We start from the raw sequence: 56306 nt of genomic DNA on the forward strand, positions 1-56306 counted from the left end.
AGCTTGACCAGCGGCAGCCGCGCGGCGATCGCCCGGACCCGGTCCCGCCCGAACGCAATGCCCACACCGTAGAGGGCCACCGCACCCACCACCGAGCCGATCGTGGTCCAGACGATCGCGGCGAACAGGCTCATCTCGCCCCGGCTGGCGGTGAACCCCGCCAGCGGCAGGATCACCTCGCTCGGGATCGGCGGGAAGAGGTTCTCCAGTGCCACCGCCAGGCCGGCGCCGGGAGCACCGAGCGAGTCCATCAGATCGATCACCAGGCCGACCAGGCCGCCCTGTGGCGGGTCCGGCTCCCGGGTGAGCAGGTTGGTGTACGTCAGGCTGTGCGGCGAAGGAAACATGCCGACGACGCTATGGAAGTGACGCGGCCCCGAACATGAGGTCGACCGCCGAGTTCAGCCGGCCGTCCCCACCACGGAGCTGTGGAGAACCACACCCCAGTCCTGCCGCCGGCCAACCTCGACGACCAGACCGGCGGTCGCTCGTTGAACGGTGGCAACCACCCGCGGCGCCGGGTCGGGCCGCCGTGCCGCGGGCGGCCGCCGGACCGGCGCGGGCACCTCTTCCCTGGAGGTCACCGTGTACCACCATCCCGCGCGCGTCTTCGCCCGCATCGGCGGTGACGGGCCCGCCCCGCCACCCCGGACGGTCCTCGGCCGGGCCGTCGTCCTCGGCGCCAGCATGGCCGGTCTGCTGGCCGCCCGGGTCCTCGCCGACAACGCCGAGAGCGTGCTGGTCCTCGACCGCGACGACCTCCCGCCGGACGCGCGGCCCCGGGCCGGGGTGCCGCAGGGCACCCAGATGCACGTGCTGCTCCCCGCCGGCCGGCAGCAGATCGAACGCTGGTTCCCCGGCTTCTCCCGGGAGGCGCTCGTCGAGGGGGCGGTGCTGGTCACCGCCGAGTCCCGGCGCACCTACCACGACGGGCGGCGCAAGGTCCGCGGCTCCGACGTGGACATGGTCGCCGCCAGCCGCCCCTTCATCGAGGCGCTGCTCCGCCGGCACACCCTGGAGCTGCCGAACGTCACGTTCGCCCACCAGCGGGCGACCGGCCTGGAGATCGGTGGCGGCGCGGTCACCGGGGTACGCCACGACGGCGGCACGGTCCCCGCCGACTTCGTGGTGGACGCGACCGGCCGGTCCAGTCGGCTCGGCGACTGGCTGGAGCAGGCCGGTTGGGAACGCCCACCGATGCGCCGGCTGGCCATCGGGCTGAACTACGCCACGGCGCTGTTCCGGCGTACCGAGGAGCACCCGGTGCCGAATGCCGTGCTGGCCGGGTGCAGCCCCGAGCGCGGCGGGGACGTGGCCGGCGCGGGACTGTCCGCCATCGAGGACGACCGGTGGATCGTGATGCTCGGCGGCTACGGCCACTGCCGGCCCGGACGGGACCTGGACGACCTCCTGCGCCGCTGCCGGGAGGACTTCCCGCCGGAGTTCGGCCGGGTGGTGCGCAACGAGCCGATCGGCCCGGTCCGCGTCTATCGGCAGGCCGACAGCCGGCGGCGGGACTTCCACCGGCTCGCCCGGCTGCCCGGTGGCCTGGTGGCCGTCGGGGACGCCGTCGCCTCGTTCAACCCGATCTACGGCCAGGGCATGTCGTCGGCCGGGCTGCACGCCTCCTGCCTGTCGGCGTACCTCCGCTCGGGCGCGGACCCCCGCCGTCCGGCGCGGGGGTTCTTCGCCCTGCAACGGGTGGTCGTGGACGCCGCGTGGGACATGTCCACCTCGGCCGACCTGGCCCGGCCCTCGGTCACCGCGCCCCGGCCGCGCGGCTACCGGCTGTCCCGCTGGGTGAGCAACCAGATCGTCGCCGCCTCGGTCACCGACCCGACGATCGCCCGGCGCTTCGACGCCGTAGTGGAGATGCGCAGCCATCCCCGCTCGCTGGCCAGCCCCGCGGTGCTGGCCCGCGCGGTCCGGGTCAACGCGATCCGGCCGCGCTGACCACGCCGTGTCCCACCCCACCGGTACGGTCCGCGCATGGTCACCGTCGCCGACGTACGGGCCCTGGCGCTCACCCTGCCCCGCAGCACCGAGCACCTGATCCGGGACCGGGTCAAGTTCCGGGTGGGTGCGATCGTCTACGTCGCGTTCTCCCGCGACGAGACCAGCATGGGTTTCGCGTACCCCCGGGAGGAGCGCGACGCGCTGGTCGACGCCGAGCCGGAGCTGTTCTGCCGGCCCGGCGCGGCGGACCTGCGCTTCAACTGGGCGTGCTGCCGCCTCGATCGGCTCGGCCACGACCGGATGACCGAGCTGGTCTGCGAGGCGTGGCGGATGGTGGTGCCGAAGTTCCTGGCCCGGCAGCGGCTGGGCGCCTGACGGGTTTGCGCCGGCTTCCTACCGTCGGCGACATGACGACGCCGCGCCTGTCGTGCCCGCTGTGCCGGGGCACCGACTTCCAGCAGGAGACCGCCCGCCAGGACAGCCGTTGGGGGCTGACCAGCCACCGGATGACGCTGATGATCTGCCGCCGCTGCCGCTATGTGCTGCACTTCTACGACAAGCACAGCATCTTCGACTTCGACTGACCGTCGACCCCAAGCGGCGCGGCCCTCGACCGCCGGTCAGGGCTTGCGGGCCAGCCCCGCCCAGTAGTACGCGGCCCGTGGGTCGGCGGGCGGATCCCCGTCCGGGCGCCACGCCATCACCGGCGTGAGCCCCGGCTCGACGAACTCCCAGCCGTCGAAGAAGCGCTCGACCTCGCCGCGGGTGCGCGCCACCAGCGTCATGCCGGCCTGCCGGGCGGCGGCCACCGCCACGCCCACCGCCTCCGGGTTGAAGTCCTGGGTGGGGTGGGTGATCGCCAGGTAGCTGCCGGACGGCAGGGCCTCGGTCAGCGCCCGCAGCGTGCCGGCCGGGTCGTCCTCGTCGGCGATCAGCATCAGGATGGCGATCAGGGTGAGCGCCACCGGCTTCGTCAGGTCGAGGGTGTCGGTGAGCACGGGGTGCTCCAGGATGCTGCGTGGCTCGCGCAGGTCCGCGTCGACGTACGCGCTGCGCCCCTGCGGGGTGCTCACCATCAGCGCCCGCGAGTGGGCCAGCACCACCGGGTCGTTGTCGACGTAGACCACCCGGGTCTCCGGGGCGATCGACTGGGCGACCTCGTGCAGGTTGGGCCGGGTGGGAATGCCCGCGCCGACGTCCAGGAACTGCCGGATGCCCTGCTCGGCGACCAGGTGCCGGGCCACCCGGTGCACGAACCGCCGGTTCTCCTTGGCCATCGCCGGGAGGGTCGGGATCGCCTCGGTCATCGCCGCGCCCATGGCCCGGTCGGCCGCGAAGTTGTCCTTGCCGCCCAGCCAGAAGTCGTAGACCCGCGCCGAGTGCGGCACGGTGGCGTCCACGGCGGGGGTCCCCGCCTCCCTGAGCTGCTGTCCGTCCTCGGTCACGACTGCTCCCTCCATCAGCGCTCCACAGTAGAGGACGCGCGGCTGGGACGGGGTCACGTATCTGTCGAGTCCGCTGCACCCATGCCATCGGTCGCCCCCGGGGGAGGGGGGGGCTGGCCGGCTGGCCGCGATACGCCTGCGGCGCCGGTGGAACGGACAGCGGCACCCTCTACTATGGTCACGGGGCCTACCACGCCGTACCCGTCGGTGGCGGGTCAGGTCGACCTGGGGAGGTCTCGTGACGGCATCGTCCACGCCGGAGGCGCACGTGGGTCGGGGCGCCGACCGGATCGACACCACGGTCGTGCACCCGGCCCGCCGCTACAACTACTGGCTCGGCGGCAAGGACAACTTCGCCGTCGACCGGGAGTCCGGCGACCAGATCGCGGCCGTCTACCCGGGCATCCGGACCCTCGCCCGGGAGAACCGGGCGTTCCTCGGCCGGGCGGTGCGCTTCCTCACCGAGGAGGCGGGCATCCGCCAGTTCCTCGACATCGGCACCGGCATCCCGAGCGCCGACAACACCCACGAGGTGGCCCAGGCGGTGGCCCCCGATTCCCGGGTGGTGTATGTCGACAACGACCCCATGGTGCTGGTGCACGCCCGGGCGCTGCTGACCAGCGCCCCGGACGGGGCGACCGCCTACCTCGACGCCGACCTGCGGGAGCCGGAGCGGATCCTCGCCGACCCGCAGCTGCACGCCACCCTCGACCTGACCCGACCGGTGGCCCTGGTGCTGGTCGCGGTCGCGCACTTCCTGACCGACGACGACCGTCCGCACGAGATGGTCGCCACGCTGCTCGACGCGTTGCCGTCGGGCAGTTGGCTGGTGCTGACCCACTTCACCACCGACCACATCCCTCCCGCGATCGTCGAGCGGATGTACGCCGAGTTCGCGTCCGGCCGGATGAAGCAGGACACCGTTCCGCGTACCGGTGCGGAGTTCGCCCGGTTCTTCACCGGGCTTGAGCTCGCCGAGCCGGGGATCGTCCCGGTCACCGAGTGGCGGCCGCAGGTGCCGGCGGACCAGCGTCCCGCGCTGGCCGAGGCGTCCATCTACGGCGCGGTCGCCCGCAAGCCCTGACCCGCCGCTGCGCCGACCGGGCCGACCCGAACGGCAGGGCGGCGCGCCGCCCGCCGTTCGCGTACCGGCAGGGTCAGCCGGCCCCGCCGGCGGACCACTCGACGCTCACCGTGAAGTTGGCCTCCGCCGCCGTCCGCGCCACCACCACGCCGGCCTCGGCGGTGAGCTTGACCCCGAACTCGACCGTCACCTTGTCCGGGGCGCTGGCCATGCCGCGGACGCTGTCCAGGACCGCCTCGGCCGCCGGGCGGACCCGGGCGAGCGCCTGTTGCAGGGTCTCGTTGGCGTCCCGGACCACGTCGCCGGCGCGGCCGACCCGTTCGATGCCCGTGCGCTCGCTGGAGACCTCGATGAGGACGGGCTCGGCACCCTCCACCGGCACCGCCACGACGTCTGTCATCCACCACTCCCGTCGACCCGATGAGCACTACCGGGCAGGGTACGACTCAGCCGCACGGCTTTTCCGCCATCGCGCCGTGCCGTTCGAGCACCTGCCGCTCGGCGGCGGTGTAGGGGCGGTCGTTGAGGGCGCACAGCCGCCGCACCCACTCCTGCGGCGCGAGCGACAGCGACCGGGCCTGCCCACCGAGGTCGAAGCCCAGCCGCTCGTCCTCCAGTGACAGCCGCGGGGAGTAGGTCCGCAGGCCGAGCGTCGCCAGTGGCTTTCCACTGTCGTCGTCCCAGAGCTGCACCGTCTCCAACGAGCCCGAGGTGCGGATGGTGAGCAGCCTGCCGCCCGAGGTGAAGCCGACCAGCCCTGCGACGGTCCCGGTCGGCACACTCCTTCCGACCGGCTCGTCCCCGCCGATGTCCCAGAGGGTGACCTGACCGTTGCGGGAGAGGGTGGCCAGCCGGTCGCCGGACGGGTCGAAGAGGACGGAGGTGTAGCGGCTGCCGCTCTCGGCGGGCACGGTGGCCACGACCGCGCGCCGATCGAGGCTCCAGACCTCGACGCTGCCGTCGGGCTCGAGGACGGCCACCTCGCCGGGGTGACCCGGTCGGGCCGGCCGCGCCGCCACGGCGAGCAGGGCCGACCGGCGCTGCCCGGCCAGCTGCGTGCGCAGCGGCAGTGCGGCGTCGATCTGCCGTCCGGTCGCTGGATCCCACCGGGTCAACTGGCCGGCGTGCAGCACCACCACCCGGCCGTCGTGGTCGGGGACCACCGAACTGGCCCAGGTGGCCAGACCGGGCTGCGTCAGCGGCCGCCCGAGGGTGGCCTGCACGGGCAGTCGCATCCGGCGTTGCAGGGTGAGCGCCGGCACGGCGTAGACGACCAACTCGTCGCCCCGGATCACCAGCAGCCGGGTGCCGTCGGGGGAGAAGTCGAACCAGCCTCCCTCGGGGGGGACCTCCCTTTCCGCCGGGACCGGCGGTAGCGTCGCGGTCGCCACCGTCCGCCGGCCGGCCGCATCCCACAGGCCGACCCGGCGGAAATCGTCGTCGATCCACAGCTCGAACCGTTCGTCCGGGGTGACGGTCAGGGGCGAGCCGTACTTCGCGTCGAAGGGACCCCCGCCGAACCGGACGGCCAGGGGTTCGGGACCGGTGGCGTGCAGCCGGTAGCCCTGGCTGCGGTCGGCCAGCAGCGCGGTGGGGTGACCGTCCGGGCCCCGGAACATCGCGGCACCGACTACCCGCGGCTGGCCGAAGTCGATCGGCGGGGCGGTGAACCGGTAGGTCCGTCCGGTGCCCAGGTCCACCACCGACAGGTCGTCGTGGGACTGGCCCGCCTCGGGAGACGAAGTGAACGCCGCGTACTCCGAACCGGCGTCCAGCCGTACCCGCAGGCACGAGTCGACCGGGAAGGAGAACCTTTCGCGGCCGCTGGCCGTGTCGACGGCCCAGAACCGATCATCGTCGCAGCGGGTCAACAGCTCACCGTCGCGCGCCGGTGTCGCGCCGCCGTAGGCGTGTCCCGGGAACGATCGGACCAACCGTCCGGTGCCGAGGTCGTACAGCCGGGCCGGGCCGGACCAGTCGGTCACGAGCAGCGTGTCGCGGCTGGGGCCGAACGACACCGACCTCGGGTCGTCCTCCGGACGTAACGGGTTGGCGACCGGGACGCGCCGGCCGTCGCCGACGTCCCAGACGTTGAGGATCGCCTGCCGGTCGTTCTGCTTCCGGGACCAGGTCAGCAGCCGGGCGCCGTCCGGGGAGAACGCGACCCTCGGTTGGTCGGTGTCCTCCGCCAGGTCCTGGACCTGCCGGGTCGGGGCCAGCTCCATCGGGCCGGTCCGCCGCTCGATGTCCCACAGCAGCACGCCACCCAGACCGTTGGCGTAACCGAGATAGCGGCCGGACGCACTGATCGCGAAGTCCCCGCCCGGATACCTGCGCCCAGCCTTGGTGAATTCCCACCGTGCGGGGTTGGCCCCAGTCATGCCCGTCCACACGGAGGGCAGCCCACCGTCGTTGACGAAGACCACGACCGAGCCGTCCCGGCTGGTCAGGATCTCGTCGATGTCGCCGTCCCACCAGCCCCGGTAGACCTTCTCGACCGACTGCAGGGCCGCGTACCAGCCGAAGAGCGCGCCCGACGCCTCCGCCGTCCGGTCGTGGTGCCAGGCGGCCAGCGCCAGTTGCAGGGACGCTCCCGGATCGGTGGCGCGCAGCTGGACGGACTCGTCGGCCAGGGTCCGCGAAGCCGCCGTGCGTAGCCGCCCTTCGGCCCGCTCGGTCTGCCGCGCCGCCAGCGCCGCCAGCCCGCCGGCCGTCACCGCGAGTACGGTGATCGCGGCCACCGCCGACCGGCGGATGCGGTCCCGCCGTCGGGTGCGGGCCCGGCTCGCCCGGACGTAGTCGTGCTCCGCCGCGCTGACGTCCTCGGGGTGTTCCCGGGTCCAGCCGACGGCCGTGGCCAGCGGCGCGCCCCGCAGCAGCCCGCCGGGGTCCCGGCCGGTGGCCTCCCACCGCGCCAGGTCGGCCCGCAGGCTCTCCTGCCAGCTGCGGAACTCACGCTCCTCGGTCAACCACCGGCGCAGCCTCGGCCACTGGCCGATCAGCGCCTGGTGCGCCAGGTCGGCCACCTCGGCGCCGTCCGGCGCGCGGCTCACCACCACCAGCCGGCTCGCCGCGAGCCGGGCCAGCACACCGCGCGGCTCGTCGTCCAGGTCGCCGAGGCGGACCGGCCGACGTGCGAACCCGCCGTCGGGCTCGGGACGGGCCAACTGCACCAGCAGCCGTCGCGCCGCCGGCTGCTCCGCCCCGGAGAGCCGGTGCCGGTAGACCTCGTCGGCGTAGCCGGCCAGCGCGCCGGCCACCGTGCCCAGCTCCTCGTAGGACCGGTGGGTCAGCGAGCCGGCGTGCCGGCGCTGCCAGAGTCGCGCGAGGGTGAACTCCGTCAGCGGCAGCGACCCGGGCTCGGCGCCGGCGTCGTCGAGGATCCGGCTCACCAGCCCGGGTTCGAACTCCACGTCGGCGGCGGTGACCGCGTCGCGCAGCTGGGACCGGCTCATCGGGGGCACGAACAGCATGCCGTCGCGGGCCGCCTGCGCGGTCTCCTCGGTGACCAGCGCGTCCAACGCGCCGGATCGGACGGTCAGCACGGCGCACAGCCCGACGGCCCCGGCCGCCCGGCGCGGAGCGACCGTGACCAGGTGGTGCAGCAGTTCCCACAGCCGCCGCGCGGACGTCGGGGCCAGCTCCTCGAACTGGTCACCGAAGATCAACAGCCCGCTGTCGCCGACCTGCTCGATCAGGCGTCCCGCCAGCCAGGGCACGGTGGTCTCCGGGGTGGCGTCGAGGCGGTCGGCCAGGGACGCCGCCTCGTCGTGCCGGCCCACCACGTCCAGCGCCGGGTCCAGCACCCCGATGACCGAGTCGGCCAGCAGCGCCGCCGGACGCATCCCGGGCAACGGACGGAAGGCGGTCACCAGGGTGCCGCGCTCCCGCAGCCGCGGCATCAGGCCGGCGTACACCAGGGAGGACTTGCCGCTGCCCGACGGCCCGGCCAGGGTCACCAGCGGCTGCCGGTCCACCAGCGAGGCGAGCCGGTCGGTCAGCGCGGCACGGCCCCGGAAGTGCGCGGCATGCTCCTCCAGGAACGGATCCAGCCCCCGGTACGGGCACGACTCGGCCGGATCCGGCGCCGCGATCTCGGGATGCGCCTCGACCAGGGTCCGGACCGGGATGAGGTACGCGGTGGTGTTGGCGCGTTCGGCCGCGACGATCATGCCGACCACGCCGCCACCGGGACCCCAGACCGGGGAGCCGCTGAAGCCGGGGCCGATCCGGCGTTGCTGCGGCGAGGACTCCACCTGCAACCAGCCGGCGCCCTGCCGGGCACGCAACTCCGCGGCCACCCAGACGCCGTACTCCTCGGGCAGGTCGACGGGGAAGCCGAACACCCGGACCTCGTCCCCCCAGACGGCCTCGGTCAGCGTCAGGCGGACCCGGCGGGCCTGCGGCGGTGCCGGCCGGTCCAGCCGGAGCAGCGCCGTGTCGCCACTGCCGTCGAGGCGGGCCGGCTGCCAGCCGACCACCGTCCCGCAGTGCCCGGCCTCCGCACCGCCCACCCCGACCAGGGGAAATTCGACACACACGGGATCGGCCGGCGGACCGGAGTCGTGGCGGTCGCCGCCCAGGGCCGCGGTGACGACGTGGGCGCAGGTGAGCACCAGATCGGCGGCGACCAGGAACGCGGTCCCCACCACCTGGCCGGAGCGTCCACGGATCCGGCACAGCCCGGCGGAGTCCGACCAGATTGCCTCCGTCATGTCACTCTCCGTGTTTGCAGGTGGACGCACCGCCGTCGGATCGGGGTGGATGTTAGCGAAGCGCCGGCCCTCCGCGCTGTCCCGAGCGTCCGGCGGCGTGTCGGCTCCCCGACCGGGACCGGTAGCCTGCCGGCGTGACGGTCACGGACGAGGGTGAGCGGCTGGCGGCGTCGCTGGCCGGCCGGCTCGACCGGCTCACCTTCACCGACCTGACCACCGACCAGGTGACCGCCCGGCTGATCGACACGGTGGCCGACTGGGCGGGGGAGCGGGGCTGGCGGGTCTACCGGCGCGCGCCCAGCGTGCTGCCGCTGCCACCGCCGATGTCCGCGCAGTTCTCGGTGCTCGACGTCGCCTGCGCCCGCCCGGACGGCCCACCGGTCGTGGTCGAGGTGGACCACGGCACCCGGCGACGGACCTGGGAGAAGCTGCTCGCCGAGGCGGCGGCCGGACGGATCCCGATCTGGGTGCGCTGGGGCGTCGGCCGGTTCACCGCGCCCCCGCCGCCGATCCGGATGGTGACCTGCGCCGTGACCCGGCGTACCGGCCCGGACGGCCCGCTGCACGGTCGCGTCCCGGCGACCGACCGGCCACCCCCGGCGCACACCGTGGCGGAGCTGAGCTCGTCCGACCCGGTCGAGCTGCCCCTGCCGCCGCCCCGCGACGGATGAGCCGAGGAGGTCAGGGTGTGTGGATCCGGTCCACCCGCACGGTGAGGACGACGCGCTGCTGGTCACCGCCGCCGAAGCCGGGGTAGGGGCGGCCGAGGTACTTCTGCGACAGCTCGTCGATGTGCTCCCGGGCGCCGTCGGTCGTGGTGGCCACCACGCTGCCGCGCAGCGCCCAGTAACGGGCCGGTGCGGCCGGGTCGGCGACGCCGATGGCGATCCGCGGGTCGCGCCCGACGTTGCGGGTCTTCTGGTGGGTCGTCACGGTGTTGACGAGCACGTGCTCGCCGTCGGTGCCGACCCAGGTCTGGGAGATCTGTGGCGATCCGTCGGGCATCAGCGTGGTCACGAAGCAGATCGCCTTGTCGTTGAGCACCTTGAGCAGGTCGTCGGGCAGGGCCATGGCGGGTTGCTCCCTCACGTGTCCGGGTCGTCGTAGAGGCGGTTGATGACGCTGCTGTCCCGTCACTCGAAGCGGGAGGGGTCGCCGGCGCCCACCCGCAGGATCTCCGGTACGCCGTCGGAGAAGTCGACCACGGTGGTCGGCACGGTCCCGCACTCACCGGAGTCGACCACCGCGTCGAGCACGTGGTCCAGCCGCTCCTTGATCTCCCAGCCCTGGGTCAGCGGCTCCTCCTCGTCGGGCAGCAGCAGGGTGCTGGAGAGCAGCGGCTCACCCAGCTCGGCGAGGATCGCCTGGGTCACCGTGTGGTCGGGGATCCGCACGCCGACGGTCTTCTTCCTCGGGTGCAACAGCCGGCGCGGCACCTCCTTGGTGGCCGGCAGGATGAACGTGTAGCTGCCCGGGGTGGCCGCCTTGATCGCCCGGAACGACGCGTTGTTGATCTGCACGAACTGGCCGAGCTGGGCGAAGTCGCGGCAGACCAGGGTGAAGTGGTGGCCGCTGCCGAGGTGGCGGACCTCCCGGATCCGGTCCAGGCCGTCCCGGTTGCCCAGCCGGCAGCCCAGGGCGAAGCACGAGTCGGTCGGGTAGGCGATCAACCCGTCCGCCCGGATCAGGTCCACCACCTGGTTGATCGCCCGTGGTTGCGGGTTGTCCGGGTGCACGTCGAAGTACTTCGCCATGCGCGGAGCTTAGGAGGGCGGCCGGCGGCCCGCACGAGGCGGGCCCGACCTCACCCCTCGTGTCAGCCGGCCGCCGCCGCCGTGACGTCGACCGCCGCCACCCCGTCCGACCGGAAGTGCGGGTTCCCGGCGGTCAGCCGCACGGTGAACCCGTCGGCGTCGCGGTAGTGGACGACGTGGTTGCAGGACTGGTGGGTGATCCACAGCCCCAGCCCGCCCGCGGCGCCGTCGCCGGTCGGGAGCAGCCCGGCGAACGGGTACGCCGGGCCGGAACCCCGGTCGGTGACGGTGACGACGATCCGGTCCTCCCCGGCCCAGAGCCGCAACCGCACCGACGGGCGACCGTGCCGCAGGCCGTTGGTGACCGCCTCGCTGACCGCCACCACCAGGTCCTCCGTCTCGCCGGCGGAGAGCCGGCCCTGGTCGGCCGCGTACACCGCCCGGCGGGCCTCGGACGCCGTCGGGTCGGTCAGCTCGACCATCGGCGGGGTCAGTTGCAACGGGTCGGGCACCGGTGGGCGGTTCTCCGACAGGTAGTCCGCCGGGTGGACGTAGTCCGGGCTGGGCACGTGCCGCCCCTCGGCGGTGGCGTACCGGGGATGGGTCCGGGCGATGTCGGCCTGCACGTGCGGCGGCGTGATCCGGGTGTCGTACGCGCACATGCTCCAGAGCGGGAAGTCGTCGTACGCGTGGTTGATCGCCGATTCGTACCGGGCCCACCAGTCCCAGGTGACGCCGAACGCCGCCGGCGCCAGCTCGCCGATGATCCGGATCTGCCCGACGCCCTGCGCCACCAGGTCGGCGAGGAGCGAACGGTAGGAGCGGATCGCGCTGGTGGGACGGGCGTACATGTCGCCACCGGAGAGGAACTGGACGCCCGAATCGGCGGGCAGCGCGGACCGGACCAGGTCGGCGCTGCGCGGGCCGAGGGCGACCAGGGTCGGCTCACCGGCGGCCACCCCGTCGAGCAGGAACGGCACGGTGACGGCGAGCAGTTCGGCGTCCGAGCCGTAGCAGGCGGCCTCGTGGTAGTAGCCCCGGTGACCGGCGGCGGCTCCGGTCCTCACCGGGTCACCTCCACCCGCACGTCGGGCAGGCCCAGCAGCTCGACCAGCCGGGGCACGGCGGACAACGGCGTGTGCAGGACGGCGGTGGCGCCGCGGCGGGCGGCGTACTCCTGCAGGTGCAGCAGGCAGCGGTGGTCGATGAAGCGCAACCCGGGGGCGCAGAGCCGCAACCGGCCGTCGACCGGACGCAGGTCGGCCCGCTCCAGCGCGGTGGCGAACAGCTCGTGGTTGGACGGGTCCAGCTCGCCGGCCAGCACCGCGCAGTCGTCCTGCTCGTGGCCGCAGGCGGAGAGGGTGAACAGCAGCCCCGGGGCGTTGGTCCGCGGGTGCATGCAGGCCAGCTCGGCCACCGCCCGGTCGCCGAGCTGGCGCCGGTCGTAGGCGCACATCGCCGAGAACGGCCGGGCCCACATGTAGCGGTCGACCAGGTGCTCGTAGCGGGCGAACAGGTCCCGCTGCTGCGGGGTGCGGGCCAGGTCGGTGGCCTCGGCGACCACCCGCAGCCCGGTGTAGCCCTCGGCCAGGGCCGCCTCGGTCGCCGCGGCGTAGGCGCGCACCTGGGCGGTGGGGTCGACCTTCTCGTCCTTGTCGTACGCCGAGTCGGTTGCCACGATCCGCACGGCGCCGCTGCGCAGCCCCTGGTCGAGGCCCGGCAGCTCGCCCAGGCGCATCCGGGCGGACTCGGCCCGCTCGGGCCCGACGTACCAGACCTGCTCGCCGTCGGCGAGGCCGCGGGAGAGGTACCGACGGGCGGCGGCGTCGAACGCCGCGGGGTCGTCGTAGGACCAGCACACATGGTCGTGCGGCACGGCTGATCGCTGCGTGCCGCTCACGTGGTCCGTCCCATGCGGGCCAGTGTAGGTGGGGTTTCGACGGCGGTCGACATCGGTGCTGCCCACGGGCCGGGCACACCGCCCGCGCGGACTCCAGCGCGTCCCGGAGCACCCGGATCCGCCGGGTGGCGTCGGCCCAGACACAGCTCCAGCGCCGCGACCATGACGATCATCCTGGGGGCGAGGTTTGCCGTCGCCGCCCGGCGGTACTGGTCCCAGGCGAGCAACCACGATCCGAAGGCGGTGCCCGGTGGACGTTCACGACCTGCTGACCGAGGTGTACGGGCGGCTGCCCGGCCTGGTCCGCGCCGCGGTGGACGGTCTCTCCGCCGAGCAGTTGCGCCAAGCCCCCGCGCCGGGGGCCAACCCGGTCGGCTGGCTGGTCTGGCACCTGACCCGGATCCAGGACCACCACGTCGCCGACCTGCTCGGCGAGGAGCAGATCTGGGTCTCCGGCGACTGGACGCCCCGCTTCGGCCTACCGGCCGACCCGGACGACACCGGGTTCGGGCACGGCCGGGACCAGATCGCGGCGGTGCGGCCGGAGGACGGCACGGCGCTGGTCGGCTACTTCGACGCGGTGGCCGACCGGACCGGGCGGTTCCTGGCCGGGCTGACCGCCGTCGACCTGGACCGGGTGGTCGACGACGCCTGGGACCCGCCGGTCACCCTCGGGGTCCGGCTGGTCAGCGTGGCCGACGACGACCTCCAGCACGCCGGGCAGGCCGCCTACGTGCGCGGGCTGGTCCTGGCGGACTGACCGCCGGCCGGCACCGGCTCACGGCACGATCACCGCGCGACCCTCCAGCGTGCCGTCGCGCAGCTGGTGGTAGGCGTCGACCGCCTGGTCCAGGCCGAAGGTGGTGATCTTCGGCTTGATCAGCCCCCGGGCGCCCAGGTCGAGCACCTCGATCAGCTCCGGCCGGCTGCCCCAGTAGACGGTCTGGATGCTCACCTCGTACGGCACCCCGAAGAACGACACCGGCAGGGTGCCGCCGCCGAGTCCGACGATGGTCAGGTCGCCCAGCGTCCGGGCCACCGACACGCCGAGCTTCAGGGTGGCGTCGGCGCCCACGAAGTCCAGCACCACGTCCGCGCCCCGGCCGCCGGTCGCCGCGCGGATCCGCTCGGCCGCGTCGGAGTCCGGGCGCAGCGTCAGGTCGGCGCCGTACTGGCGGGCCAGGGCCAGCGCGTCGTCGCGGGTGTCCACCGCGATCACCCGGGCCGCGGTGGTCGCCTTGAGGATCTGCACGCCCACGTGACCGAGACCGCCCACCCCGATGACCAGGGCGGTGCTGTCCGGCAGCAGCTTCGGCAGGGACCGGCGGACCGCGTGGTACGGGGTCAGGCCGGCGTCGGTCAGCGGCGCGGCGGCCACCGGGTCGAGCCCCTCGGGCAGCGGCACCAGGTGCCGGGCGTCGGGCACCAGCAGGTATTCGGCCATCCCGCCGTCCAGGCCCAACCCGCCCCCGCCGCCGGGCACCGGCGCCGCGGCCGGGTTCTCGCAGTACGTGTCGACCCCCACCCGGCAGCGGGCGCAGCTCCCGCAGCCCCACGGCCCGTAGACCGCCACCGGCTGCCCCTCGGTCAACCCGGTCACCCCGGCGCCCAGGGCGTGCACCCAGCCGGCGTTCTCGTGGCCCAGGGTGAACGGCGGGTTCCACGGCACCGAGCCGGCCTCGAAGTCGTGCATCAGGTGCAGGTCGGAGTGGCAGGCCCCGGCGCCGCCCACCTTGATCACCACCTGGCCGGGTCCCGGCTCCGGCCGGGGTACCTCGACCAGTTCCGGCTCGGACTTCCAGTTCGGCAGTCGCAGCGCGCGCATCAGGTGAGCTCCCGTCGTGTCGTCGTACCTGCCGGCTGCGTGCCCGGCGAGGCAGCGGGCAAACGACCGGCCCCGCATCCCACAGCCGGCTGCCCGGTGGCGCTCAGCGGACGTCCAGCCGCCCGCCCGCCGCCGCGTACGCGAGCAGGTGGAACGCCTGTGCCTCGGCGGACGTGCCCGGGCCGGTGAAGTGCGGCGCCCCGCTCACCCCGGTGACCAGCCCGCGCCCGTCGACCCGGCGGGCCGCCGCGCCGAACAGCTCCCGCCCCAGCCGCGCGTACGCCGGCGGCAGCCAGCCGTCCGCGGCGCCGGTGAGCGTGGCGTACGCCAGCATCTGCGCGACGTTGGCCTCGCGGAACGAGCGCGGATCGTCCAGCACGTCGCCGAAGAGCCCGTCCTCCCCCCGGTACGCCAGGCAGGCGTCGATCACCTCCCGGGCGTGTCCGGCCAGCTCGCCCCACCCAGCCGGCCGGTCCGGCGCGAGCCGCAGCGCGCGGGCGATCCCGGCGACCACCCAGCCGTTGCCGGTGGCCCACTTCTGCGGCTGCTCCAGCCGCCCGAGGCCCTCGTCCCACCGGGCCGCGTAGAGGCCGGTGCCCGGGTCCCAGAGCCGCCGACGGTGCCCGGTCAGCTGCTCGACCGCCAGGTCGGCACGGCCGCAGGCGGCGAGCAGCGGCACCACCATGTAGACCGTGTCGGCCCAGACCTGCCGGTGGGACAGCAGGTGGAACAGCGTCCCGTCGGCGGCCCGCGGGGCGCGGGACACCAGCCAGTCGAGCTGCCGGTCCAGCGCCACCGTCCAGCGCGGATCGCCGTCGAGCCGGGCGGCGTGCCGGACCAGCTCCCCGCAGGCCGCCCCGTTGACCGCGCCGTCCTCACCGCCGACGTCGCCCAGCCGGCCGTCCGGGTGCTGCCGGGTGACCGCCGCGTCGGCCAGCAGCAGCGCGGTGTCGGCGCACCCCAGGTCGAGCAGGGCGTGCCCGGCCACCCCCTGCTCCCAGGACTGCCGCTGCATGGCCAGCAGCGCCGTGAGCACCCGGTGCGCCGACGTCCCGTCCAGTCCCATCGCGCCTCTCCCGTCCCGGTCGTCCCGGTCCCGCTCTACCCGCGATCCCCGTTCCGACTCCTCCGTCGGGTCGTGCCCGGACCGGGATCACCCCCACCGGGTGAGCCGGGCTCACCCCCGGCCGGGGGACGCTGCGGGGACGAGCAAGCGTGGGAAGGGGCGGATTCGATGGCCATGTCGGCGGCGGAGCACCTCGCCAGCCGGGTACCGGGTCGGCACCCCGACCTGCCGGAGACCACGGCCGGGACGCTGCGGCTGGACATCCGGGAGGAGGGGTACACCGACCACTGGTACCTCACCATCGCCGACCAGAGCGTCGAGGTCAGCCGGTCGTACGAGGAGGCCGACCTGGTGGTGAGCGGGCAGCGCGGGGTCTTCGACCGGCTCGCCGCCGGTGGGACGCACATCGGTTCGGCGCTGCTGCGCAACGACGTGACCGTGCGGGGAAACCTGCGGCTGCTGCTGTCGCTGCGGCGGTTGTTCCCCGGCCCGCCGGACGCTCACCACCCGCGCGCCTACTGCCTGCACGGGAACGGGCGCCGATGAGGCAGGAACTGGTCCACGTGATGGCCGGCAACGCCTTCGCGATCAGTGACGCCCAGGGCGACATGCGGCCGGACCCGGCGGCGCCGACCGGCCTGTTCTCCTTCGACACCCGGTTCCTGTCGCACTGGGTGCTCACCGTGGACGGCAGCCCGCTCAACGCGCTGTCCCGCGACGACATGACCTACTTCGAGGCCCGGTTCTTCCTGGTCCCCGGCACGGCCAGCCACTACGTCGACGCGGAAGTCTCGGTGATCCGGCACCGGTCGGTCGACGACGCCTTCCACGAGCGGGTCACCGTGCTGAACCACTCCGCGGCGCCCACCGACCTCACCGTCCGGATGCAGGTCGCCAGCGACTTCGCCGACACCGCCGAGATCGCCGCGCCACGCCGCCGCCCGGTCGCCGTCGACGCGGTGGCCGAGAAGAGCCAACTGCGCCTGCGCTACCAGCGGGACCGGTTCACCCGGGAGACCGTGGTCACGGCCACCACCCCGGCCGAGGTCGACGAGGAGGGGCTGACCTTCCGGATCCGGATCGAGCCGAACGAGTCGTGGACCACCGACCTGCACGTGGCCTGCGTCATCCGCGGCGAGGGGGCCCGTGACCTGCGCGCCGACCTGGAGGCCCACCAGCGACGGGTCCGCCACCACATGCGGGCCGACCTGCACGGCTGGCTGGACCGGGCGCCCGGGCTGATCTCCGGGCGACCGGCGGTCTCCGCGATCTACCGGACCTGCCTGACCGACCTGGCGGCGCTGCGCTACACGCCACTGGCGTACCCCGACTCGGTGCCGGTGGGTGGGCTGCCCTGGGCGATGAGCCTCTACGGCCGGGACGCCCTGGTCACCTGCCTGGAGACGCTGCCGTTCACCCCGGAGCTGACACCGGCCACCCTGCGGATCCTCGCGGTGACCCAGGGCGGGCAGCTCGACGACCAGCACGACGAGGAACCGGGGAAAATCCTCGCCGAGACCAGGTACGGCGAGTCGGCGGCCTTCGGTGACCGGGAGACCTCGCTCTACTACGGGGCGGCGGACACCACCCCGCTGTTCGTGGTGCTGCTCGACGAGTACGAGCGGTGGTCCGGCGACGCGGAGCTGGTACGGGAGCTGCGCCACCCGGCCCGGATGGCGCTGGACTGGATCGACGAGTACGGCGACCTGTGCGGTGACGGCTACCTGCGGTACCGGACCCGCAACCCGGACGGCGGCGTGCAGAACCAGTGCTGGAAGAACTCGCCGGACGCCATCCGGGACCGGCACGGCCGGGTGCCGGCGCTGCCCCGGGCCACCTGCGAGCTACAGGGCTACGCGTACGACGCGAAGCGGCGGGGTGCCCGGCTGGCCCGGGAGGTCTGGGGCGACCCGGAGTACGCCGACCGGCTGGAGCGGGAGGCGGCGGCGCTGCGGGAGCGGTTCAACCGGGACTGGTGGCTGCCCGAGCGGGGGTACTACGCACTCGCGCTGGAGCCGGACGGCACCCCGGTCGACGCGCTCACCTCGAACGTCGGGCACCTGCTGTGGAGCGGGATCGTCGATGACGACAAGGCCGACGCGGTGGCCGCGAACCTGCTCGACCCGCGGATGTTCTCCGGCTGGGGGGTGCGCACCTACGCCGAGGGGCAGCTGCCGTACAACCCGGTCGGGTCGCACCTGGGCGCGGTGTGGCCGTCGGACAACGCGCTGGTCGCGGCCGGGCTGCGCCGGTACGGCTTCGACGTGGAGGCGGCGCGGATCACCGATGCCGTCTTCACCCTGGCCGAGACGCTGGGCGGCTCGGTGCCGGAGCTGGTGGCCGGCTACGACCGGCAGGTCACCCGCTATCCGGTGCGGCTGCCCGCGGCCGGTCGACCGCAGTCCTGGGCCGCCGGGGCGCTGCCGATGCTGCTCGCCACCATCCTCGGGTTGCGGCCCTGCGGGGACAACCTGCTGGTGGACCCGGCCCTGCCGGCCGGGTTCGGTCGGGTCGAGCTGCTGGACATCCCGGGCCGGTGGGGGTACGCCGACGCGTACGGCCGGGACCGGGCCGCGGCGAAGGCCTCGCACGGCGAGGGTGTCCGTACCGCCGGCTGACCGCCCGGCTCACCGCTTCGCCGGCGCCTCCACCGACGCGTCACGCCCGTCCACCGCGCGTACCGCGCCCGGCTCGGGGGACGGCGCCGGCTGCCGGGGGGTGCGCCTGCCGAGGAGCTGGTCGACGCCGACGAAGAGGAGGCCGAGCAGCCAGAACGCCAGCGCGAAGCCGACCGCGCTGACCGAGACGCCGTCGTAGCCGAGCTGCCCGGCGTCGATGAACGGGTACGGGTAGCGGTGCACCACCAGGCCCCGCAGCAACGCGAAGGCGAGGTACGCCAGCGGGAAGGCGAGCCACCAGGCGGCGTACCGGGGACGCAGTCGGCCGCGCCGGTCGAACAGGGCCCAGTCGGCGACGGCCAGCAGCGGCACGACGGTGTGCAGGAACTGGTTGCCGAGCGCCTCGGCCAGCGCCCGCTGCGGCTGGACCATCGCGAACGGGCTGGCCGGGTTGGCCAGCACCAGGTGGTAGACCACCCCGGTGATGGTGATGTAGAGGGTGACCGCGCCCTTGAGGGCCGACGGCGGCTCGGGTCGGTCCCGCCAGGCACACCAGGCGGCGTAGCCGGCGAAGATGCCGACCGCGACGTTGCTCTGGATGGTGAAGTAGGGCAGCAGGCCGGTGACGGTGGCCGGGCCGAGGGCGGTGAGCACGATCCCCGCCAGCACGCTGATCACGATCGCGAGGCGGAAGAGCATCGCCACGCGTCGACGCCGCAGACTCATCGGCGCAAGCTACCAGCCGCCCGGCGGGCGGTCACCAGCCCAGGGTGCCCGGGGCGCCCTTGAAGGGGCCGACCAGGTCGGCGGTGATCCAACCGCCGTAGAAGTCGCCCGGTTGGACCTGGACCCGCTCCCCGTCCACCCGGCACTCGTCGACCCTGCCGGGATAGAAGGCGACCGCGCCGGCCAGTTCCGCGTACGACGGGGCGGGTCGTTCGTACGACCAGGCGGCCTCGCGGATCCGGACGTCCCCGACGGCCAGGTCCCAGTAGCTGGCCTCGCCCTTCCACTCGCACCAGCTCCGCCGGTCGGTCGGGAGCAGCCGGGCGCCGGTGATCTCGGACCTGGGCACGTAGTAGACGGGTGGGTGGGAGGTCTCCAGCACCCGCCAGCAGCGGTCGCTGTCGACCACGGTCACCCCGGCGTGCACGACGGTGATCCGGCGGGGGGTGCGCTCCAGCCGGGGCGGACGTGGATAGTCCCAGACCGATTCCATGCCCGCCACGCTATCCAACCGCCGTGGGCACCGGCACGGCCTTCCACCGTACGGTGGCGTATGTTAACGTCCCTCCATACGCACCCGTATGGAGGTGGTCCGGATGGACAGCCCGCACGTCGACACCCAGCCCCTCGACCGGCGGCTGCGCCGGGCGGTCCGGTTCGGCGCCGGCTGCCTCGTCCTGGTCGGCGCCGGCCACCTCGCGGTCACCGCCGCCGCCCGACGACGTGCCCCCTCGACCCGCGAGGTCGCCGCCCACCGGGCGATGCGGGCCGTCCCGGTCCGGCTGCTCGGCCACGGCCACGACATGGCGGCGCTGCACCAGGGCTTCAGCGTCACGATGGCGTTGCTGGCCGTCGGGTACGGGTCACTGAACCTGCTGGTGCTGCGCGCGGCACCGCAGGCGTACCAACGGGACCGGTCGCTGACCGCGCTCAACACGGCGGTGACCGGCGCCGGCTTCGCGATCTCGCTGACCGCGTTCCCGCTGCCGCCGGTGGTCATCTTCGGCGCGGGCCTGGTGGCGCAGCTGCGCGCCCTGGCCCTGACGCCGGGGCGGCGCGGATGAGGGCGGGGGCACGGGGCCGCACCCTCATCCCGCGCCGTTCCGCCGCCGGCCACGGCTCCACCGCGCCGGGGCCCCGTGGGGCGCTCCGGGGCCGGCCGGCGGGACGGTACGTTACGGCGGTGGGTGCGGACGGGCGACGGCGCCGCCTCAGCGTCGACGACTGGGCGCGGGCGGCCCTGGACGTGATCGGTGAGCAGGGCCTGGCCGGGGTGGCCGTCGAGCCCCTCGCGGTCCGGCTCGGCACCACCAAGGGCAGCTTCTACTGGCACTTCGCCAACCGCGACGCGCTGGTCACCGCCGCGCTGGCCCGCTGGGAGCGGGAGCACACCGAGTCGGTCATCGAGGCGCTCGGCGCCCCCGTCGACCCGGCCACCGCCCTGCGCCGGCTCTTCGCCAGCACCACCGCCGCCGCCGACCAGCTGCCGGCCCGCACCGAGCTCAACCTGCTCGCCGCCGCCGACGACCCGCTGGTCGCACCCACCGTGCACCGGGTGGTCCGCCGGCGCGTGGACTACCTCCGGGAGCTCTTCGGCGGCCTCGGCTTCGACGCCGACGAGGCGGCCCGGCGGGCCCTGCTGGCGTACAGCGCCCACGTCGGGCACCTGCAACTGCTGGTCCGGATGCCCGAGCTGGTCCCCGCCGACCGGGCCGACCGCTCGGCGTACCTCGACACGGTGCTGGGCGCGATCACCCGGCGGGACTGACCGTGCCCGCCGGTGACGGACTGCCCCCGGGGCAGCGCCCCGCCGAGCTGACCCGCTTCGGCCTGCCGTGGTTCGCCGGGGTGGAACCGGCGCCGCCGGCCCGGCCGGTGGTCACCGTCGGCGGCGTCGTACGCCGACCGACCCAGGGCCCTGGTCGGCAACGCCCAGGTCAGTGGCTGCCGGGCCCCGGCGGCGCGGTGACCGCGGGGGAGGCGGGCCGCCCGGGCGGGGTCGACGGTCCGGCCGCCGGCCGATCCGGTCGCGCCGTCGGCTGCCCGGTGGGCTCGTTGCCGCCCCGCTGCGTCCCCGGCGGGGCCGACTCGGAGCGTCCGGAGTGCTCGGTGAGCAGCCGGTCGCAGTAGCCGGCGACCCGGTCCCGGCCCCCGGCGGAGGCGATCAGCCCGGAGAAGGCCGGGTTCTCCAGCGCCCGCCCGGGGTTGCCACCGGCGTCGGCGCGGTACGCCCGGCACAGTCCGGCCGTCGGCGCGGCGGTGGCGGGCGCCGACCGCGCCGGCGTGGCGGGCGGGGGTGCGCCCGGCCCCACCGCCGGTGCGGTGGGGCGCGCCGGCGTGCTCGTCGGGGCGGGCACCGGGTCGGGACGGTGTCGCAGCGGACCGGGCAGGTTGCCGCCGGTGGCGGCGAACGCCACTCCGCCGGTGGCCGTGACGGCGACGGCGATCGCGGCCACCCGCACGCCCAGTCGACCCGCCAGCCCGGTCCGGGGCGCCGTGACCGCGCGCAGCGGGACGGTCGAGCCGGCCTGGACCATCCGGTACGCCCGCAGCGCCTCGGCCTCTCCGCCCAGCTCGGCGGGACGCGGCGCGGCGCGGACCGCGGCCAGCAGCTGCACGAGTGCCGGGGGTCCGTCCACGGGATCGACGACCGGACCGACGAGCAGGCGCTCGACGGTTTCCTGGTCCATGCGATGTGCGTTCATCTCGTGTCCCTCAGCGCCGCCGGGCGCCGGGACGTCACATCGGCGGGGGACAGGTGACCTGTGCCACCGGTCAGCCAAGACCGGTGGCACGGCCGGGCCGGCTCAGCCCATCGTCCTGGCTCCGTCGATGGACTCGCGGATGATGTCGGCGTGCCCGGCATGCTGCGCGGTCTCGGCGATGACGTGCAGCAGCACCCGCCGCACCGACCAGGCGGCCCCGGGCTCGAACCAGGGCGCTTCGGGCAGCGGGTGGCTCGCGTCGAGGTCGAGCGTGGCCACCAGGGCGTCGGTCCCGGCGGCGACCCGGTCGTACTCGGCGAGGAGCCCGGCGAGGGTGTCGCCCTCGGCCATCCGGAACTGGCCGGTCCAGTCGATCGGGGTGCTCTGCATCGCCTCGGCGCCGCCGACGGCGAAGCGCGCCCACCGGTCCTCGGTGGTCGCCACGTGCTTGATCAGGCCGCCGAGGCAGAGCTCGCTGGCGGTGCTGCGCAGCGCGGCCTGCTCGTCGGTCAGCCCTCGGACGGTGTGGCGCAGGAAGCCGCGGTGCCGCTGGAGGACGGCCAGCAGATCGGCCCGCTCACCGGTGCGGACCTGGTCGGAGACGTTCATCGGCGCCCACCTCTCGTTCGTCGTCGGGCCGACCGTACGCCGAACCACCGACACTTTCCGGCGTCCACCCCGGACCGCCTCCGGTTGCCGACTCGCACCGATGGCGGTGAACTGAATTACATGGGTGTCATCAAGGTGGGGACGTCGTCCTGGGCCGACCAGATGCTGGTGCGCTCCGGGTGGTACCCGCGCCAGGTCAACAATCCGGCCGGCCGGCTGGGCTACTACGCCGACCGCTTCGGTCTGGTCGAGGTGGACACCTCCTACTACGCGGTGCCGGCGCCGGAGACCACCGCCGGCTGGGTCGACGCCACGCCACCCGGGTTCACCTTCGACGTCAAGGCGTTCAGCCTCTTCACCGGTCACCACACCCCGGTCGCGCTCCGAGACGTACGACGAGGTGTGGAACCGGTTCCGGGCGGCGCTGGAACCGATCGCGGCGGCCGACCGGCTCGGCGCGGTGCTGCTCCAGTTCCCGCCCTGGCTGGCCCGCGGCGAGGCCGCCCGCCGGCGGATCGCCGAGCTGGCCGCCCGGTGCCGGCCGTGGCGGGTCGCCGTGGAGCTGCGGCACGCCTCCTGGTTCGACGGCACGGCCGCGGTGGAGACCCTGACCTTCCTCTCCGAGCAGGGGCTCAGCTATGTCTGCGTCGACATGCCGCAGGGGCACTCCTCGTCGGTGCCGCCGATCCTGGTGGCCACCGCCGAGCTGGCGGTGGTCCGGTTCCACGGCCACAGCACCGCCTGGGCCAGCGGGGACAAGCAGGAGAAGTTCCGCTACGCGTACGGCGAGCAGGAGCTGCGGGGCTGGGCAGTGCGCCTGACCGAGCTGGGCGAGCAGTCCACCGAGCTGCACGTGCTGATGAACAACTGCTGCGGGGACCAGGCCCAGCGGGACGCCGCCCGGCTGGCCGAGCTGCTTCCGGAGGCGGCGCCGGCGGTCCCCTGACCCGGGGCGCGGCCCGGAGGGTTTCCGAGCCGCCCGGCCGGGTACCGGCGGTGCCGAGGCACGACGGAGGGGGAGCCGATGAGCGACGTACCGCAGCGGGACCGGCCCGACGAGCCGGCGGCGCGGCCCGACGGCCGCGACCCGGAGGAGACCCGGGCGGCGGAGGAGGCGCACGGCGGCAGCATGGCGCCGGGCCTGGTGGACGACACCGGCCGTCCCGTCGTCGAGCCACCGGCCATGGGCGATCCGGGTGAGGACGGCACCGGGAGCTGATCGGACGCGGGTGCGGGGTGGTGCCGACCGGCACCACCCCGCACCTCTCGTGCCCGACCGGTCAGCGGGCGCCGATCAGCTTCTGCAGCTCCCGGCGGCCGAGGTCGCCCGCGGGCGCCAGGTTCGGCCCGGCGGAGCGGGCGGCGGCGCCGGCCGGAACCGGCCGCGGCACCGGGTCGCACCGCACGTCGGAGCGGCGGCCGTCGACCCGCTCCGGCAGCGCGCCGGTGGCCAGGTACGCGGCGATGGTGTCGTCGGTGCAGGCCACGCCGCTCAGCGAGCCGGAGTGGGTGGTGCCGCCGACCCCCTCGACCAGGACGGCCTTCGGGAAGCGGCTGCGCACCTCCAGCGCGCCCGGGTACGGGGTGGCGGCGTCCAGCGTCTCGTTGATCAGCAGGATCCCGCCGACCTTGCCGCCGTCCACCTTCACCGGCTTGCCGACCTCACCGGACCAGTACCGGCACGGGGCGTTGAACCAGGCGTTGCCCCAGGTCTCGAAGGGCGCCCTGAGGAACGTCCGCCAGTTGTCGACCCGCCACTTGTTCCAGCTCTTCGGCCACTGCACGTCGGTGCACTGGACGCCCAGGTAGACGGCGAAGCCGTTGTCCGCGCCGGGGCCCTGCGGGTTGCCGTCGTCGTACAGCTGCTTGAGGGTCTGCCAGTCACCGTCGTGCACCCAGCCGGCGAAGGCCTGCGCGACCTCCTCCCAGCCGTAGACGTAGTAGCCGGCCTGGAGGAAGATGTCGGACCACTCGTCCGGTCCGATCACCCCGCCGGCCGGGTGCCTGAGCAGCTTGAGCTGCTCGGCGTAGAAGCGCCGTTCGACCTTCGCGCCGGTGTTCCCCAGGTGGTAGATCGCGTCGTTGCCGGCGATCCAGTCGAAGTAGATCTTGATGTTGCGGTCGAAGGCGACGTCCTGGTTGAGGTTGGCGTCGTACCAGACGTCCCGCGGGTCGACGTTGCCGTCGAGCACCATCCGGCGGACCCGCTCGGGGAACAGGGTCGCGTAGACCTGGCCCAGGTAGGTGCCGTACGAGAAGCCGTAGTAGTTGATCTGCTGGCGACCGAGCGCCTTGCGGATGACGTCCATGTCCTTGACGGTGTCGGTCGTCTTCAGGTGGTCCAGCAGGTCGCCGCCGGCCGCCGTGCACGCCTTCGCGTAGCCCTCGGAGCGCTTCAGCCAGGTCCGCTCCAGCGCGGGCGTGACCGGCACGTAGTACGGCCGGTTGTAGCCGAAGTAGTCACCGTCGCAGCTCAGCGCCGGCTCGGAGGAGCCGACCCCGCGCGGGTCGAAACCGATCCAGTCGTACGCCTCGCCGGCGCCGTTCGGCACGTACTCGCCGAGCACCGACAGGGTGAGGCCGGAGCCGCCGGGGCCACCCGGGTTGACCAGCATGACGCCCTGGTAGTCGGCGTCGGAGGTCTTGTGCGCGATCCGGGAGACCGCCAGCTTGATCTTCTGGCCGGTCGGGTGGTCGTAGTCCAGCGGCACCTCGACGAAGCCGCACTGCCCGCCCCGGCGGGCGAGGCCCGGGCTGACGCACTCGCCCCACGCGATCGGCGCCGGGTCGAAGGAGACCTGGCCTGCGGTGGGCCGGGTCTGCGGCGCCGCCTGCGTCGGCGCGCCCGTGCCACCGAGGATCAGCCCGGCGACCGCGGCGACCGCCACGATTCTCTTCATACCGTCCCTTTCGGTCTGTCGCGCCGCGGCGTTGCGGTGACCACGGCGCCGCCGCCGAGTCTGCTCCCCGCGACCGGGCGGAGGGAAGAGGTGGACGTCCAGCGATCTGTCGGGCACCCCCGACGTCCGGGGCTTGCGGCGCGGTGCGCCGCGACTGGTAGCGTGCCGGGTCGGTTCGATGTAGACATAGCGCGACCAACCGGTCGGCGGTCACGGTGCGGGAGAGAAGCCAGATGGTGCAGTGGCAGGGCGAGATCCGGCGGGCGTCGCCGGACGACGCGAAGGCAGTCGGCGCGCTCCTCGGGGAGGCCTTCATGGCCGACCCGGTCAGCGGCTGGATCTTCCCGGACGAGCAGCACCGGGCCCGGGTGCACGCCGCGTTCTTCGGCGAGTTCGTCCAGCTGGCGCTGGACGGCGGCGAGGTCTGGCTGGCCGGTGACGGCGCCGGCGCCACGCTGTGGCTGCCGGTCGACGGCACCGACCACGGTGACGACGGCAGCGACCTCTACCGGTCCCTGGAGGCCGGGGTCGGGCCCGAGGCGATGAAGCGCTTCGCGGTCCTCGACGAGCTGATGACGGCCAACCACCCGGCCGAGCCGCACTGGTACCTGCCGTTCATCGGCGTCCACCCGGACCACCACGGCCAGGGCGTCGGCAGCGCCCTGCTCCAGCACCAGCTGACCCGGCTGGACGCCGAGGGGCACGCCGGCTACCTGGAGGCCAGCTGCCTGCGCAACGCCGCCCTCTACGAGCGGCTCGGCTTCCGCCGTACCCCGGTCACGCTGGACCTGCCGGGCGGGCCCACCCTCTACCCGATGTGGCGCGACCCGGCCTGACGGCCGACGGCGCCGTCCACCCATCGGGTGGACGGCGCCCGCGTCGGTGTGAGCCGGGCCACAGCGTCCCGCATGTCGGCACCGGACGGGTCCGGGCCGCGGCGGGGGTCAGCGGCGGACGGCCACCGTGGCCGCGTCGAGGGCGGTGACGACCGCCGCGACCAGACCGTCCAGCGGTGGGGGCAGGAACTTGCGGCAGTCCCGCATCTTGGCGGTGACCTGCTCGTCGAAGGCGACCTGACCGACCCCGACGGCCCCGGTGAGCGAGGCCAGCAGCAGCGTCTCCACGTCCAGCTGCTGCTGTTCGTGGCGCATCAGCAGCGCGGTGAGCCGGACCCGGGGCGCGGCCGCCTGGTTCGGGTCCACCGCGGGCCACCGCACGGTACGCCGCAGGCCCCGGCTCTGCTCCCGCCGGACCACCCCGTTGTTCACCAGCCGGGTGCCGACCCGTTCCCGGATCTGCTGGTGTTCGCGCAGGTAGCGGATCCACAGCCGGGTCGGGTGGGCGCCCTCCCGGCCGAGGATCTCGGTGACGATCAGGTCGGTCAGCGGCTCCTGCCAGAGCCGCCTGTCGATCGCGACGACGTTGCCGTTGTCGATGGTGATCCGGCGTTCGAAGATCAGCTCCGCCATCGCCGCGCCGGCCAACGCGAACTCCAGGCGATCGGTGGCGCCGTGGGGTTTGCCGGAGAACTCATCGTGCCCGATCAGGAACAGCGCATCGGCGAGTCGATACGCGGAGTGTGCACTGTGGTTGGTCATGGGCATCCTCAGCCAGGCCGCTACGAGCGTCGACACGGCACGGTACGGCATGCACACGCGCTGTTCAATTCGGGCGATCGCATGAACACCGGTGCAATGATCTCCGAAGTGGACTTGTGACGATCCGTGATCACCAATACCCTGCCACAGGATCTCTGATCACCCCCTCGTACTTCTCGCCCCTCAGGAGAAAAGTTGTCCTCCGATCCGTTCTTCGACAGCGGCCTGCGCCGCGGTCGGCTCGGCACCGCACACCTCGTCTTCTTCACCGTCGCCGCGTCGGCACCGCTGACCGTTCTCGGCGGCGGCGTCACCACCATGTACGCGGTCAGCGGCAACGTCGGCGCCGCGCTGAGCTTCATCCTGCTCGCCGCGGTGCTGGCGATCTTCGCCGTCGGCTACGCCGCGATGAGCCGGCACGTGGCCAACGCGGGCGCCTTCTACGCGTACATCGCCAACGGGCTGGGCCGGGCCGGCGGCGTCGCCGGCTCCGCGGTGGCGCTGGCCGCGTACAACGCGATCCAGATCGGCCTCTACGGCCTGTTCGGCGCGATCCTCAAGGACTTCATGTCCAGCAAGTTCGACATCAACCTCCAGTGGTGGGTCTGGGCCCTGCTGGCCTGGGTGATCGTCGGCCTGCTCGGCATCCTGCGGATCGACCTGAACGCCACCGTGCTGGCCGTCCTGCTCGGCCTCGAGTGCGTCATCGTGCTCATCTTCGACGTGGTCTCCCTCGGCAACCCGGCCGGCGGCTCGATCACCTTCGACGGCCTCGCGCCGGGCAACCTGTTCACCGCCGGCTTCGGCGCCGTCCTGGCGTTCGCCATCGCCTCCTTCACCGGCTTCGAGAGCGGCGCCATCTACAGCGAGGAGGTCAAGGACCCGCGTCGTACGGTGGCCCGGGCCACCTACATCGCGGTCGCCTTCACCGGCCTGTTCTACGCCTTCTCCGCCTGGGCGCTGACCGTGCTCACCGGCCCGGAGAACGCCGCCGCGGCCTCCGGCGAGGCGGGCGCGGGCGTCGTGTTCGGCGCTCTCGACCAGCACGCCGGCACCGTGATCGCGGACATCGCCAACGTGCTGTTCATCACCTCGGTGCTCGCCGCGCTGCTGTCGTTCCACAACGGCGTGGCCCGCTACCTCTACGCCCTGGGCCGGGAGAACGTGCTGCCCCGCTTCCTGGGCGCCACCTCCAACCGCAGCGGCGCGCCGATCGCCGGCTCGCTGGTGCAGACCGTGCTCGCGCTCGTGGTCTTCATGGCCTTCGTGTTCACCGACCGCGACCCGGTGGTGGACCTGTTCACCTGGCTCTCCGGCGCCGCCGCGGTCGGCGTGGTGCTGCTGATGACGCTGACCTCGGCCGCCGTGGTCGGCTTCTTCCGGGGCCGGCCGGGCCCGGAGACGGCGTGGCAGCGGGTGATCGCCCCGACGCTGGGCACCATCCTGCTGGCCGCCGTGCTCGGTGTGCTGCTGGTGAACTTCGACTCCCTGCTGGTGCCGGGCAGCCCGTCGTACCTGAAGTGGCTGCTGCCGGCGATCCCGGTCGTCGCCCTGGTGATCGGCCTGATCTGGGGCGTGGCCCTCAAGTCGGTCCGGCCCGAGGCGTACGCCCGGATCGGCCGGGTCACCGAGGAGGGCCTGCACGAGCCGGGCCTGCACCCGGTGCCGGACGCCGAGCGCGACGCGTGGGCCACCGGCCACCGCCGCTGACCCGCTGGGACCACAACGGCCCGACCGCCTCGCGCGGTCGGGCCGTTCGTCGTTTCCGCCGGTCGGGTCAGCCGGTGACGGCGGTCAGCGCGGGCAGGTACGCCGAGGAGTGGCCGGCGGCCTTCGGGTGGTACGACTCGACCACCGGGAAGGTGGTGCCGTTGATCCACGGGGTGGCGGCGCAGACGCCGTGCCCGGCGAACCGGCCGCGGACGTCGGCGTAGCTGAACCCGGCCGCCGCGGCCCGCGCCGAGATGACGCTCGAGATGGTGTCCGAGCCGCCGTTGAGCAGGCCGCGCTTGTACTCGTTGATGCTGCCGAAGCCGCAGTAGCCCAGCTCGAACAGGCGCGGGTAGCCGAGCACCACCACCCGGGCGTACGGCGCCCGGCTGCGGATCGCCCGGTAGGTCTCGTCCAGCCGCCCGGGCAGCGTCCCGGTGATGTACGACTTCGCGTTGTTCACCGCGGAAAGGCAGCCGCTGTCGGTGCCGAGCCGGCAGGTGGTCACCACGTCGGCGAAGCCGGCGTCGTTGCCGCCGATGCTGATGGTGACCAGGTCGGTGCCGGAGTTCAGCGCGCCGAGCTGGTTGCCGAGCACCTCCCGGGTGGTGGCTCCGGAGCAGGCGACGAACTGGAACGTCGACACGGTGTGGCTGTTCACCCAGAGCCGTGGGTACGCCTGCGGGCTGCGCAGGCAGGAGCCGCTGGTGCCGTCGTAGTTGTTGGTGCCGACGCCGGAGGAGTACGAGTCGCCGAGGGCGGCGTAGTCGGTGCCGGCCGCGGCGGCCGGGGTCGCCAGGCCGAGGGTGAGCAGCAGGCCGGCGACGAGTGCGCCGACGGTGGGGGAGACGCGGATGCGCATCGGGGGGCCTCCAGGGGGATGGGGGCCCACTTCGTAACATGTGGTCTACTCGCTGGTAACATTCTCGGCGCTCGATCTGGCGCCTGGTGTGAATGTCGTCGCCCCCGCTTGCCATCGAGCGATAGATCGAAGATCATGGATGGGTTTGGGTCGACGGCGCCGAGGGTGGAAGCGCCGGGCGTGCCGAAGCCGCCGACCAGGGCGATCTGGTCGGCGGCAGGCGTGTGTCGTTCACGTGCGGGCGGGCCGGGTCCCGGGCAGTTGCCCCGGACCCGGCCCGCCGAATCGTCCGCTCAGTCCCGGCTGACCCCCTCCGGGTGCATTCCGGTCGCCTCCTCCAGCGCGTTGTCCGGCAGGTCCCCGCCGGCCGCGTCGTCCGGGAAGGACCGGCGGGCGGGTGCCGGATCGGGCGGCGCCCCCGGACCGGCCTCCACGTGCCGGCCCGGCTCGACCGAGCCGAAGCCGTGCCGGCCCGCCGGACCGGTCGGTGCCGCGGGTTCCCCGGCCCGGCGTTCCCCGCGCCGCCCCGGCGGTACGGCGGACTCCTCGCTGCCCTCGCCCATCGGGTCGTCCTCACCCGCGCCCCAGGGCGGTCCGGCGTCGAAGCCGTCCGTGGTGCCCCACGGGCCGACGGACTCAGGTCCGCCGCGCGCTGCGTCGTTCGCCGTCATCCTCACCTCGCTGGTCGTCGCCGACCGCGGCCGGCGATCCGTTTCAGTGCGACATCGTCATCCGGCGCTTCATCCCGGCCATCCCCACGACCTTGCCGGCCGTCATCGGCGCGCTCAGCAGCCCGCCGGCCCGGCCCAGCATGCCCCGGAAGACCTGCCCCGGCTTCTGCTGCTCACTCATGTACGCGGTCACCACGACCAGCGCGCCGGTCAGCGCGGGGATGGTCCACTGCAACAACTTCATCTGCCGCTGCTGCGCCGCCACGTCCGACGGCGTCTGGTAGTTGGGCTCGGTGGTCCCATCGACCGACGGGTTGCCCGCCTTCTCCAACTTCATCCCGAGCAGCCGGCTGTAGCCGGTGACCGCCAGGGCGCCGACGGTCAGCGCCGTCTTCACCGCGCTCATCTTGGCCACCCCGCGTTGGGTCATCACCCGCGGGCTCTCGGTGGCCAGCTCGCCGACCGCGCCGGCCAGGTGCGCGCCGATCGCCGCCGCGTTCACCGGCGTCCACCGGGACCACCCCGCCGAGGCGACCGGAAGCCGCTGGGTCGAGTCGCTGATCTGGGCCGCCGCCCCGTTGACGCCGAGCGCCCCCATCAGCGAGCCGCCGAACCAGGCCGCCAGGCCCAGATCGTGCATGGAGCGCAAAGCGGTGTGCCGTTCGGACATCTGTTCCCCCTCAACCGTGTTCGGGCGCAGCGGCATACCCACCGATCGCGCTGCTACGCCCCCGGGCCCCGAACGCTTCCGACGGCGACGTCCGCCCTGGTCCGGCGGGGTGCGGCAGGACTCCTCCGACGGCCGGCGGGTAGGCGGGGGCAGGGCCGAACGCGCCACGTCCGGCGCACCCGGGGGATTCGCCGGCAGCCCGGCGGGGCATCATCGGCGGCGATGATCGACAGGAGCGGTATGGGCGGGGCGGTGGACGAGCCGGACGGCACGTCCGTGGTCGACCACGCCCTGCTGTTCCGGTCCACCCCCACGCCGTACCTGGTGCTCAGCCCCGACCTGACCATCGTCGAGGTGAACGAGGCGTACCTGTGGGCGACCGGACGCACCCGCGCGGAGCTGCTCGGCCGGCACGTCTTCGACGCGTTCCCCGGCAACCCGGACAGCTCCGACGCCAGCGGGGTGCCCAACCTGCGGGCCTCCCTGATCCGGGCCCGGGACACCGGCCGTGCCGACACGATGGCGTTGCAGCGCTATGACATCCCCGACGGCGCCGGCGGCTTCCTCACCCGGCACTGGAGCCCGATGAACGTGCCGGTACGCGACGAGGCCGGGCGCACCGTGCTGCTCGTGCACCGGGTGGAGGACGTCACCGACTTCGTCCGGGAGCGGGACCGCAGCCGCGCCGACCGGGCCCGGGGCGAGGACCTGCGCCGCCGGATGGAGGAGGCCGAGCTCGACCTGTACGCCCGGGCCCGGGAGCTGCGCGCGGCGCTGGAGTCGCAGGGCGTGGCGACCCGGCAGCTGACCACGCTGGTGGAGCTGGCCGGCCAGCTCGCCGGCTGCGAGACCGTGGCCGCGCTGACCGAGGTGGTGATCGACCGGGGGCTGGCCGCGTTGGGGGCGGACGGGGGAGCGGTGGGCGTCCGGGACCAGGGCCGGATCCGGCTGACTCTGACCGACAGCCTCGGCGGGCGCACCCGGGAGCGGTACGCGGACCTGCCGTTGGACGGACCGCTGCCGGCCTGTACGGCGGCCCGGCGCGACGAGGTCGTCCTGCTGCCCGACCGCGCCACGACCCTGGCCTGGTCGGACGAGATGGCCGACGTGCTCGACGACACCGGGCTGCGGCGGTGGGTCGCCCTGCCGCTGCGGGTCGGTGACCGGCTGCTCGGATCGCTGACCGTGGGCTGGCGCGACGACGCGCCGTTCCGGCCCCGCGAGGTGGAGCTGCTGGGCGCGTTCGCCGCGCAGTGCGCGCAGACCCTGGACCGGATCCGGATCCACCAGGCCCAGCGGCGCACCTCCGAGACCCTGCAACGCAGCCTGCTCACCGAGCCGCCGCCGACGGCCGGGCTGACCGTGGCGGTCCGCTACCACCCGGCCGCCGAGCACGAGCAGGTCGGCGGCGACTGGTACGACGCCTTCCCGGCCTCGGACGGGGCCGCCACCCTGGTGATCGGCGACGTGACCGGGCACGACCGGCGGGCGCTGGCCGCGATGGCGCAGATCCGCAACACGCTGCGCGGCGTCGCGTACCTGATGGGTGCGCCGCCGGCCGGGAGCCTGGCCGCGCTGGAACGGGTGCTGGCCGGCCTGAAGGTCGAGGCGCTCGCCTCGACGGTGCTGGTCCACCTCTGGGCGCCCGGCCAGGTCGGTGGCGACCCGCGGCGGGCCCGCCTGGTCTGGTGCAACGCCGGCCATCCACCGCCGGTGCTGATCGGCCCGGACGGCGCCGCCCGGCTGCTGAGCCGGCCGGTGGACCCGATGGTGGGGCTGGGGATCGGCCGGTCGCGCCGTGACCACCAGCTGCTGCTCGACCCGGGCAGCACGCTGGTGCTCTACACCGACGGGCTGGTGGAGCGGCGGCACGAGGTGCTGGACGAGGGGCTGGAGCGCCTGCGGGCGGCCGCCGCCCGTCTGCACCACCTGCCGGTCGAGGAGTTCGGCGACGCCCTGCTGGCCGAGCTGGCCGACGTGCCGAGCGACGACATCGCCCTGCTGGCGGTCCGGGTCACCGGCTGACCGTACGCCCTCGGCGGCGGGTCAGCGTTTCGGCAGGGTCGCCGCGAAGGCGGCCACCCGGGCGGCCACCGGGCCGGCGGCGCGGACCCAGGTGAAGTGGTCCAGCGGGGTGCCCGCCTCGTCGACGGTGTACCGGTCCCGGGTCACCGGAGCGGCGGTCAGCTTCGCGCAGAGCGCGTCCATGGTGGGGTGCGGGGTGTACTGGTCGTCGTCGACGCTGACCGCCAGCACCGGCGTCCGTACGCCTGCCACCGCCGCCTCCGTGTCCACCCCGTCCAGCCGGGGGAACCGCCCGGTCCGCGCGGTGTGCGCCCAGTCCCGGATCACCCCGCGGGCCTGCCGTCCGCCGAAACCCCAGCCCGGCCAGACCCGCAGCGCCGCGGCCACCGCCGCGATCCCCTGGGTGTACGGCAGCACCGCCCAGCCGCGTACGCCCGGGTAGTGCCGCCAGTACGGGATGCCGACCGCCACCAGGGCCAGCCCGTCGACCCGGCCGGTGTCGTGCAGGGCGAGGTGCAGCAGGGCGGCCTGCCCGCCGAGCGAGTGGCCGAGCAGCAGGGTGGTCCGCCCGTCCAGGGTGGGCTTGAGCGCGTCGAGCACCGCGCCGACGTCGGTGGCCAGTTCGGCGTAGCCGTACCGGCAGGCGCGGCCGGGGCGGGGGGTGCTGGCGCCGGTGCCGCGCAGGTCGGCGACGACCACGGCCAGCCCGGCCGCGCGCAGCGCCGCCGCGAACGGCCGGTAGTAGCGGGCCCGGACCCCCATCGCCGGCCAGATCACCACCACCGGCGCGCCGGTGACACCCTCGGGCTCGGGATAGCGCTGGACGCCGATCCGCGCCCCGTCGACGTCGACGAACTCCTGCCGGTACTCCGGTTCCCCGTTCACCGGTCCAGCCTAGAACCGGAAGCTACCCGTGGGTAGCCACGGGGTCGGGTCGGCGGGGCCGTACCGGCCGGTGCGCGGTGGCCCGGTCGACCCGCTCCACCGCGGCCAGCACGGCCGGCACGTCCAGCGCGGCGAGCGCCGGGTGCACGCCGCCGTCGGCGGCCGGCGGGCGCGGGCCCACCCAGAGCGCCTGGTGCCGGGGCCGGTCCGGTGGCGGCCCCCACTGCGCGGGGGAGACCGGGCCGAAGAGCAGGACCGACGGGCACTCGTACGCGGTGGCCAGGTGCCCGATGCCGGTGTCGCCGCTGACCACCAGCCGGCCGTGGGCGACCAGCGCGGCCAGCTCACCGACGTCGGTGCGGCCGGCGAGCACCGCCGCGTCGGGCAGTCCCGCCCGGCGGGCCACCTCGACGGCGACCGGCCGTTCGGCGGCGGACCCGGTGACCACCACCCGGTGCCCCCGCCGGGTCAGCTCCCGGGCCAGCGCCGCGAACCGGTCGGCCGGCCAGCGGCGCTGCACCGCCTTGGCCCCCGGGTGCACGACGGTCACCCCGATGGGCAGCCCGGCCGGGTCCGGCCGGCGCAGCGCCAGGTCGGTGCGGTCGGCGGGGATCCCATACCAGGCGAGCAGCCGGCACCAGCGGTCCACCTCGTGCTCCTCGGCGAACCAGACCGGCCCGTCGTGATGCCCGGCGTCGGGGTTGGCGAAGGCGAGCATCCGGCGTGGTCGGGTGGTGCTGAGCATCCGGTGCGACTGCGGGCCCCTGCCGTGCAGGTTGACGGCGATCTGCGGTGCCGGCCCGGTCCAGGGCAGCGGTCCGAGGCCGTCGGCGTGGATCCGCCGGTCGATGCCGCCGACCAGGTCGACCAGGGGGTCGAGCCAGGCCGGCGCGACCAGGGCGAGTTCCTGCTCCGGGTACGCGGTGCGCAGGGCGCGCAGCGCGGGGACCCCGGTGGCGAGGTCCCCGACGCCGAGCGCCCGCAGGACGAGGATCACGGGTACGACGACTCCTGCTCGGCGCAGACCACCATCTCCCGCACGGCGCAGCCGGCCGGCTGGGACAGCGCGAACATCACGGCCGCGGCAGTGTCGGCCGGATCGTTGAGGACCGCGTCCGGACCAGGCTTGTACGCCGCGTCCCGATCGTCGAAGAACGCGGTACGCATCCCGCCCGGAATCAGCAGCGTGACGCCGACGGTCCCGGCGAGTTCGGCGGCGAGGGCGCGGGTGAAGCCGACCACCCCGAACTTCGCCGCGCAGTACGCGGTGGCGTCACTGACCGCCTTGACGCCCAACGTCGACGCCACCGTCACCACCGTGCCGTGCGAACGCTCCAGGTAGGGCACCGCCGCCCGGACCACCGCGGCCGTACCGAGCAGGTTGATCGCGACGATCCGGTCCCAGGTCACCCCCTCGACGTCGGCCAGCTTCCCCGGCACGTCCATCCCGGCGGCGGTCACCACCCCGTCCAGCCCGCCGGCCTGCTCGGCCAGCTGCCGGGTGGCCTCCTCGGCGGCCCGGGTGTTCGCCAGGTCGCACTCCAGCCACGGCACCCCGTCGGCCGGCGCCTGCCGGTCCAGCACGTATGGTCGCCCGCCGGCCTTGGCCACCGCGGCCACCACGGCCGCCCCCAGCCCACTCGACCCACCGGTCACCAGAACCGCCGAACCGTTGAGATCCTTCATGCTTACACCGCTCCCTTGACGAGGTGCAGGCCGCGCTGACGCGCGGCGGAGATGGTGCCGGTGGTGGACCGGCCGGTCAGGTAGGGGACGGTGACGACCCGCCCGCCCCAGCGGTGGATCAGCTCGGCCTCGGGCAGCTCCGGGGCGTCCTCCCCGGCGTAGTCGCCGCCCTTGACCCAGACGTCGGGGCGCAGCCGGGCCAGCACCTGGTGCGGGGTGGGCTGGTCGAAGACCAGCACCGCGTCCACGCAGTCCAGGGCGGCCAGCAGCCGCGCCCGGTCGGCCTCCGGGTTGACCGGGCGCTCCGGGCCCTTGAGCCCGCGTACGCTGCGGTCGGAGTTGAGGCAGACCACCAGGCAGTCGCCGAGTCGGCGGGCCGCCCTCAGGGTGGCCAGGTGCCCGGCGTGCAGGATGTCGAAGCAGCCGCCGGTGGCGACGACGGTCCCGCCGTCGGCGCGTACCCTCGCCACCAGCTCCTCGGCGGTGCGGGCCGCGACCGGCGGGGCCGACCCGTCCCGCTCCCGGTGCAGGCCGGCCGCCCCACCCGCCGCCACGTACGCCGACGCCGCGGCCACCGCGGCGCCGACCGCCTCGCCGGTCGAGGCGCCGTCGCCCAGCGCCAGGGCGGCGGTGGCCGCGAACCGGTCACCGGCGCCGCAGGTGTCCTCGACGTGCTCCAAGGCGTCCGGGGGCGGTACGACCAGCGGGGTGGGCCCGCCGTGGCAGAGCACCGCGCCGTCCGGGCCCATGGTCACCGCCACCGCGCCCGCCCGCCAGCGTCGACGCAGCTCGTGGCCGGCGCGGGTCGCCGTGGACAGCGCCGAGCCGCCACCGGCGTCCCCGGTGAGCTGGCGCAGCTCGCCGAGGTTCGGGGTGGCCAGCCGCGTGCCCGGCACCGCGGCCGGGCCGCGCGGGTGCGGATCCCAGACCACCGGCGCCGACGCACCGGCCAGCGCCGTGCGCAGGGTGGGCTGGCGCAGCAGCCCGCGGCCGTAGTCGCTGACCAGCACGGCCCGGGCCCGGGCCAGCAGCTCCAGCACCGCCTCCGGTGGCTCGCCGGGGGCCTGCGGGTCGCCGCCCCGGTCCAGCCGCAGCAGGGTCTGCCCGCCGGAGCGCAGCCGGATCTTCTCGGCGGTCGCGCCGGGCAGGTGCAGTGGATAGACCTCCACCCCGGCGCCGGCCAGCAGCTCCGCCAGGCGGGCCCCGCCGGCGTCGTCGGCCAGCGCGGTGACCAGCGCCACCTCGGTGTGCTGCGCGGCGGCCAGCAGCGCGGCCAGCCCGGCGCCGCCCGGCCGGTCGGTGGCGTGCCGCTCGTCGAGCACCGGCACCGGGGCGTCCGGGCAGACCCGGCTGACCGCGCCGCTGACGTCCCGGTCCAGCAGCGCGTCACCGACCACCACCAGCGGCCCGGTCACGGCTCCACCCACCCGGTGCCGGTCGTGCCGTGGCCGTTGTGGGCGTGGCCGTTGTGGGCGGGGCCGTCCGGGGTCGCTCCGTCCAGGCCGGCGCCGCCGGTGCGGCGTCCGTGGCCGTTGGCCGGCCGGCCGATCCGGCCGCCCACCACGCCGGCGAGGACGTGCTCGTCCCAGCCGGTCCCGTCCCGGCCCACCGGCCTCCCGACGGCGGAGGCGACCGTACGCGGCGCCGGGGCGGCGGCCATTCCTGGCAGGCTGCGGACCAGCGGCAACGCCTGGTCCACGTACTCGCAGAGCAGGTGCGAGGAGACCAGGTGCAGCTCCTGCACCACCTGGCTGTCCGGCGACGGCACCGCCAGCACGTCGTCGCAGAGCTCGGCCAGCGGGTTGGGGGCGGGACCGGTGAACGCCCAGGTGCGCAGGCCCGCGTCCCGGCCGGCGTGGGCGGCGGTGAGCAGGTTGGGGCTGGTGCCGCTGGTGGACAGGAGCAGGAGGATGTCGCCGGGTCGGCCGTGGGCGCGGACCTGGCGGGCGAAGACCTCGTCGTAGCCGTAGTCGTTGCCGATGGCGGTCATGGCGCTGGTTTCGGCGTGCAGGGCGATGGCGGAGAGTGGTTCGCGGTCGTGGCGGAGTTTGCCGACGAGTTCGGCGGTGAGGTGTTGGGCCTCGGCGGCGCTGCCGCCGTTGCCGGCCACCAGCAGCCGCCCGCCGGCCACCAGGGTGCCCGCCAGCTCCCGGCCCCAGCGGGCGAGCAGCCCCTCGCACTCCCGGTAGGAGAGCAGCGCCTCCGCCAGGTGGGCCAGGTGCGCGTCGAGCACCGACGGTCCCCGTCCGCCGTCGGCCGGCCGGAGGTCCGGCGACTGCGCCGTCATCCGGCGACCACCCGGGTCGGCCGGCGCACCGCGGTCACCTCGCCGTAGACCTCGGCGAGCTTCTCCGCCGTGGCGGCCCAGGAGTAGCACCGCCGGGCCCGGTCCAGCGCCGCGGTGGCGTACCCGAAGCGGCGGATCCGGTCGGTGAGCAGGCCCTGGACGGCGGTGCCCAGCGCCCGCGGGTCGCGGGCCGGGACCAGGTCGCCGGTGCGGCCGGGCACCACCGTGTCGGTGAGGCCACCGACCGCGGTGCCGATCACCGGGATGCCGCAGGCCATCGCCTCCAGCGGGGTGAGGCCGAACGGCTCGTACCAGGGGGCGGCGACCAGCACGTCCGCCGACCGGTACCAGGCGCCCATCTCCTCGCGGGGGACCGCGCCGACCAGCCGCACCCGGTCGGCCATCCCGCAGGAGGCGGCCAGGGCCCGCAACCGCCGGGCGTACGGGTCGGACTCCAGCAGGCCCGCGGGGGGACCGCCGACCACCACGCACTCCGCGTCGGGTACGTGGGCCATCGCCCGGATGACCGTCTGGAAGCCCTTGCGTTCCACCAGCCGGCCGACGGTGAGGATCCGGGCCCGTCCCGGCACCCGTTCGGCGGCCGGCCCGAGCGGGGTGAAGGTGTTCAGGTTCACCCCGGACGGGATGATCGTCATCCGGGAGCGGGGCACCCCCATCCGGACCAGCTCGCCGACCTCGTCGCGGCACTGGGCGACCACCCGGTCGACCGAGCAGCCCAGCTCCCGCTCGTAGGCGACCCGGCGGGCCGGGCTGGTGTCCTGCACCCCCTGGTGCCGGCGCTTGACCGTGCCCAGCGCGTGGTACGTCTGCACCACCGGCACCCCGGTCCGCCCGCCGGCGCTCAGCGCGGCCAGCCCGCTCATCCAGAAGTGCGCGTGGATCACCTCGGGCGTCCAGTCGCCGCCCCGCCACCGCTCCACCAGCCAGTGGCTGAACTCCCGCATGTGCGGCAGCAGCTCGTCCTTGGCCAGCGGCTCCGCCGGTCCGGCCGGTACGTGCACCACGTCGAAGCCGTCCGGGGCGCGGACGGTGACCGGCAGGTCGGGGGCGTCGCGGCGGGTGTAGACCCGGACCTCGTGGCCGGCGTCCACCAGGGCGGCGGCCAGCTCCGCGACGTGGGTGTTCTGACCGCCCGCGTCCTCCCCGCCGAGGACGGCGAGCGGGCTGGCGTGCTCCGAGATCAGCGCGACGCGCATACTTCCTCCTCCAGCAGCCGGTCCCAGTCGGCGAGGAAACGTTCCAGGCCGTAGCGCTCCCGGGCCGCCGCCCGGGCCTGCGCGCCCGTGCGGGCGGCCAGCGACCGGTCCTCGACGAACCGCCGCGCGCCGTCGCGCAGGACGTCGATCCGGGTGGACAGGACGCCGGCCGGTGGCGGCACCGCCACCACGGCCTCGGTGGTGGCCAGCGCGACCACCGGCATGCCGATGGACATGGCCTCGATCAGGCTCAGCCCGAGCGAGGTCCACCGGCACAGGTGCAGGTACGCCCGCCGCCGGGCCACCTCCTCGTGCATCCGGTCCTGCGGCAGGTCGTCGTACCCGGTAACCGGGTGGGCGGTGGGCCCGCAGCGTTCGGCGAGGGCGGCCGGCAGCCCGGCCACCCCCATGCCGAAGACGTCCAGCGGGGCGACCTGCGCGAACCGTGGCATCAGGTCGGTGCCGGTGACCCGCCAGCGGCGGACCGGCTCGTTGGTGACCACGGCGAGCCGGTCCAGCTCGCCGGTCCACTCGACCCGGGGCGGGACGATGCCGTGCTCGACGACGGCGGTGCGGGTGCCGCCGTTGTCCCAGAACAGCTCGTTGAAGTGGGTGACGTGGACCAGCAGCAGGTCGTCCCGGTCGGCCATCGGGTGGCGGGTGTTGGGCACGTCGCCCTTGGGGGTGTTGTGCTCGACGTAGATCGCCGGCAGGTCCCGGCCGGGCCGCCGGCCGAGCCACTGCTCGGCCAGTTCCAGCTCGTCGGGGCGTTGCAGGATCACCAGGTCCACGTCGGCGCCGGCCAGTTCCTGCGGGGTCACCTCGACGGCGTTCTCCGGCCACGGATAGGTCCGCGCCCGGCCCAGCCCGTACGGGCCGCGGTCGGGGGTGACCGGCACCAGGTAGCGGTGCGGGCCGTGCACGAAGGACGTCGTCCAGGAGCCGTGCACGTGCCAGAGCAGGACGTTCATGTCTCTCCTCACACGGGGGCGGTCGGTCGGGACGAGGGCGGGTGGGGCTCAGCCCGGGGGCGGCGCGAGCAGCCGGACGGCGTCGACCACCTGGGCGGGGTCGACGCCGGCCAGGCAGGGATGGTCGGGCACCGGGCAGCGGGCCGCCCGGGTGTCCCGGCAGGGCGCCCCGGCGTCGCCGAGCCGGACGGCGGGCACCCGGTAGGGCCCCCACTGCCCGTACGGCACGGTGGGCGCGAAGAGGCTGACCACCGGGGTGCCGACGGCGGCGGCGAGGTGGGCCGGGCCGGTGTTGCCGACCACCAGGCAGCGCGCCCCGGCGATGATCCCGGCCAGCCCGGCGAGGTCGGTCCGGCCGCCGAGGTCCTCGCCACCGGCGGCGGCGACCCTGGCCGTCAGCTCCCGTTCGCCGGGGCCGCCGGTGACCAGCACCCGGTGTCCGGCGGCGGTCAGCGCGGCGACGATGTCGGCGCAGCGCTGCGGCGGGCAGGCCCGGGCGGGCACCGACGCCCCGGGATGCACCACCACGTAGTCGCCCCCGTCGGTGTCGGTCACCGCGTCGTCGCGCAGCCGCAGCACCGGCTGGTCGTGGTCGGCGAGGGTGAAGCCGGCTGCGGCGGCGAGGGACAGGGCGCGTTCGGGCTCGGGTACGCCGACCGGCACGCGGTGGCGGACGTCGAGGAGGCTGCCCGGGTAGTCGTCGCTGACCGCGCTGATCCTCGGCACGCCGGCGATGCGCAGCAGCAGGGCCAGGGGGAGAGCCGACTGGTGGAAGGACGTGAAGATGATCGCCTCGTCGGCGCCGACCCGGGTGAGCCGGTCGGTGAGGCGGCCCATGTCATCGGGGTCGACCGGCTGCGGGTCGCCGTCGATCCAGGGCAGCCGCCACTCGATCAGTTCGTCGACGCCGGGCAGGAGGTCGGCGGCGGCGCGGCCGCGGGGTCCGCAGAGCAGGACGACCTTCCGGGCGCCGGCGGCGACGGCGCGGATGGCGGGCCCGGTGACCAGGACGTCTCCGGCGGAGTCGCTGCGGACGACCAGGACGGTGCCGGCCCGGTCCCGGCGGGGGGTGGTCGGGCGGAGGGCGTTCTGGCGGCGCAGGATCTCGGTGACGGCGGCGGGCAGGTCCCGGGCCACGTGCGGGGCGGCGGCGACCTCCTCCGGCCGGGTGACCGGGGTCGGCACCAGCATCCCGGTGGCCCCGGCGGCCAGCGCGGCCGTCACGTCCCGGCCGATGTCGCCGACCAGCACGCAGCGGCGCGGATCGGTGCCCAGCGCCCGCGCGGCGGCGTGCACCATGCCGGGGGCGGGCTTGCGGCACGGGCAGCGGTCCTCGTCGTCGTGCGGGCAGACCTGCCAGTCGTCGAACGGGCCGAGCAGCTCCTCGATCCGGGCGTGCACCGCGTGCATCTGCGCGGCGGTGAAGTAGCCCCGGGCCAGGCCCGACTGGTTGGTCACCACACCCAGCCGCAGGCCGGCCGCGCGCAACCGGTCCAGCGCCTCGCGCACCCCGGGCAGCGGGCGCACCTTCTCCGGGTCACCGTTGTAGGGCACGTCCTCGACCAGCGTGCCGTCCCGGTCCAGCAGCACCGCGTCGTACAGCGGGGAGGTGGACATCAGCCCACCGCTCCCGGCCGGGCCGCACGCACCACGTCACCGGCGCCGACGGCGCGGGCCCGCCGCCAGCCGCGTACCCAGTGCGCCACCGCCAGCGGCGGGATCAGCGCGCTGGTCACCAGCATGGTGGCCAGCTCGTCGGCGGTGCGCGGGCCGGGCGCGATCCGGGCCCGGGCGAACTCCGCGGTGCCCGCCGCCCAGGCCGCCCCGGCGACGGCCGCCGCGACGGCCGGCCACCGGCGGCCGGTGGCCGCGCGCAGCCCGGCGGCGGCCAGCGCCACCGTGCCGGCCGCCGCGACCGCCACGTGCCGGGGTCGCCGGCCCGGCGGCAGCTCCAGTTCGCCGCGCCAGCGCGGCCCGTAGAGCCGGCGCAGCAGCGCGTCGTCGGCGTTGCCGCGCTGGGTGCGCAGGCTGATCCAGCGCCCCTCCGGGCGGACCGGATGGGTCACCCGCCGCCGGCCCCGGCGCAGCGCGAAGCCGGCCCGGCGGACCCGGTGGGCCAGCTCGGCGTCCTCCCGGTAGGCGCGGGGGAAGCGCTCGTCGAAGCCGCCCACGGCGGCCAGCGCCGACCGACGGTAGGCCATGTCCGCGGTGATCCAGGCGCCCTCGGCCAGCCCGGCGGTGCCGCGCTCCCAGTCGGTGGGGCGCCGGTCGGCGGGCAGCGGCACCTCGACCACGCCCTGCACGCCGCCCACCCCCGCCGGCACGGCCAGGTCGTCGACCAGCCGCCGCGCCCAGTCCGGCGCCGGCACCACGTCGTCGTCGAGGAAGACCACCCAGGAGCCGCGGGCCGCCGCCGCGCCCAGGTTGCGGGCCGCCGCCGGGCCCGCGCCGCGCCCGGTCAGCACCTTCGTGTACGCGGCCAGCGCACCCGGCACCGCCAGCTCGCCGCCCTCGTGCCCACCCCGGTCGTCGACCAGCAGCACCTCCACCTCGGGCAGGGTGTCGAGCTGCCCGGCGAGGGCGTCGAGCAGCACGGCCAGGCTGGGCCGGCCGAGCGTCGGCACCACCACGCTGATCACCGGTCACCGGCCAGCGACCGGCGGTGCACCGCGAACGGGCCGAGGGCGAGCAGGTCCACCGGCGCGGAGCCGAACAGCTCCATCGCCTCGCGCGGGGTGTCGACCATCGGCCGGCCGGCGGTGTTCAGCGAGGTGTTCACCACCACCGGCAGGCCGGTACGCCGCTCGAACTCGGCGAGCAGCTCGGCGACCAGCGGTTCGGTGTCGGTGTGCACGGTCTGCACCCGGGCGGTCCCGTCGACGTGGGTGACGGCCGGGATGCGGTCCCGCCACTGCGGCTTCACCTGGTGCACGAAGAGCATGTAGCGGCTCGGGTAGACCCCGTCGAAGATGTCGGCGAAGCGTTCCGCGCGGACCATCGGGGCGATCGGGCGGAACTGCTCCCTCCCCTTGACGTCGTTCATCCGCCGGGTGGTCTCCGGGTCGCCGGGGTGGGCCAGCAGCGACCGGTGACCCAGCGCCCGCGGGCCGTACTCGCTGCGCCCCTGGTACCAGGCGACGATGCCGTTGTCGGCGAGCACCCGGGCCGCCTCGGCGGCGATCGACTCCGGCCTGGTGTACGGCAGCGCCGCCCGGCGCAGCTCCGCCTCCAGCTCCTCGTCCGACCAGCCTCGGCCCAGGTCCGCCCCGGTCATCGGGACCGACCGGTCACCGAGGCCGGTGGCCACGTGCAGGGCGGCGCCCAGCGCCGTGCCCGAGTCGCCGGCGGCCGGCTGCACCCAGACGTCCCGGTACGGCCCCTCGGCGGCGATCCGCGCGTTGGCCACGCAGTTCAACGCCACCCCGCCGGCCATCGCCAGCGTCGACGGGCCACCGGCGGCGTCGTACAGCCAGCGGGACAGGTCGAGGATGACCTCCTCCAGCCGGGCCTGCACGCTGGCGGCCAGGTCGGCGTGCTCCTCGGTCAGCTCACCGTCGGGCGGGGTCGCCTTGGCCAGGCTCGCCCAGTCGATCCGGTCGACGTGGAAGCCACCCTCATCGGTGACGGTTACCAGCTCGCGCAGCAACCCGAGGTGCTTCGGCCGGCCGTACGAGGCCAGGGCCATCACCTTGTACTCGTCGCTGGAGTGCATGAACCCGAGGTGCCGGGTCAGGTCCTCGTAGAGCAGGCCCAGCGAGTGCGGCAGCTCCTGGGAGTACAGCGACGACAGCTGCCCGTCGCGGTAGACGCCGGACAGGTGGCTGGCCACCTCGCCGCGCCCGTCCAGGACCAGCACGGCGGTGTCGTCGCCGGCCGGTGGGGCGGCCAGCCCGGCCGAGGCGGCGTGCGCCACGTGGTGCGGTACGAAGTGGACCTTCTCCGGGTCGAGGCCGGGCAGGGCGGCGGCCAGGAACTGTGGCGCCCGCCGGGCGTAGTCGACCCGCAGCCAGTCCCACGGGTCGGCCAGGCCGAGGTCGCCTGCGTCGCGGCACAGCCCCGGATCGAAGGAGTACGCCACCGCGTCGATGCCGTCGACGTCCAGGCCGGCGGCGTCCAGGCACCAGGCGGCGGAGAGTTCGGGCAGTTCCCAGGCGGAGAAGGGCACCGGGCGCTTGCCGTGCTTGCGGCGGCTGAACCGTTCCTCTTCGGCGGCGGCCACCACCCGGCCGTCGACCACGACGGCGGCGGCGGGATCGTGGAAGATCGCGTTGATTCCGAGGACGCGCATGAGACGTTGCTACCCCCGGTTCGCCGAACTAACCGGAGATCATCGACTTCTCGCCAACGTCCTGGCCTGCACTGATATGTCGGTTGTGGAGGGAGTTCCGGCGGCGGGGTCCGGGCGCCCCCGCCGCCGTCGGGCGGTCAGACCCCGCCGCGCAGCATGCCCGGACCGAACACCTCGTACGCGATCCGCTCCACCGGTACGCCCCGGCGTAGCAGGCCGCCGCGGACCTGGTTCATGAACGGCAGCGGTCCGCAGAGGTGCACGTGGGCGTCGGGGGAGAGCGGGATCAGGTCGGGGTCGATCCGGCCGGTGGCCACCTCCGCGTCCGGGGTTTCCCGGTCGTCGGCGCCGGCCCGCTCGTACCAGAGCTTCAACCGGAGGTTGGGCAGCCGGGCGTGCAGCCGGGACAACTCGTCACGGTGGGCGTGCGCCGCCCCGTCCCGGTCGGCGTGGGCCAGCACCACCGGCCGTTGCGGGGCGGTGGCGGCGAGGTGTTCCAGCGCGGCCATCGCCGGGGTGAGGCCGATGCCGGCGCTGACCAGCACCAGCGGCCCGTCGCCGGTGACCGCGCTGACCTCGCCGAAGGGTGGGCTGAGCCGCAGCACGGCGCCGGGGGCGACCCGCTCGTGCAGGAAGGTGGAGACCAGGCCGTCGGGGGCGCCGCCCTCACCCCGGACCCGCTTGACGGTGATCCGCCAGTGGTCGGCGCCGGGGCGTCCGGAGAGGCTGTACTGCCGGATCTGCTGGCCGAGCCCTCCGTCCAGGTCGACCGCGACGGAGACGTACTGGCCGGGGGTGAAGCCGGGGACCGGGCCGCCGTCGGCCGGGACCAGGGTGAGCGAGACGACGTCGGTGGCCTCGACGGTCACCCCGGTGACCCGCCAGTCCCGCCAGACCGACCCGCCCTCGGCGAGTCCCGCCTCGGTGTAGAGCCGGGCCTCCCGGGCGATCAGCTCGCAGGCCAGCAGCCAGTAGACCTCGTCCCAGGCGGCGGCGACCTCTCGCGTGACGGCGTCGCCGAGCACCTCGCCGATCGCGGCCATCAGGTGCCGCCCGACGATGGTGTACGAGGTGGCGGTGATACCCAACGACGCGTGCTTGTGCGCGATCCGGTCCAGGATCGGCCCCCAGGGCACGCCCGGTTCTCCGGTCAGGTGCGCGGCGTACGCCACGACGGCCCCGGCCAGCGCCGCCTGCTGCGCCCCGGTGGCCTGGTTGCCCCGGTTGAACAGGTCGAGCAGCTCCGGGTGGGCGGCGAACATCCTCCGGTAGAACCGGCCGGTGATCTGCTCGCCGTGCTCCTGCACCACGGGCAGGGTCGCGGTCACCACGGCCTTCGACGATTCCGACAGCACGGCGTCCTCCTTCTGCGTTGCCTTCCGATCACACTTAAACAGGAGTCCTGGATTCCTCTTCAGGGCCGAAGGTCCCGGGTCGGTTGTTGCGCAGGTCACGGGACCTCGGGCCCTGTCCGGCGACGGGCGGCGTGGCTAGGGTCGGGTCGTGAAGCTCAACCGGTCCACCGACATGGCGCTGCGGATCGCCATGTTCACCGCGCCCGCGTCAGCTCGGACCACCGTGGACGAGCTGGCGCTGCGGCTGGACCTGCCCCGCAGCCACGTGGCCAAGGTGGTGCAACGCCTGCAACGGATCGGCGTGCTGGTCACCATCCGAGGACGCTACGGCGGTGTCGCCTTCGCCGAGGACGCCGAGCTGATCACCGTGGGCCGGGTGGTACGCGCCTTCGAGGGCGAGGACGAGGTGGTGGCCTGCGAGGAGTCCGGCTGCACGCTGCGCGCCGGTTGCCGGCTGCGGGTCCAGCTGCGCCGGGCGCAGGAGGCGTTCCTCGCCGTTCTGGACGGCGTACGCCTCGGCGACCTGGTCGACGACCCGGCCGGGCCGGTGCCGCTGACCCTCGGGATCGCCGCGCGCTGAAGCGCCGCCCCGGCGGGCCGGCGCCGCTAGGCTGAGCGTCCCCGTCGATACGGAGCGCCGATGCCACCCACCCGGGTCTCCCACCCGATCTTCGCCCGGCTCTACGAACGGGCCAGCGTCTCCCTGGACCAGGCCGGTGTGGCCGAGCACCGGCGCCGGCTGGTCGCCGGCCTGCGCGGCCGGGTGGTCGAGGTCGGCGCCGGCAACGGCCGGATGTTCCCGCACTACCCGCCGGCGGTGACCGACGTGCTGGCCGTCGAGCCGGAACCGCGGCTGCGGGCCGCCGCCACCACGGCCGCCGCCACCGCCCCGGTTCCGGTCACGGTGGTCGACGGGGTGGCCGACGCGCTGCCGCTGCACGACGGCGCGGTCGACGCCGTCGTCACGGCGCTGGTGCTCTGCACGGTGCCCGACCAGGCCGCCGCGCTGCGCGAGGCGTACCGGGTGCTGCGCCCCGGCGGCGAGCTGCGCTTCTACGAGCACGTCCAGGCCGAGTCGCCCGGCGGGCTGCGCCGGGTCCAGCGGGCGCTCGACGCCACCCTGTGGCCGCTGTTCTGCGGCGGCTGTCACACCGCCCGGGACACCGTCGCGGCGATCGTCGCGGCCGGCTTCGAGATCACCGAGCTGGACCGGTTCCGCTTCCCGCCCGGCTCGGCGCTCACCCCCGCCTCGCCGCACGTCCTGGGCGTCGCCCGCCGGCCCTGAGCGCGGCGCCGCCGCCCACCGTCGGGCGGGCGGCGGCGGGTGCGGTCAGCTCACCGTGACCGTGCCGTCCGGCGCGCGTACGCAGGTCACCGCGCGGGCGCTGGTCGCGGCCGCGCCGGTCAGGCAGCGGGCGAGCACGCCGTGCCCGGCGGCGTTCGGGTGCCACGACTCCTGGCAGGTCTGGAAGTACGTGCCGCAGGTGTTGGCGATCCGCTGGATGTCCAGCTTGTCGTACCCGGCGAGGCTGGTCACGAAGACGCCGGACGGCCCGTCCATCGACCGGATCGGGGTGGCCAGCGCGCCGGTGGGGCTGCCGGACTGCTCGCAGAGCCGCGCCCCGTCGAAGGCGTGCTGCACGTTGACGTAGACCAGGTCGGCGGTGGGGAACTCGGCGGCCATCGTGGCGCGTACCGAGCCGACCAGGGTGCCGAGCCGCTGGGCGAAGCGCTGGCCGGTGCCGAGGCTGGCCCGGTGGATCGGGCAGCCGGCCGCGTACCGCTCGGCGCCGAGGGCGCGGAACTTGTCGCGGGTGTCGTCCCGGTCGTCCTCGGTCCAGAAGTTCGTGGCCAGCTCCGCCGGGAGCGGATCGGTGTAGTCCTGGAAGACGACCCGGTGCTGCCCGTCCGCGTCGACCTCGTCGAGGGTGGTGAGCAGCTGCCGTACCGCCGCCGTGGTCTCCGCGGTGGCGGCGCTCAGCTGCGCGGCGGTGGCCAGGTCGTCGTCGGTGCACGGATCCTGCTCCACCGGCCCGCCCAGGTAGGCCCAGAACTCCCACCAGCCGGTCCAGGCGTCGGCGATGAACCGGTTGGCGCACTCCTCGGCGACCTTGCCGAAGGTGAAGGAGCTGTTGTTCGAGCCGAGGCCGACCAGCACCAGGTCGATGTCGTGGGTGCGGGCCACCGCGCGCAGCTGGTCGAGCTGCGCGGTCACCTGCCGGCCGTTGGCCCGGCTGGCCGAGGCGTTGGCGAAGTCGTAGGGCTGGCCGCCGGAGCAGGCCAGGTTGAACCGGTCGGCGATGCCGGGCAGGTCGGCCCGGTTCAGCGAGGCGTTCGGCGAGCGGTGGCAGAAGTACGCGTTGGAGTTCGGCGCCGACCAGCCCGGGAAGGACTGCGCGACGCCGGCGACGTCGACCACCGGGGAGTACGCCCCGGCGCCCTCGCCGCTGATGAAGCTGTCGCCGAGCGCCACCGCCGCGGTGGGCAGCGCCGCCGCGGCCGGGGCGGGCAGGGCCACCGCCGTGGAGAGGGCGGCGGACGCGACGGCGAGCAGGGTGCTCAGGGCGGTACGACGGAACCTGGACATACGTCCCCCATCCGGCCAGCTGAATGTGAAAGATCCTCCGGTGCCCGCGATCAGACCACCTCGCTGTGACGGACGTCAATACTTCGCAGCAGGTTCGTCACCGGACGGAAACACCCGGATCGCTCGCCCCCGGCCGCCGAGGGGGAAGAGGCCGACCGCCCGACGCGTTGTCGCTCGGGTGGCCCGGACCGGCACCGCCCCGGCGGGTCGCGCGGCCCTGCGCCGTTGTGTCGGAGCGTCCGACTAGGCTCGCCTCGGCGCGCCGCGCGTAATGATCAAGACGGTGAGATCAAGACGGTGAGCGGCACCACACCGCCGAGACCTGGGAGTACGACCAGTTGACCGCAGAGCCTGAGACCCTGTACGGGGCCGACGACCTGACACACCTGGAGGGCCTGGACGCCGTCCGGAAGCGCCCAGGTATGTACATCGGCTCCACCGACAGTCGTGGCGTGGGTCACCTCGTCAACGAGATCCTCGACAACTCCACCGACGAGGGGGTCGCCGGCCACGCCACCCGCGTGGAGGTGATCCTGCACGCCGACGGCTCCGTCCAGGTCGACGACGACGGTCGGGGCATCCCCACCGACGTGCACGCCAAGTCCGGCATCTCCGGCGTCGAGCTGGTGCTCACCCGGCTGCACGCCGGCGGCAAGTTCGGCGGCTCCGGCTACAAGACCTCCGGCGGCCTGCACGGCGTGGGCGCCTCCGCGGTCAACGCGCTGTCCCGCCGCTTCGACGTCACCGTGCGCCGCAGCGGCAAGGTGCACAGCATGTCGTTCCGCCACGGCGTACCGGGGATCTTCGACGGCGACGGCCCCGACGCCCCCTTCACCCCCGGCCCGGGCCTGCAGATCGTCGGCGCCATGAAGCGCGGCCAGCGCACCGGCACCTCCATCCGGTACTGGCACGACGCCCGCTACTTCGAGACCGGCGCCACCCTGGACGCCGACGCCGTCCGGCTCAAGCTGCGCAACACCGCGTTCCTCGTCCCCGGCGTGACCTACCTGCTGCGCGACGAGACGGCCGCCGAGCCGGCCCGGGAGACCTTCCACTTCCCCAACGGCCTGACCGACATGGTGGAGTTCCTGGCCCCGGCCGGCGACCGGCCGGTCTCCGGGACGCTGCTGGTCACCGGGGAGGGCACCTACCGGGAGAACGCCGCCGACGCCAACGGCGTCATGCAGTCCAACGTGCAGCGCAGGGCCGAGGTCGAGGTGGCGTTCCGCTGGGGCACCGGCTACGAACGCACCGTCGAGTGCTTCACCAACACCATCCGCAACGCCCACGGCGGCACCCACCGCAAGGGCTTCGAGCGGGCCCTGGCGCGCACCCTCGCCGACGCCGCCCGCAACACCCGCGGCCTGCTCAAGCCCAGGGAGGACGCGCCCACCCTGGACGACGTCCTGGAGGGGATGACCGCGGTGGTGCACGTGCGGATCCCCGAGCCGCAGTTCACCTCGCAGACCAAGGACGAGCTCTCCACCGCGGGCATCACCAAGGTGATCCAGACCCAGGTGGAGCAGCACCTCAAGGCCTGGCTGGAGGACCGCCGGACCAAGGCCGAGGCGCGGACCGTCCTCCAGAAGATCGTCGACGCGGCCCGGGTGCGGCTGACCCAGAAGCAGCAGAAGGACGCCGCGCGCCGCAAGACCGCCCTGGAGGGCGCGTCGATGCCGGCCAAACTGGTCGACTGCCGATCCAATGGAGTGGAGCGCAGCGAGCTTTTCATCGTGGAGGGGGACAGCGCCCTCGGGTGCTTCACCGGGGACACGATGGTCGCCCTAGCCTCCGGCGAGAGCCGATCGTTCGCCGACCTCGCGGCGGACTGGGCCCAGGGGGTCAGGCACTTCGGCTACACCACCAACAAGGCCGGCCGGGTGGTGCTCGCCCCACTCGTCGAGCCGAGACTGACCAAGCGCGCCGCCCCGTTGGTGCGGGTCACCCTCGACAACGGCGAGTCCGTGCGCTGCACCCCGGATCACCTGTTCCGGCTCCGCGACGGTTCGTACCGTCGGGCTGATGCGCTCACCGCCGGCGACTCCCTCATGCCTCTTTACCGCACCCTCTCTCGCAAGAGCCAGGGACAGAATCTCGAGGGGTACGAGCGCGTCTGGATGAACGACCGCGAGGAGTGGGTCTACACCCACTACCTCGCCGACGCCTGGAACCTGCGTCACGGCCGGGACAGTGCCGCCAACGGCAACGTGCGCCACCACATCGACATCAACAAGCTCAACAACGACCCACGCAACCTCCGGCGGATGACCTGGGCCGACCACTCGGCGCTGCATGCGGCGATGATGGGCGAGCACGTGCAGGCCGGCTGGCGGGAGTGGTTCGCCAACGGCGGGCGGGAGTTCCGCTCGGCAATGTTGACGGCCCAGTGGCAGGATCGCGCCTTCCGCGAGGCATGCCTGGCCCGCCTCTTCACGCTCAACGAATCGCCCGCGTTCCGGGCCAAGATCGAGGCCGCTTTCCAGGACTGGTATCACGGCCTCGACGCTGAAGAGCAGCACGCCTACGCGGAGCGGATGCGGGTGCGGCAGGCCGAGTACTGGGCTCACCCCGAGCACCGGGCAGCGGCGGCCGAGCGGGTCAGAAAGTATTTCGACGATCCCGCTCGCCGCGCCGAGTGGCGGGAGCGTTCGGTGCGGCAGTGGCAGGATCCGGAACTCCGCGCCTGGCGTTCCCGGCAGACCACCGAGCAGTTCGCCGACCCCGCGGAGCGGGACCGGCAGCGCAACGCGGTGCAGGCATGGCATCGGGACAATCCGGAGTTCGGCGAGCGGCACTCGCAGTTGATGCGGCAGCGCATGACGGATCCCACCATTGGACAGCTTTCAAAGGCCCAGGCTGGCCGGGCCCGCTATGTCGCCACCACGCCCCGCGACGTCCGAGTCGGGAGGCAGCACGAGGGCCGCAAACTCGCAGCGTTGCGTCGCCTCCCCCCGCTCCTGAGCCTTCCCGACGACGAGTTGCCGGAGGCCTACGAGGCTCACCGGATGCAGCACGCCCGTACCGGCCTTCGCTTCGACCGTCTCCTCGCCCTCTACGACGGCGACTTCGGTCGTCTCCGGCAGGCTGCCTCTCTGGTTAACCACAAGGTGCTTTCGGTCGAGGCGCTCGACGAGACAGCGGACGTGTACGACCTGACCGTCGAGGGCTACCACAACTTCGCCCTCGAAGTCGGAGTGTTCGTCCACAACAGCGCTCGGGTCGCCCGCACGGCCGAGTATCAGGCGCTCCTGCCGATCCGCGGCAAGATCCTCAACGTGCAGAAGGCCAACCTCCAGCAGGTGCTGGACAACGCCGAGTGCGCGGCGATCGTGCAGGTCCTCGGGGCCGGCTCGGGGCGTACCTTCGACCTCTCCGCGCTGCGCTACGGCCGGGTGCTGATCATGGCCGACGCGGACGTCGACGGCGCGCACATCCGAACCCTGCTGATCACCCTCTTCGCCCGCTACATGCGGCCGCTGATCGAGGCCGGCCGGCTCTACGCCGCGATGCCGCCCCTGCACAAGATCACCACGAGGGGGCGCAACCCGCAGACCATCTACACCTACACCCAGGCGGAGATGGAGGCGGCGGTCCGCAAGCTGGAGAAGGCCGGCAAGCAGATCGTCACCCCGATCCCGCGCTTCAAGGGTCTGGGCGAGATGGACGCCGACGAGTTGTGGGAGACCACGATGAACCCGGCCACCCGGGCGGTCCGCCGGATCACCCTCGACGACGTCGACGCCGCCGAGCGGATCCTCGAACTGCTGATGGGCGAGAAGGTCGAGCCGCGCCGCAACTGGCTGATCGACTCGGCCGACCGGGTCGACCGCGAGGCGATCGACGCATGACCACCGGGTTCCTTGGAAGGGAAAGCTGAACCATGGCACGCCGTAGGGACGACCGCGCCCGCGCCGACCTGTCCGCGTTCGACCAGGCCGGCGCCCGGGTCTTCGACAACCCGCTGGTCACCGAGGTCTCCGACTCCTACCTGGAGTACGCCTTCTCGGTCATCCACTCCCGGGCCCTGCCCGACGCCCGGGACGGGCTCAAGCCGGTGCACCGGCGCATCCTCTGGTCGATGCACGAGGCGGGCCACCGCCCCGACCGCAGCCACGTGAAGTCGGCCCGGATCGTCGGTGACGTGATGGGCCGCTACCACCCGCACGGCGACACCGCGATCTACGACGCCATGGTCCGGCTGGCGCAGGACTTCTCGCTCAACGCGCCGCTGATCGACGGGCATGGAAATTTCGGGAGCCCGGACGACGGACCGGCCGCGGCGAGATACACCGAGGCCCGGATGTCCCGGGAGGCGATGCTGCTCGTCGGCGAGCTGGGCGAGGACACCGTCGACCTGGAGCCGAACTACGACGGCTCGCTGAGCCAGCCGACCGTGCTGCCGGCGGCGTTCCCCAACCTGCTGGTCAACGGCGCGTCCGGGATCGCGGTCGGAATGGCCACCAACATGATCCCGCACAACCTGGGCGAGGTGGTCTCCGCCGCCCGCTGGCTGATCAACCACCCGGACGCCACGCTCGACAAGCTGATGGAGTTCGTCCCCGGGCCCGACCTGCCCACCGGCGGCGTGCTGCTGGGCCTGGACGAGGTGCGCCGGGCGTACGAGACCGGGCGCGGCGTGGTGCGGATGCGCGGCAAGGTGGAGATCGGTCCGCTGGAGGGCAGCCGGGGCCGGCAGGCGATCACCGTGGTCGAGCTGCCGTACGGCGTCGGCGCGGAGAAGGTCATCGCGGCGATCACCAACGAGGTGACCAAGACCAAGCGGCTCACCGGGATCGCCGACGTCAAGGACCTCACCGACCGGGAGAACGGCACCCGGCTGGTCATCGAGTGCAAGGTCGGGGTCAACCCACAGGCGCTGCTCGCCGACCTCTACCGGCTCACCCCGCTGGAGCAGTCCTTCGGCGTCAACAACCTGGTCCTGGTGGACGGGCAGCCCCGTACCCTCGGGTTGAAGGCGCTGCTGGAGGTCTTCCTGGCCCACCGGTACGAGGTGGTCACCCGGCGCACCTCGTACCGTCGGCGCAAGCGTGAGGAGCGGCTGCACCTGGTCGACGGCCTGCTCGTCGCCCTGATCGACATCGACAAGGTGGTCCGGCTGATCCGGGCGGCCGACGACGCGCAGGCGGCCAAGGACGGCCTGATGCGTCAGTTCAAGCTCTCCGAGATCCAGGCCACCTACATCCTGGACACCCCGCTGCGCCGGCTGACCAGGTACGACCGGCTGGAGCTGGAGGCCGAGCAGGAGAAGCTGCGCGCCGAGATCGCCGAGCTGTCCACCATCCTGGACGACGAGAAGGTGCTCAAGAAGCTGGTCTCCGACGAGCTGACCGCCGTGGTCAAGCAGTTCGGCGCCCCGCGCCGCACCACCCTGGTCGACGGCGACCTCAAGGAGGTGCTGGCCGCGTCCGTGCCGGCCGGCCCGCTGGAGGTCGCCGACGACCCGTGCCAGGTGATCCTCTCCGCGACCGGCCTGGTGGCCCGCACCGCGGCCGAGTCGGAGGAGGCCGCCGAGGCGCGCCGGCGCAGCGGCCGGGTCAAGCACGACGCCGTACGCGCGGTGGTCCACTCGACCGCCCGCGGCCGGGTCCTGCTGGTGACCAGCGCCGGTAGGGCGTTCAAGATCGACGTGTTGCCGTTGCCGGTGCTGCCCGAGCAGTCCGGCACGGTGTCGCTGCGCGGCGGCATGTCCGCCGCCGAGCTGGTGCCGCTGGAGCCGGGGGAGACGGTGGTCGGCCTGGCGCCGCTCGGCCCGTCGGTGCAGGGCTCGCCCGGCCTGGCGCTCGGCACCCGACAGGGCGTGGTCAAGGTCTGCGCCCCGGAGTGGCCGGTCCGCTCGGACGAGTTCGAGGTGATCTCCCTGCGCGAGGGGGACGAGGTGGTCGGGGCGACCTGGCTCACCGACGGCCAGGAGTCACTGGCCTTCGTCTCCTCGGAGGCGTCGCTGCTGCGCTTCGCCGCCTCGGTGGTACGCCCGCAGGGCGTCAAGGGCGGCGGCATGGCCGGCATCAACCTGCCGGCCGGCGCCCGGGTGGTCTGGTTCGGGGCGGTCCGCACCGACGATCCGGGGCACGGGGAGCCGATGGTGGTCACCTCGACCGGCGCCACGGTCAAGGTGACGCCGTTCAAGGCGTACCCGGCGAAGGGCCGGGCGACCGGCGGCGTGCGCGCGCAGCGGTTCCTCAGGGGCGAGGAGGAACTGGCGGTGGCCTGGATCGGTGCCCGTCCGGTGGGCGCGACGGCGACCGGCGAGGCGGTGGAGCTGCCGCCGGCCGACCCGCGCCGGGACGGCTCCGGGTTCGCCGTGATGCTCGGCCCGACCGTGGTCGGCCACCAGATCGAACGCGACTGACCGATCCGTGACATGACGGGGGCCGGCGATTCTCGCCGGCCCCCGTCGTGGGCCGCCGCGCGCGGCGCGGGGACGGGGAGCGGGGTGGGTCAGAGTTCGGGTTCGGGGCCGCGCCGGGTCTCGGCGCTGGTACCGCGCAGCCGGGCGATCAACCGCATGCCGTGGTAGATCACCAGGGCGGCGGCGGTGCCCAGCGCGATGCCGTTGAAGGACAGGTCACCGGCGACGACGGTGTAGTTCGCCGCGCCCACGATCAGCGCCACGGCGGCGGTCATCAGGTTGACCGGGTCGTGGAAGTCGACCCGGTTCTCGATCCAGATCCGGGCGCCGAGGACGGCGATCAGGCCGTACAGCGCGGTGGTGGCGCCGCCGAGGACCCCGGCCGGCACGGTCAGGATCAGCGCGCCGAACTTCGGGCTGAGCCCGAGCAGCACGGCCGCCACCCCGGCCACCCAGTACGCGGCGGTGGAGTAGACCCGGGTCGCCGCCATCACGCCGATGTTCTCGGCGTACGTGGTGGTGCCGGAGCCGCCGCCGGAGCCGGCGAGGACGGTGGCCAGCCCGTCGCCGAGGAACGCCCGTCCCATCTGCCGGTCCAGGTTGCGGCCGGTCATCGCGGCGACCGCCTTGACGTGCCCGGCGTTCTCGGCGATCAGCACCAGGATCACCGGGATGACCAGCACCACCGCGCGCAGGCTGAAGCTGGGCGCGTGGAACTGCGGCAGCCCCACCCAGTCGGCCTGCCGCAGCGCCTCGACGGCCTTCGGGTCGAGGTCGCCGAGCGCGGCGGCGAGCAGCCAACCGACCACCACCCCGAGCAGGATGGAGAGGCGGGCCAGGAAGCCGCGGAAGGCGACCGTGGCGACCAGGATCGCGGCCAGGGTGACCACGGCGATCAGCGGCTGGGCACGTACCCCGGTGCCGCTGCCACCGCCGTCCCAGGCCACCGGCGCGAGGTTCAGGCCGATCAGCGCGACGATGGCGCCGGTGACCACCGGCGGCATCAGCGCGTCGATCCACCGGGCGCCGGCCAGCTGCACGACCAGGCCGACCAGGGCCAGCACCGCGCCGGCCACCACGATCCCGCCGAGCGCCGGACCGATGTCACCGCCGGCCTTGGCGGCCAGCACCGGGGCGATGAAGGCGAAGGACGAGCCGAGGTACGAGGGCAGCCGGTTCCTGGTGATCAGCAGGAAGAGCAGGGTGCCGATGCCGGAGAAGAAGAGTGTCGTGGCCGGCGGGAAACCGGTGATCAGCGGCACGGTGAAGGTGGCGCCGAACATGGCCACCACGTGCTGCACGCCGACGCCGAGGGTGCGCGGCCAGGAGAGCCGTTCGCCCGGGTGCACCACGTCGCCCGGTCGGATCGACCGGCCGTCGCCGTGCACGGCCCACGGCGACCGTCGGGGACGCGGCTCGGTGGGGGTCTGGGTCATGGGACGCCCTTCGCTCGTCGGATGACGGGGGCGTGGTCGACCCTGGGAGTTGTTTCTAGCACGAGCCGGACCGGCCGGATCGACAGCCCGCCGGTCAGGCGACCCCGGCCGGGCGGAACTGCACGCTGACCCTCGGGCCGACCGGGCGGGCGGTCTTGGGGATGGCGTGCTCCCAGGTGCGCTGGCAGGAGCCGCCCATCACCACCAGGTCGCCGTGGCCGAGGGGGAACCGCAGGGTCTCCCCGCCGCCCCGGGGCCGCAGCATCAGCGGCCGAGGCGAGCCGAAGGAGACGATGGCGACCATCGTGTCGGTGTGCGCGGAGCGGCCCAGCGTGTCGCCGTGCCAGGCCACGCTGTCCCGCCCGTCGCGATAGAGGCACATCCC

At 74.3% G+C, this 56306-nt stretch carries 49 protein-coding genes and 3 pseudogenes (2 of these 52 cut by a window edge); 19 read left to right on the plus strand and 33 right to left on the minus strand.

Features of this window, described 5'->3' with window-relative positions:
• Positions 1–347, minus strand: partial view of a DedA family protein gene (locus GA0070564_RS17775; protein ID WP_091609798.1) — the beginning only. It extends 406 nt beyond the left edge of the window; only the first 347 of its 753 coding nucleotides appear in the window; it begins with the start codon at positions 345–347; its stop codon lies beyond the left edge, outside the window.
• A gap of 238 nt (positions 348–585) precedes the next feature.
• On the opposite strand from GA0070564_RS17775, the gene GA0070564_RS17780 reads away from it, so the two are divergent.
• Genes GA0070564_RS17780 through GA0070564_RS29395 form a run of 3 tightly spaced genes read left to right on the plus strand, consistent with a single transcriptional unit; the run spans position 586 to position 2540 of the window.
• The gene (locus tag GA0070564_RS17780; protein WP_245670094.1) at positions 586–1953 is read left to right on the plus strand and encodes an FAD-dependent oxidoreductase; all 1368 of its coding nucleotides are present in this window, start codon (positions 586–588) and stop codon (positions 1951–1953) included.
• Positions 1954–1989: 36 nt separating this feature from the next.
• Positions 1990–2331, plus strand: coding sequence for an MmcQ/YjbR family DNA-binding protein (locus GA0070564_RS17785; RefSeq protein WP_091609799.1), 342 nt, complete (start codon positions 1990–1992; stop codon positions 2329–2331).
• Positions 2332–2363: 32 nt separating this feature from the next.
• Positions 2364–2540 carry a hypothetical protein gene (locus tag GA0070564_RS29395; RefSeq protein ID WP_176730723.1) on the plus strand — a complete coding sequence of 59 codons (177 nt, stop codon included), beginning with the start codon at positions 2364–2366 and terminating at the stop codon, positions 2538–2540.
• A 36-nt stretch (positions 2541–2576) separates the two neighbouring features.
• Here the strand turns inward: GA0070564_RS29395 and GA0070564_RS17790 are convergent, their stop codons facing one another.
• A complete protein-coding gene (locus GA0070564_RS17790; RefSeq protein WP_091609800.1) occupies positions 2577–3416 on the minus strand; it encodes an SAM-dependent methyltransferase in 840 nt (279 codons plus the stop codon).
• A gap of 223 nt (positions 3417–3639) precedes the next feature.
• Here GA0070564_RS17790 and GA0070564_RS17795 point away from each other — a divergent pair, with 223 nt between their 5' ends.
• A complete protein-coding gene (locus tag GA0070564_RS17795; protein WP_245670095.1) occupies positions 3640–4485 on the plus strand; it encodes an SAM-dependent methyltransferase in 846 nt (281 codons plus the stop codon).
• 73 nt (positions 4486–4558) lie between these two features.
• Here GA0070564_RS17795 and GA0070564_RS17800 read toward each other — a convergent pair whose 3' ends face one another.
• Together GA0070564_RS17800 and GA0070564_RS17805 are read right to left on the minus strand one after the other, a co-directional pair.
• Positions 4559–4885 (minus strand): CU044_2847 family protein, encoded by a 327-nt coding sequence (locus tag GA0070564_RS17800; RefSeq protein WP_091609802.1) that lies wholly within the window; start codon positions 4883–4885, stop codon positions 4559–4561.
• Between the two features lie 46 nt (positions 4886–4931).
• Entirely contained in the window at positions 4932–9200 is a 4269-nt protein-coding gene (locus GA0070564_RS17805; RefSeq protein ID WP_091609803.1) for an nSTAND1 domain-containing NTPase, read from the minus strand.
• 134 nt (positions 9201–9334) lie between these two features.
• Between GA0070564_RS17805 and GA0070564_RS17810 the strand changes: the two genes are divergently transcribed.
• The gene (locus GA0070564_RS17810; RefSeq protein ID WP_091609804.1) at positions 9335–9871 is read left to right on the plus strand and encodes a hypothetical protein; all 537 of its coding nucleotides are present in this window, start codon (positions 9335–9337) and stop codon (positions 9869–9871) included.
• Positions 9872–9881: 10 nt separating this feature from the next.
• Here the strand turns inward: GA0070564_RS17810 and GA0070564_RS17815 are convergent, their stop codons facing one another.
• The 4 genes from GA0070564_RS17815 to GA0070564_RS17830 form a co-directional block, all read right to left on the minus strand.
• On the minus strand, positions 9882–10271 hold the full coding sequence (locus tag GA0070564_RS17815) for a PPOX class F420-dependent oxidoreductase (RefSeq protein WP_091609805.1): 390 nt from the start codon (positions 10269–10271) through the stop codon (positions 9882–9884).
• A 62-nt stretch (positions 10272–10333) separates the two neighbouring features.
• Positions 10334–10954, minus strand: coding sequence for an L-threonylcarbamoyladenylate synthase (locus GA0070564_RS17820; RefSeq protein ID WP_088970692.1), 621 nt, complete (start codon positions 10952–10954; stop codon positions 10334–10336).
• A 62-nt stretch (positions 10955–11016) separates the two neighbouring features.
• Complete coding sequence (locus GA0070564_RS17825) at positions 11017–12021, minus strand: sensor histidine kinase (protein WP_091609806.1); 1005 nt, start codon at positions 12019–12021, stop codon at positions 11017–11019.
• Positions 12018–12830, minus strand: a complete 813-nt coding sequence (locus GA0070564_RS17830) for an MEDS domain-containing protein (RefSeq protein ID WP_091609807.1) — start codon at positions 12828–12830, stop codon at positions 12018–12020. Before GA0070564_RS17830 ends, GA0070564_RS17825 begins: the two co-directional genes overlap by 4 nt.
• A 274-nt stretch (positions 12831–13104) precedes the next feature.
• Between GA0070564_RS17830 and GA0070564_RS17835 the strand changes: the two genes are divergently transcribed.
• The gene (locus GA0070564_RS17835) at positions 13105–13614 is read left to right on the plus strand and encodes a mycothiol transferase (RefSeq protein WP_091609808.1); all 510 of its coding nucleotides are present in this window, start codon (positions 13105–13107) and stop codon (positions 13612–13614) included.
• 18 nt (positions 13615–13632) lie between these two features.
• On the opposite strand, the gene GA0070564_RS17840 is transcribed toward GA0070564_RS17835, so the two are convergent.
• Together GA0070564_RS17840 and GA0070564_RS17845 are read right to left on the minus strand one after the other, a co-directional pair.
• Positions 13633–14679, minus strand: coding sequence for an NAD(P)-dependent alcohol dehydrogenase (locus tag GA0070564_RS17840; protein ID WP_091609809.1), 1047 nt, complete (start codon positions 14677–14679; stop codon positions 13633–13635).
• 103 nt (positions 14680–14782) lie between these two features.
• Positions 14783–15745: a glycoside hydrolase family 88 protein gene (locus tag GA0070564_RS17845; protein ID WP_091609810.1), complete on the minus strand. Its 963-nt coding sequence runs from the start codon at positions 15743–15745 to the stop codon at positions 14783–14785.
• A 168-nt stretch (positions 15746–15913) separates the two neighbouring features.
• Between GA0070564_RS17845 and GA0070564_RS17850 the strand changes: the two genes are divergently transcribed.
• Entirely contained in the window at positions 15914–16291 is a 378-nt protein-coding gene (locus tag GA0070564_RS17850) for an SCP2 sterol-binding domain-containing protein (protein ID WP_091609811.1), read from the plus strand.
• Positions 16288–18363 carry an amylo-alpha-1,6-glucosidase gene (locus GA0070564_RS17855; RefSeq protein ID WP_091609812.1) on the plus strand — a complete coding sequence of 692 codons (2076 nt, stop codon included), beginning with the start codon at positions 16288–16290 and terminating at the stop codon, positions 18361–18363. Before GA0070564_RS17850 ends, GA0070564_RS17855 begins: the two co-directional genes overlap by 4 nt.
• 9 nt (positions 18364–18372) lie before the next feature.
• Here GA0070564_RS17855 and GA0070564_RS17860 read toward each other — a convergent pair whose 3' ends face one another.
• Positions 18373–19089 (minus strand): Pr6Pr family membrane protein, encoded by a 717-nt coding sequence (locus GA0070564_RS17860; RefSeq protein ID WP_176730724.1) that lies wholly within the window; start codon positions 19087–19089, stop codon positions 18373–18375.
• A 31-nt stretch (positions 19090–19120) separates the two neighbouring features.
• Entirely contained in the window at positions 19121–19582 is a 462-nt protein-coding gene (locus tag GA0070564_RS17865) for a DUF427 domain-containing protein (protein ID WP_091609813.1), read from the minus strand.
• A 103-nt stretch (positions 19583–19685) separates the two neighbouring features.
• Here GA0070564_RS17865 and GA0070564_RS17870 point away from each other — a divergent pair, with 103 nt between their 5' ends.
• Both GA0070564_RS17870 and GA0070564_RS17875 read left to right on the plus strand, forming a co-directional pair.
• A complete protein-coding gene (locus GA0070564_RS17870) occupies positions 19686–20153 on the plus strand; it encodes an LIC_13387 family protein (protein WP_141714810.1) in 468 nt (155 codons plus the stop codon).
• A gap of 119 nt (positions 20154–20272) precedes the next feature.
• Positions 20273–20857: a TetR/AcrR family transcriptional regulator gene (locus tag GA0070564_RS17875; RefSeq protein ID WP_218104958.1), complete on the plus strand. Its 585-nt coding sequence runs from the start codon at positions 20273–20275 to the stop codon at positions 20855–20857.
• Positions 20858–21026: 169 nt separating this feature from the next.
• Here GA0070564_RS17875 and GA0070564_RS17880 read toward each other — a convergent pair whose 3' ends face one another.
• A complete protein-coding gene (locus GA0070564_RS17880) occupies positions 21027–21794 on the minus strand; it encodes a hypothetical protein (protein ID WP_141714811.1) in 768 nt (255 codons plus the stop codon).
• Positions 21795–21896: 102 nt separating this feature from the next.
• Positions 21897–22403 (minus strand): DinB family protein, encoded by a 507-nt coding sequence (locus tag GA0070564_RS17885; protein WP_091609817.1) that lies wholly within the window; start codon positions 22401–22403, stop codon positions 21897–21899.
• A 120-nt stretch (positions 22404–22523) separates the two neighbouring features.
• Here GA0070564_RS17885 and GA0070564_RS17890 point away from each other — a divergent pair.
• Together GA0070564_RS17890 and GA0070564_RS17895 are read left to right on the plus strand one after the other, a co-directional pair.
• Positions 22524–23349: pseudogene (locus GA0070564_RS17890) on the plus strand (DUF72 domain-containing protein).
• A 78-nt stretch (positions 23350–23427) separates the two neighbouring features.
• Positions 23428–23622 (plus strand): hypothetical protein, encoded by a 195-nt coding sequence (locus GA0070564_RS17895; RefSeq protein WP_091609818.1) that lies wholly within the window; start codon positions 23428–23430, stop codon positions 23620–23622.
• A gap of 61 nt (positions 23623–23683) precedes the next feature.
• On the opposite strand, the gene GA0070564_RS17900 is transcribed toward GA0070564_RS17895, so the two are convergent.
• Positions 23684–25303, minus strand: coding sequence for an alpha/beta fold hydrolase (locus tag GA0070564_RS17900; protein ID WP_091609819.1), 1620 nt, complete (start codon positions 25301–25303; stop codon positions 23684–23686).
• Between the two features lie 233 nt (positions 25304–25536).
• On the opposite strand from GA0070564_RS17900, the gene GA0070564_RS17905 reads away from it, so the two are divergent.
• Complete coding sequence (locus tag GA0070564_RS17905) at positions 25537–26139, plus strand: GNAT family N-acetyltransferase (RefSeq protein WP_091609820.1); 603 nt, start codon at positions 25537–25539, stop codon at positions 26137–26139.
• 108 nt (positions 26140–26247) lie between these two features.
• On the opposite strand, the gene GA0070564_RS17910 is transcribed toward GA0070564_RS17905, so the two are convergent.
• Positions 26248–26901 (minus strand): GOLPH3/VPS74 family protein, encoded by a 654-nt coding sequence (locus GA0070564_RS17910; RefSeq protein WP_091609821.1) that lies wholly within the window; start codon positions 26899–26901, stop codon positions 26248–26250.
• Between the two features lie 195 nt (positions 26902–27096).
• Between GA0070564_RS17910 and GA0070564_RS17915 the strand changes: the two genes are divergently transcribed.
• Positions 27097–28611 carry an APC family permease gene (locus GA0070564_RS17915; RefSeq protein WP_091609822.1) on the plus strand — a complete coding sequence of 505 codons (1515 nt, stop codon included), beginning with the start codon at positions 27097–27099 and terminating at the stop codon, positions 28609–28611.
• Between the two features lie 67 nt (positions 28612–28678).
• On the opposite strand, the gene GA0070564_RS17920 is transcribed toward GA0070564_RS17915, so the two are convergent.
• From GA0070564_RS17920 to GA0070564_RS17930, 3 genes are all read right to left on the minus strand, one after another.
• Positions 28679–29473 (minus strand): SGNH/GDSL hydrolase family protein, encoded by a 795-nt coding sequence (locus GA0070564_RS17920; RefSeq protein ID WP_091609823.1) that lies wholly within the window; start codon positions 29471–29473, stop codon positions 28679–28681.
• 293 nt (positions 29474–29766) lie between these two features.
• Positions 29767–30144: a hypothetical protein gene (locus tag GA0070564_RS17925; protein ID WP_091609824.1), complete on the minus strand. Its 378-nt coding sequence runs from the start codon at positions 30142–30144 to the stop codon at positions 29767–29769.
• A gap of 43 nt (positions 30145–30187) precedes the next feature.
• Positions 30188–30814: a hypothetical protein gene (locus GA0070564_RS17930; RefSeq protein WP_091609825.1), complete on the minus strand. Its 627-nt coding sequence runs from the start codon at positions 30812–30814 to the stop codon at positions 30188–30190.
• A gap of 222 nt (positions 30815–31036) precedes the next feature.
• Between GA0070564_RS17930 and GA0070564_RS17935 the strand changes: the two genes are divergently transcribed.
• Positions 31037–32839, plus strand: coding sequence for a SpoIIE family protein phosphatase (locus GA0070564_RS17935; protein WP_091609826.1), 1803 nt, complete (start codon positions 31037–31039; stop codon positions 32837–32839).
• A 21-nt stretch (positions 32840–32860) separates the two neighbouring features.
• On the opposite strand, the gene GA0070564_RS17940 is transcribed toward GA0070564_RS17935, so the two are convergent.
• From GA0070564_RS17940 to GA0070564_RS17990, 11 genes and pseudogenes are all read right to left on the minus strand, one after another.
• The gene (locus GA0070564_RS17940) at positions 32861–33724 is read right to left on the minus strand and encodes an alpha/beta hydrolase family protein (RefSeq protein WP_091609827.1); all 864 of its coding nucleotides are present in this window, start codon (positions 33722–33724) and stop codon (positions 32861–32863) included.
• A 22-nt stretch (positions 33725–33746) separates the two neighbouring features.
• A complete protein-coding gene (locus tag GA0070564_RS17945; protein WP_091609828.1) occupies positions 33747–34721 on the minus strand; it encodes a glycosyltransferase family 9 protein in 975 nt (324 codons plus the stop codon).
• On the minus strand, positions 34718–35410 hold the full coding sequence (locus GA0070564_RS17950; RefSeq protein ID WP_091609829.1) for an SDR family oxidoreductase: 693 nt from the start codon (positions 35408–35410) through the stop codon (positions 34718–34720). Before GA0070564_RS17950 ends, GA0070564_RS17945 begins: the two co-directional genes overlap by 4 nt.
• 2 nt (positions 35411–35412) lie before the next feature.
• Entirely contained in the window at positions 35413–36825 is a 1413-nt protein-coding gene (locus GA0070564_RS17955) for a PfkB family carbohydrate kinase (RefSeq protein WP_091609830.1), read from the minus strand.
• Between the two features lie 218 nt (positions 36826–37043).
• Positions 37044–37697 (minus strand): annotated as a pseudogene (locus GA0070564_RS17960) (D-sedoheptulose-7-phosphate isomerase); the annotation flags it as partial.
• Complete coding sequence (locus GA0070564_RS17965) at positions 37694–38914, minus strand: glycosyltransferase (RefSeq protein WP_091609832.1); 1221 nt, start codon at positions 38912–38914, stop codon at positions 37694–37696. The gene GA0070564_RS17965 and the pseudogene GA0070564_RS17960, both read right to left, overlap by 4 nt.
• Positions 38899–39885: a glycosyltransferase gene (locus tag GA0070564_RS17970; RefSeq protein WP_091609833.1), complete on the minus strand. Its 987-nt coding sequence runs from the start codon at positions 39883–39885 to the stop codon at positions 38899–38901. Before GA0070564_RS17970 ends, GA0070564_RS17965 begins: the two co-directional genes overlap by 16 nt.
• Positions 39886–39933: 48 nt before the next feature.
• On the minus strand, positions 39934–41502 hold the full coding sequence (locus GA0070564_RS17975) for an HAD-IIIA family hydrolase (RefSeq protein ID WP_091609834.1): 1569 nt from the start codon (positions 41500–41502) through the stop codon (positions 39934–39936).
• Positions 41502–42524, minus strand: a complete 1023-nt coding sequence (locus GA0070564_RS17980; protein WP_091609835.1) for a glycosyltransferase family 2 protein — start codon at positions 42522–42524, stop codon at positions 41502–41504. The genes GA0070564_RS17975 and GA0070564_RS17980 overlap by 1 nt, the downstream gene beginning before the upstream one ends.
• On the minus strand, positions 42521–44173 hold the full coding sequence (locus GA0070564_RS17985; protein ID WP_091609836.1) for a carbamoyltransferase family protein: 1653 nt from the start codon (positions 44171–44173) through the stop codon (positions 42521–42523). The genes GA0070564_RS17980 and GA0070564_RS17985 overlap by 4 nt, the downstream gene beginning before the upstream one ends.
• Before the next feature lie 137 nt (positions 44174–44310).
• A complete protein-coding gene (locus GA0070564_RS17990; RefSeq protein WP_091609837.1) occupies positions 44311–45528 on the minus strand; it encodes a globin domain-containing protein in 1218 nt (405 codons plus the stop codon).
• Positions 45529–45676: 148 nt separating this feature from the next.
• Here GA0070564_RS17990 and GA0070564_RS17995 point away from each other — a divergent pair, with 148 nt between their 5' ends.
• Together GA0070564_RS17995 and GA0070564_RS18000 are read left to right on the plus strand one after the other, a co-directional pair.
• Positions 45677–46108, plus strand: a complete 432-nt coding sequence (locus GA0070564_RS17995; protein WP_091609838.1) for an RrF2 family transcriptional regulator — start codon at positions 45677–45679, stop codon at positions 46106–46108.
• A gap of 60 nt (positions 46109–46168) precedes the next feature.
• Positions 46169–46813 (plus strand): class I SAM-dependent methyltransferase, encoded by a 645-nt coding sequence (locus GA0070564_RS18000; RefSeq protein ID WP_091609839.1) that lies wholly within the window; start codon positions 46169–46171, stop codon positions 46811–46813.
• Positions 46814–46858: 45 nt separating this feature from the next.
• Here the strand turns inward: GA0070564_RS18000 and GA0070564_RS18005 are convergent, their stop codons facing one another.
• A complete protein-coding gene (locus GA0070564_RS18005; protein WP_091609840.1) occupies positions 46859–48115 on the minus strand; it encodes an SGNH/GDSL hydrolase family protein in 1257 nt (418 codons plus the stop codon).
• 302 nt (positions 48116–48417) lie between these two features.
• Here GA0070564_RS18005 and GA0070564_RS30570 point away from each other — a divergent pair.
• Positions 48418–51963, plus strand: a pseudogene (locus tag GA0070564_RS30570) (ATP-binding protein); the annotation flags it as partial.
• Positions 51964–51995: 32 nt separating this feature from the next.
• Positions 51996–54485, plus strand: coding sequence for a DNA gyrase/topoisomerase IV subunit A (locus tag GA0070564_RS18015; RefSeq protein ID WP_091609842.1), 2490 nt, complete (start codon positions 51996–51998; stop codon positions 54483–54485).
• 89 nt (positions 54486–54574) lie between these two features.
• Here the strand turns inward: GA0070564_RS18015 and GA0070564_RS18020 are convergent, their stop codons facing one another.
• Entirely contained in the window at positions 54575–55921 is a 1347-nt protein-coding gene (locus GA0070564_RS18020) for a uracil-xanthine permease family protein (protein WP_091609843.1), read from the minus strand.
• 94 nt (positions 55922–56015) lie between these two features.
• On the minus strand, positions 56016–56306 hold the 3' portion of the coding sequence (locus GA0070564_RS18025; RefSeq protein WP_091609844.1) for an alpha-ketoglutarate-dependent dioxygenase AlkB. The gene runs 339 nt beyond the window's last position; only the last 291 of its 630 coding nucleotides appear in the window; its start codon lies beyond the right edge, outside the window — the gene reads right to left on this strand; its stop codon occupies positions 56016–56018.

The sequence above is a fragment of the Micromonospora mirobrigensis genome, assembly GCF_900091555.1.
Lineage (GTDB): Bacteria > Actinomycetota > Actinomycetes > Mycobacteriales > Micromonosporaceae > Micromonospora > Micromonospora mirobrigensis.

Coding starts and splice junctions, on each gene's coding strand:
- GA0070564_RS17785 (WP_091609799.1), top strand. CDS start 1,990: ATGGTCACCGTCGCCGACGTACGGGCCCTGGCGCTCACCCTGCCCCGC.
- GA0070564_RS29395 (WP_176730723.1), top strand. CDS start 2,364: ATGACGACGCCGCGCCTGTCGTGCCCGCTGTGCCGGGGCACCGACTTC.
- GA0070564_RS17790 (WP_091609800.1), bottom strand. CDS start 3,416: ATGGAGGGAGCAGTCGTGACCGAGGACGGACAGCAGCTCAGGGAGGCG.
- GA0070564_RS17800 (WP_091609802.1), bottom strand. CDS start 4,885: ATGACAGACGTCGTGGCGGTGCCGGTGGAGGGTGCCGAGCCCGTCCTC.
- GA0070564_RS17805 (WP_091609803.1), bottom strand. CDS start 9,200: ATGACGGAGGCAATCTGGTCGGACTCCGCCGGGCTGTGCCGGATCCGT.
- GA0070564_RS17815 (WP_091609805.1), bottom strand. CDS start 10,271: ATGGCCCTGCCCGACGACCTGCTCAAGGTGCTCAACGACAAGGCGATC.
- GA0070564_RS17820 (WP_088970692.1), bottom strand. CDS start 10,954: ATGGCGAAGTACTTCGACGTGCACCCGGACAACCCGCAACCACGGGCG.
- GA0070564_RS17840 (WP_091609809.1), bottom strand. CDS start 14,679: ATGCGCGCGCTGCGACTGCCGAACTGGAAGTCCGAGCCGGAACTGGTC.
- GA0070564_RS17845 (WP_091609810.1), bottom strand. CDS start 15,745: ATGGGACTGGACGGGACGTCGGCGCACCGGGTGCTCACGGCGCTGCTG.
- GA0070564_RS17850 (WP_091609811.1), top strand. CDS start 15,914: ATGGCCATGTCGGCGGCGGAGCACCTCGCCAGCCGGGTACCGGGTCGG.
- GA0070564_RS17855 (WP_091609812.1), top strand. CDS start 16,288: ATGAGGCAGGAACTGGTCCACGTGATGGCCGGCAACGCCTTCGCGATC.
- GA0070564_RS17860 (WP_176730724.1), bottom strand. CDS start 19,089: ATGAGTCTGCGGCGTCGACGCGTGGCGATGCTCTTCCGCCTCGCGATC.
- GA0070564_RS17865 (WP_091609813.1), bottom strand. CDS start 19,582: ATGGAATCGGTCTGGGACTATCCACGTCCGCCCCGGCTGGAGCGCACC.
- GA0070564_RS17870 (WP_141714810.1), top strand. CDS start 19,686: ATGGACAGCCCGCACGTCGACACCCAGCCCCTCGACCGGCGGCTGCGC.
- GA0070564_RS17880 (WP_141714811.1), bottom strand. CDS start 21,794: ATGAACGCACATCGCATGGACCAGGAAACCGTCGAGCGCCTGCTCGTC.
- GA0070564_RS17885 (WP_091609817.1), bottom strand. CDS start 22,403: ATGAACGTCTCCGACCAGGTCCGCACCGGTGAGCGGGCCGATCTGCTG.
- GA0070564_RS17895 (WP_091609818.1), top strand. CDS start 23,428: ATGAGCGACGTACCGCAGCGGGACCGGCCCGACGAGCCGGCGGCGCGG.
- GA0070564_RS17900 (WP_091609819.1), bottom strand. CDS start 25,303: ATGAAGAGAATCGTGGCGGTCGCCGCGGTCGCCGGGCTGATCCTCGGT.
- GA0070564_RS17905 (WP_091609820.1), top strand. CDS start 25,537: ATGGTGCAGTGGCAGGGCGAGATCCGGCGGGCGTCGCCGGACGACGCG.
- GA0070564_RS17910 (WP_091609821.1), bottom strand. CDS start 26,901: ATGACCAACCACAGTGCACACTCCGCGTATCGACTCGCCGATGCGCTG.
- GA0070564_RS17920 (WP_091609823.1), bottom strand. CDS start 29,473: ATGCGCATCCGCGTCTCCCCCACCGTCGGCGCACTCGTCGCCGGCCTG.
- GA0070564_RS17925 (WP_091609824.1), bottom strand. CDS start 30,144: ATGACGGCGAACGACGCAGCGCGCGGCGGACCTGAGTCCGTCGGCCCG.
- GA0070564_RS17930 (WP_091609825.1), bottom strand. CDS start 30,814: ATGTCCGAACGGCACACCGCTTTGCGCTCCATGCACGATCTGGGCCTG.
- GA0070564_RS17935 (WP_091609826.1), top strand. CDS start 31,037: ATGATCGACAGGAGCGGTATGGGCGGGGCGGTGGACGAGCCGGACGGC.
- GA0070564_RS17950 (WP_091609829.1), bottom strand. CDS start 35,410: ATGAAGGATCTCAACGGTTCGGCGGTTCTGGTGACCGGTGGGTCGAGT.
- GA0070564_RS17965 (WP_091609832.1), bottom strand. CDS start 38,914: ATGCGCGTCGCGCTGATCTCGGAGCACGCCAGCCCGCTCGCCGTCCTC.
- GA0070564_RS17970 (WP_091609833.1), bottom strand. CDS start 39,885: ATGAACGTCCTGCTCTGGCACGTGCACGGCTCCTGGACGACGTCCTTC.
- GA0070564_RS17975 (WP_091609834.1), bottom strand. CDS start 41,502: ATGTCCACCTCCCCGCTGTACGACGCGGTGCTGCTGGACCGGGACGGC.
- GA0070564_RS17985 (WP_091609836.1), bottom strand. CDS start 44,173: ATGCGCGTCCTCGGAATCAACGCGATCTTCCACGATCCCGCCGCCGCC.
- GA0070564_RS18000 (WP_091609839.1), top strand. CDS start 46,169: ATGCCACCCACCCGGGTCTCCCACCCGATCTTCGCCCGGCTCTACGAA.
- GA0070564_RS18005 (WP_091609840.1), bottom strand. CDS start 48,115: ATGTCCAGGTTCCGTCGTACCGCCCTGAGCACCCTGCTCGCCGTCGCG.
- GA0070564_RS18015 (WP_091609842.1), top strand. CDS start 51,996: ATGGCACGCCGTAGGGACGACCGCGCCCGCGCCGACCTGTCCGCGTTC.
- GA0070564_RS18020 (WP_091609843.1), bottom strand. CDS start 55,921: ATGACCCAGACCCCCACCGAGCCGCGTCCCCGACGGTCGCCGTGGGCC.